This window comes from Paraprevotella xylaniphila YIT 11841 (assembly GCF_000205165.1).
GTDB lineage: Bacteria > Bacteroidota > Bacteroidia > Bacteroidales > Bacteroidaceae > Paraprevotella > Paraprevotella xylaniphila.
On record NZ_GL883887.1, the window covers coordinates 57,672 to 115,342 of the forward strand.

Annotated in this window: 50 protein-coding genes (1 of these 50 only partly in view); 15 read left to right on the top strand and 35 right to left on the bottom strand. The window is 45.3% G+C overall.

Features of this window, described 5'->3' with window-relative positions; genetic code table 11:
• Positions 1 to 18: 18 nt before the first annotated feature.
• The 6 genes from HMPREF9442_RS14450 (at position 19) to HMPREF9442_RS14475 (ending at position 4,136) form a co-directional block, all read left to right on the top strand.
• The gene (locus HMPREF9442_RS14450) at positions 19 to 258 is read left to right on the top strand and encodes a helix-turn-helix transcriptional regulator (protein WP_008630059.1); all 240 of its coding nucleotides are present in this window, start codon (positions 19 to 21) and stop codon (positions 256 to 258) included.
• Positions 259 to 261: 3 nt separating this feature from the next.
• The gene (locus HMPREF9442_RS16335; RefSeq protein ID WP_008630061.1) at positions 262 to 990 is read left to right on the top strand and encodes a hypothetical protein; all 729 of its coding nucleotides are present in this window, start codon (positions 262 to 264) and stop codon (positions 988 to 990) included.
• Positions 947 to 1,570: an ATP-binding protein gene (locus HMPREF9442_RS16055; protein ID WP_157183543.1), complete on the top strand. Its 624-nt coding sequence runs from the start codon at positions 947 to 949 to the stop codon at positions 1,568 to 1,570. Before HMPREF9442_RS16335 ends, HMPREF9442_RS16055 begins: the two co-directional genes overlap by 44 nt.
• A 287-nt stretch (positions 1,571 to 1,857) precedes the next feature.
• On the top strand, positions 1,858 to 2,307 hold the full coding sequence (locus tag HMPREF9442_RS14465) for a plasmid mobilization protein (RefSeq protein WP_008630064.1): 450 nt from the start codon (positions 1,858 to 1,860) through the stop codon (positions 2,305 to 2,307).
• Complete coding sequence (locus tag HMPREF9442_RS14470; protein WP_008630072.1) at positions 2,304 to 3,575, top strand: hypothetical protein; 1,272 nt, start codon at positions 2,304 to 2,306, stop codon at positions 3,573 to 3,575. The genes HMPREF9442_RS14465 and HMPREF9442_RS14470 overlap by 4 nt, the downstream gene beginning before the upstream one ends.
• A gap of 24 nt (positions 3,576 to 3,599) precedes the next feature.
• Positions 3,600 to 4,136 (top strand): hypothetical protein, encoded by a 537-nt coding sequence (locus tag HMPREF9442_RS14475; RefSeq protein WP_008630074.1) that lies wholly within the window; start codon positions 3,600 to 3,602, stop codon positions 4,134 to 4,136.
• 23 nt (positions 4,137 to 4,159) lie between these two features.
• On the opposite strand, the gene HMPREF9442_RS16840 is transcribed toward HMPREF9442_RS14475, so the two are convergent.
• The 23 genes from HMPREF9442_RS16840 to HMPREF9442_RS14580 form a co-directional block, all read right to left on the bottom strand.
• Entirely contained in the window at positions 4,160 to 5,053 is an 894-nt protein-coding gene (locus HMPREF9442_RS16840; protein ID WP_229086030.1) for a hypothetical protein, read from the bottom strand.
• Positions 5,054 to 5,698: 645 nt separating this feature from the next.
• Entirely contained in the window at positions 5,699 to 6,397 is a 699-nt protein-coding gene (locus HMPREF9442_RS14485; protein WP_008630077.1) for a glycosyltransferase family 2 protein, read from the bottom strand.
• An 80-nt stretch (positions 6,398 to 6,477) separates the two neighbouring features.
• Positions 6,478 to 6,726 carry a His-Xaa-Ser repeat protein HxsA2 gene (gene hxsA2, locus HMPREF9442_RS16560; RefSeq protein WP_007843129.1) on the bottom strand — a complete coding sequence of 83 codons (249 nt, stop codon included), beginning with the start codon at positions 6,724 to 6,726 and terminating at the stop codon, positions 6,478 to 6,480.
• 37 nt (positions 6,727 to 6,763) lie between these two features.
• Positions 6,764 to 7,903 carry a His-Xaa-Ser system radical SAM maturase HxsC gene (hxsC, locus tag HMPREF9442_RS14490; RefSeq protein ID WP_008630079.1) on the bottom strand — a complete coding sequence of 380 codons (1,140 nt, stop codon included), beginning with the start codon at positions 7,901 to 7,903 and terminating at the stop codon, positions 6,764 to 6,766.
• A gap of 6 nt (positions 7,904 to 7,909) precedes the next feature.
• A complete protein-coding gene (gene hxsB, locus HMPREF9442_RS14495) occupies positions 7,910 to 9,334 on the bottom strand; it encodes a His-Xaa-Ser system radical SAM maturase HxsB (RefSeq protein ID WP_008630080.1) in 1,425 nt (474 codons plus the stop codon).
• Between the two features lie 4 nt (positions 9,335 to 9,338).
• A complete protein-coding gene (gene hxsD / locus HMPREF9442_RS14500) occupies positions 9,339 to 9,671 on the bottom strand; it encodes a His-Xaa-Ser system protein HxsD (RefSeq protein ID WP_008630082.1) in 333 nt (110 codons plus the stop codon).
• A 1,463-nt stretch (positions 9,672 to 11,134) separates the two neighbouring features.
• A complete protein-coding gene (locus HMPREF9442_RS14505; protein ID WP_008630087.1) occupies positions 11,135 to 12,328 on the bottom strand; it encodes a DNA phosphorothioation-associated DGQHR protein 1 in 1,194 nt (397 codons plus the stop codon).
• A gap of 8 nt (positions 12,329 to 12,336) precedes the next feature.
• Positions 12,337 to 12,738: a hypothetical protein gene (locus tag HMPREF9442_RS14510; RefSeq protein WP_008630089.1), complete on the bottom strand. Its 402-nt coding sequence runs from the start codon at positions 12,736 to 12,738 to the stop codon at positions 12,337 to 12,339.
• A 29-nt stretch (positions 12,739 to 12,767) separates the two neighbouring features.
• The gene (locus tag HMPREF9442_RS14515; protein ID WP_008630091.1) at positions 12,768 to 13,193 is read right to left on the bottom strand and encodes a DNA phosphorothioation-associated 4-like protein; all 426 of its coding nucleotides are present in this window, start codon (positions 13,191 to 13,193) and stop codon (positions 12,768 to 12,770) included.
• A gap of 7 nt (positions 13,194 to 13,200) precedes the next feature.
• Complete coding sequence (locus HMPREF9442_RS14520) at positions 13,201 to 15,354, bottom strand: AAA family ATPase (RefSeq protein ID WP_008630093.1); 2,154 nt, start codon at positions 15,352 to 15,354, stop codon at positions 13,201 to 13,203.
• A 13-nt stretch (positions 15,355 to 15,367) separates the two neighbouring features.
• On the bottom strand, positions 15,368 to 15,571 hold the full coding sequence (locus HMPREF9442_RS14525; RefSeq protein WP_008630096.1) for a hypothetical protein: 204 nt from the start codon (positions 15,569 to 15,571) through the stop codon (positions 15,368 to 15,370).
• Positions 15,572 to 15,577: 6 nt separating this feature from the next.
• Entirely contained in the window at positions 15,578 to 17,776 is a 2,199-nt protein-coding gene (locus HMPREF9442_RS14530; RefSeq protein ID WP_008630098.1) for a DEAD/DEAH box helicase family protein, read from the bottom strand.
• Positions 17,770 to 18,168 carry a DndE family protein gene (locus tag HMPREF9442_RS14535; RefSeq protein WP_008630100.1) on the bottom strand — a complete coding sequence of 133 codons (399 nt, stop codon included), beginning with the start codon at positions 18,166 to 18,168 and terminating at the stop codon, positions 17,770 to 17,772. The genes HMPREF9442_RS14530 and HMPREF9442_RS14535 overlap by 7 nt, the downstream gene beginning before the upstream one ends.
• 2 nt (positions 18,169 to 18,170) lie before the next feature.
• Positions 18,171 to 20,312 carry an AAA family ATPase gene (locus HMPREF9442_RS14540; protein WP_008630103.1) on the bottom strand — a complete coding sequence of 714 codons (2,142 nt, stop codon included), beginning with the start codon at positions 20,310 to 20,312 and terminating at the stop codon, positions 18,171 to 18,173.
• Complete coding sequence (gene dndC / locus HMPREF9442_RS14545; RefSeq protein ID WP_008630105.1) at positions 20,312 to 21,646, bottom strand: DNA phosphorothioation system sulfurtransferase DndC; 1,335 nt, start codon at positions 21,644 to 21,646, stop codon at positions 20,312 to 20,314. Before dndC ends, HMPREF9442_RS14540 begins: the two co-directional genes overlap by 1 nt.
• Positions 21,647 to 21,652: 6 nt before the next feature.
• Complete coding sequence (locus HMPREF9442_RS16070; RefSeq protein ID WP_087944130.1) at positions 21,653 to 21,871, bottom strand: helix-turn-helix domain-containing protein; 219 nt, start codon at positions 21,869 to 21,871, stop codon at positions 21,653 to 21,655.
• 190 nt (positions 21,872 to 22,061) lie between these two features.
• Positions 22,062 to 22,676 carry a hypothetical protein gene (locus HMPREF9442_RS14550; RefSeq protein ID WP_008630107.1) on the bottom strand — a complete coding sequence of 205 codons (615 nt, stop codon included), beginning with the start codon at positions 22,674 to 22,676 and terminating at the stop codon, positions 22,062 to 22,064.
• Between the two features lie 23 nt (positions 22,677 to 22,699).
• Positions 22,700 to 23,527: a nucleotidyl transferase AbiEii/AbiGii toxin family protein gene (locus HMPREF9442_RS14555; RefSeq protein WP_008630109.1), complete on the bottom strand. Its 828-nt coding sequence runs from the start codon at positions 23,525 to 23,527 to the stop codon at positions 22,700 to 22,702.
• Entirely contained in the window at positions 23,524 to 24,150 is a 627-nt protein-coding gene (locus tag HMPREF9442_RS14560; protein ID WP_008630111.1) for a type IV toxin-antitoxin system AbiEi family antitoxin domain-containing protein, read from the bottom strand. The genes HMPREF9442_RS14555 and HMPREF9442_RS14560 overlap by 4 nt, the downstream gene beginning before the upstream one ends.
• A gap of 287 nt (positions 24,151 to 24,437) precedes the next feature.
• Positions 24,438 to 25,700 carry a type II toxin-antitoxin system HipA family toxin gene (locus tag HMPREF9442_RS14565; RefSeq protein WP_008630113.1) on the bottom strand — a complete coding sequence of 421 codons (1,263 nt, stop codon included), beginning with the start codon at positions 25,698 to 25,700 and terminating at the stop codon, positions 24,438 to 24,440.
• A gap of 3 nt (positions 25,701 to 25,703) precedes the next feature.
• Positions 25,704 to 26,024 (bottom strand): helix-turn-helix domain-containing protein, encoded by a 321-nt coding sequence (locus HMPREF9442_RS14570; RefSeq protein ID WP_008630115.1) that lies wholly within the window; start codon positions 26,022 to 26,024, stop codon positions 25,704 to 25,706.
• 570 nt (positions 26,025 to 26,594) lie between these two features.
• The gene (locus HMPREF9442_RS14575; protein ID WP_008630119.1) at positions 26,595 to 28,055 is read right to left on the bottom strand and encodes a sodium:solute symporter; all 1,461 of its coding nucleotides are present in this window, start codon (positions 28,053 to 28,055) and stop codon (positions 26,595 to 26,597) included.
• A gap of 54 nt (positions 28,056 to 28,109) precedes the next feature.
• Entirely contained in the window at positions 28,110 to 29,543 is a 1,434-nt protein-coding gene (locus HMPREF9442_RS14580) for an amidophosphoribosyltransferase (protein ID WP_040603242.1), read from the bottom strand.
• A 173-nt stretch (positions 29,544 to 29,716) separates the two neighbouring features.
• Between HMPREF9442_RS14580 and HMPREF9442_RS14585 the strand changes: the two genes are divergently transcribed.
• Positions 29,717 to 31,897 (top strand): DUF5686 family protein, encoded by a 2,181-nt coding sequence (locus HMPREF9442_RS14585; RefSeq protein WP_232038362.1) that lies wholly within the window; start codon positions 29,717 to 29,719, stop codon positions 31,895 to 31,897.
• Positions 31,898 to 31,916: 19 nt separating this feature from the next.
• Here the strand turns inward: HMPREF9442_RS14585 and HMPREF9442_RS14590 are convergent, their stop codons facing one another.
• The 3 genes from HMPREF9442_RS14590 to HMPREF9442_RS16845 are packed head-to-tail and all read right to left on the bottom strand — an operon-like array spanning position 31,917 to position 34,458.
• Entirely contained in the window at positions 31,917 to 33,530 is a 1,614-nt protein-coding gene (locus HMPREF9442_RS14590) for a hypothetical protein (protein ID WP_040603224.1), read from the bottom strand.
• Positions 33,531 to 33,537: 7 nt separating this feature from the next.
• Complete coding sequence (locus tag HMPREF9442_RS14595) at positions 33,538 to 34,308, bottom strand: DUF6359 domain-containing protein (RefSeq protein ID WP_008630131.1); 771 nt, start codon at positions 34,306 to 34,308, stop codon at positions 33,538 to 33,540.
• Between the two features lie 6 nt (positions 34,309 to 34,314).
• On the bottom strand, positions 34,315 to 34,458 hold the full coding sequence (locus tag HMPREF9442_RS16845) for a hypothetical protein (RefSeq protein WP_232038363.1): 144 nt from the start codon (positions 34,456 to 34,458) through the stop codon (positions 34,315 to 34,317).
• Between the two features lie 113 nt (positions 34,459 to 34,571).
• Here HMPREF9442_RS16845 and rfbC point away from each other — a divergent pair, with 113 nt between their 5' ends.
• Together rfbC and HMPREF9442_RS14610 are read left to right on the top strand one after the other, a co-directional pair.
• The gene (gene rfbC, locus HMPREF9442_RS14605; RefSeq protein ID WP_008630134.1) at positions 34,572 to 35,144 is read left to right on the top strand and encodes a dTDP-4-dehydrorhamnose 3,5-epimerase; all 573 of its coding nucleotides are present in this window, start codon (positions 34,572 to 34,574) and stop codon (positions 35,142 to 35,144) included.
• Between the two features lie 11 nt (positions 35,145 to 35,155).
• A complete protein-coding gene (locus tag HMPREF9442_RS14610) occupies positions 35,156 to 36,298 on the top strand; it encodes a dTDP-glucose 4,6-dehydratase (protein WP_008630136.1) in 1,143 nt (380 codons plus the stop codon).
• Positions 36,299 to 36,393: 95 nt separating this feature from the next.
• Here the strand turns inward: HMPREF9442_RS14610 and HMPREF9442_RS14615 are convergent, their stop codons facing one another.
• From HMPREF9442_RS14615 to HMPREF9442_RS14635, 5 genes are all read right to left on the bottom strand, one after another.
• Positions 36,394 to 39,237, bottom strand: coding sequence for a bifunctional fucokinase/fucose-1-phosphate guanylyltransferase (locus HMPREF9442_RS14615; RefSeq protein ID WP_008630138.1), 2,844 nt, complete (start codon positions 39,235 to 39,237; stop codon positions 36,394 to 36,396).
• 22 nt (positions 39,238 to 39,259) lie between these two features.
• Positions 39,260 to 40,384: a GDP-L-fucose synthase family protein gene (locus tag HMPREF9442_RS14620; protein ID WP_008630140.1), complete on the bottom strand. Its 1,125-nt coding sequence runs from the start codon at positions 40,382 to 40,384 to the stop codon at positions 39,260 to 39,262.
• A gap of 7 nt (positions 40,385 to 40,391) precedes the next feature.
• A complete protein-coding gene (gene gmd / locus HMPREF9442_RS14625; protein WP_008630142.1) occupies positions 40,392 to 41,477 on the bottom strand; it encodes a GDP-mannose 4,6-dehydratase in 1,086 nt (361 codons plus the stop codon).
• 269 nt (positions 41,478 to 41,746) lie between these two features.
• Positions 41,747 to 42,553, bottom strand: coding sequence for a polysaccharide biosynthesis/export family protein (locus HMPREF9442_RS14630; protein WP_008630144.1), 807 nt, complete (start codon positions 42,551 to 42,553; stop codon positions 41,747 to 41,749).
• Between the two features lie 22 nt (positions 42,554 to 42,575).
• Positions 42,576 to 43,544: a type I phosphomannose isomerase catalytic subunit gene (locus HMPREF9442_RS14635; RefSeq protein WP_008630146.1), complete on the bottom strand. Its 969-nt coding sequence runs from the start codon at positions 43,542 to 43,544 to the stop codon at positions 42,576 to 42,578.
• A gap of 183 nt (positions 43,545 to 43,727) precedes the next feature.
• Here HMPREF9442_RS14635 and HMPREF9442_RS14640 point away from each other — a divergent pair, with 183 nt between their 5' ends.
• From HMPREF9442_RS14640 to HMPREF9442_RS16340, 4 genes are all read left to right on the top strand, one after another.
• Positions 43,728 to 43,976 carry a DUF4248 domain-containing protein gene (locus HMPREF9442_RS14640; protein ID WP_040603243.1) on the top strand — a complete coding sequence of 83 codons (249 nt, stop codon included), beginning with the start codon at positions 43,728 to 43,730 and terminating at the stop codon, positions 43,974 to 43,976.
• 194 nt (positions 43,977 to 44,170) lie between these two features.
• A complete protein-coding gene (locus HMPREF9442_RS14645) occupies positions 44,171 to 44,602 on the top strand; it encodes an HU family DNA-binding protein (RefSeq protein ID WP_008630150.1) in 432 nt (143 codons plus the stop codon).
• A 12-nt stretch (positions 44,603 to 44,614) separates the two neighbouring features.
• A complete protein-coding gene (locus HMPREF9442_RS14650; RefSeq protein ID WP_008630152.1) occupies positions 44,615 to 45,040 on the top strand; it encodes a hypothetical protein in 426 nt (141 codons plus the stop codon).
• 34 nt (positions 45,041 to 45,074) lie between these two features.
• Complete coding sequence (locus tag HMPREF9442_RS16340) at positions 45,075 to 45,164, top strand: smalltalk protein (RefSeq protein ID WP_021980856.1); 90 nt, start codon at positions 45,075 to 45,077, stop codon at positions 45,162 to 45,164.
• Positions 45,165 to 45,264: 100 nt separating this feature from the next.
• Here the strand turns inward: HMPREF9442_RS16340 and HMPREF9442_RS14655 are convergent, their stop codons facing one another.
• From HMPREF9442_RS14655 to HMPREF9442_RS14665, 3 genes are all read right to left on the bottom strand, one after another.
• Positions 45,265 to 48,936, bottom strand: a complete 3,672-nt coding sequence (locus HMPREF9442_RS14655; protein WP_040603226.1) for a hypothetical protein — start codon at positions 48,934 to 48,936, stop codon at positions 45,265 to 45,267.
• A gap of 14 nt (positions 48,937 to 48,950) precedes the next feature.
• Complete coding sequence (locus HMPREF9442_RS16345) at positions 48,951 to 49,637, bottom strand: hypothetical protein (RefSeq protein WP_008630156.1); 687 nt, start codon at positions 49,635 to 49,637, stop codon at positions 48,951 to 48,953.
• Between the two features lie 260 nt (positions 49,638 to 49,897).
• Positions 49,898 to 53,551: a hypothetical protein gene (locus tag HMPREF9442_RS14665; RefSeq protein WP_008630158.1), complete on the bottom strand. Its 3,654-nt coding sequence runs from the start codon at positions 53,549 to 53,551 to the stop codon at positions 49,898 to 49,900.
• 197 nt (positions 53,552 to 53,748) lie between these two features.
• On the opposite strand from HMPREF9442_RS14665, the gene HMPREF9442_RS14670 reads away from it, so the two are divergent.
• Entirely contained in the window at positions 53,749 to 54,174 is a 426-nt protein-coding gene (locus tag HMPREF9442_RS14670) for a BT0820 family HAD-type phosphatase (protein WP_008630162.1), read from the top strand.
• Positions 54,175 to 54,216: 42 nt separating this feature from the next.
• Here the strand turns inward: HMPREF9442_RS14670 and HMPREF9442_RS14675 are convergent, their stop codons facing one another.
• Entirely contained in the window at positions 54,217 to 56,724 is a 2,508-nt protein-coding gene (locus tag HMPREF9442_RS14675) for a GumC family protein (RefSeq protein ID WP_008630164.1), read from the bottom strand.
• Between the two features lie 204 nt (positions 56,725 to 56,928).
• On the opposite strand from HMPREF9442_RS14675, the gene HMPREF9442_RS14680 reads away from it, so the two are divergent.
• On the top strand, positions 56,929 to 57,671 hold the 5' portion of the coding sequence (locus HMPREF9442_RS14680; protein ID WP_008630166.1) for an undecaprenyl-phosphate glucose phosphotransferase. 664 nt of this gene lie beyond the right edge of the window; only the first 743 of its 1,407 coding nucleotides appear in the window; it begins with the start codon at positions 56,929 to 56,931; its stop codon lies off the right edge, out of view.

A 57,671-nucleotide genomic window follows, 5' to 3' on the forward strand; every position in this document is an offset into this window, starting at 1 on the left:
ATCAAAAACGACAGAAATATGGAACAGACGAACCAACTGATCTCGACGGCCGAGGCCGCGAAATTTCTCGGAATCAAAGTGAGCTATCTTCACAAACTGATGATGCGACGCGTCATCCCTTACTACAAACCAAACGGCAAATTGTGCTTCTTTGACAAAGCCGAACTGGAGGCATGGATGAAGAATGTACGCGTGGCATCGCAGGCGGAACTCGACCAACAGGCACAGAAGTACATCATCAACCGTTCGAAGCGGTAAGTCATGGCGGGCATATACGACTACATTAACCGGTTTTGGGCAGAAGCGGAGCGCAGCCCTTTCAATCCTACGGAGGTAGCACTTTATCATTACCTCCTGTATGAGGCAAACCGCCTGCGCTGGAACATGCCGTTTGCCTGCCATACAGCCATCCTCTGCGTGCGGCTCTCGACCACCAAACAGAATATCAGCAAGGCACGGCAGCATCTCAAAGAGCGTGGGCTGATAGATTGTCAGGTTGGTACAGGAATCCACACCCCTGCGCTATATTCCTTGACCATACAGCCGTTCCGGCAGTTGCCGCATCAGGTTACCCGACAGTTGACCCATGAGTTGACCGTACAGTTGCCCCATTCTAATATAAAAGATAAAGACGAAGATATTATCAACTCCCAACATGCGCGGGAAGACGGACATAAACTGCTGGATGAGCTTGAGTCACTCCTGCTTGCCGATACGGCTTGGCAGGACAAGATTATCGAAGTGCTGGCGAAAAGAGAAAACTGGATTATTGACAGAGGCAGGCTACACGGGCATATCCGTGACTTCTTTGACGAGCAAAGAATCGGTGGAAACGCGCAGCGGGACGAGAGCGATTGCCGAAGCCATTTTTACCATTGGATTATCAAACATCTGAATACAACCCGATATGGAACAAAACGGAAATCCCCAACTTATAGAGACTCTGATGTCACGGCTGTGTCAGCCGAGGACTACGAAGGAGCGTTTTAGACTGCCTTTCGATGAAGATACGGCTGCGAAACTGCTTAAATGTGCCATCGCAGGCGAAGTGAGCCGTTTCGGAGGCACATTTCTTTATCCTGACGCAGTAGACTCACAAGTCAGGAGCCTTGCTGCGAGCCTTACCTCCGGCAGACGGTGCGGGGTGATGCTGTGCGGCTTGTGCGGCAACGGCAAAACCACCGTGATGAGGGCGTTCCAGAACCTGCTCAATGTGGTCAGGATACCGGACAGCTACCATAGGAATGTGTACGGTATGCCCATCGTCAATGCGGTTCATATTGCCCATTTATGTCGGAACAGCTATACCGAGTTCCTGCGGCTGTGTAATATGGAGATGCTCGGCATCGATGACATGGGCATAGAGCCTGTGGAGGTGCAGGAGTTCGGCAACATGCACAGGCCGCTGACCGACCTGCTTGCAAGAAGATACGAAAACCGTGGCTTCTCGTTCATAACCACCAACCTCGTACCACAACAGATACGCAAGTTATACGGCGACAGGATTGCTGACAGGCTGAACGAGATGGTGGACAAGATTGTATTCGACAACCCTTCATTCAGGAAATAGAGGGAAGAATAAGAACCGACAGAAACAGGACGCAAAAAAACATTTTCCGTTGTTCCATTATCCGACACTCCACTGGCACCAGTCTGTTTTGGATGTGGCAAACGGACGGATGGATTGACATGGAGCGGTAGCGTTCAGTTGCGAGGTATGCCGAGGTATTACCGCCTTCGGACAGTAACACCCCGACGCCCTCGCAACAGTCCGGCAGACTGTTGTCCGTGCCGCTCGCAGGCTCGCAGCTTCCCTCTTGTAGTAAACGTTTACGACCATTTTAAGACCTCTCGTTTATGATGCACGAAGAAGATAACTCCAATCAGGAATTAGGGCAAAAGAAGCCAATTATAAGGCGCGACAAGGTGGTTGTCACCAAGGTCACGGAACAGGAGCTTTCGCAAATCAAAAGCACCGCCGACCAGTGCGGCATGACACGCAGCGACTTCATCCGGGCAAGGGCACTCGGCTACAAGCCACGGCAAAGGCTTTCCGACAGGGAACTGGACGGTTTGCGTCAGCTTGCGGCCTGCCGCACGGACATGGTGAACTTCGCCAACGCCCTACACGGACTGAGCGACAACGAGAAGATACGCCTGTTCCGGCACGAAGAGACCATGCTCGAATGGTACGAGAAAGTGGCCCATGTCACGAATCGTGTCGCCGACTTCTTGCAGTCCGCGCAGACGGTGAACAGCTATCCGGCAGGGACAACGAATGAAGAAATAAAGGAGGACGGCGCATGATAGCCAATGCAAAAGCGGTAGCCCACGGCATAAGGGCGATGCTCTATGTGTCGGGCGAATCGAGGAACAAGAAACATCCCGAAAAGATAATGCGCATCTGCGACAACTTCATGCCGCAGGACATGGACGCTACGGGAATATGGACGGAAATGAAGTTCGCCTCCATGAACCACCCCAACATCAAGAACAATGTCATCCGCATGGAGATAAGCCCGGCGATGGAACATACCGAAGACTTCACCTTGGATGACTGGCGGCAACTGTGGTACGACTTCGCGGCGGCTTTCGACGAGCAGGAAATCCGGGACAAGGACGGCAATGTTGTTTCCCCACGCACCAACGTATCGGGCAGCAAGTCCTCCGTATGGTTGCACGAGGAATCCAAGAGCGGCATACCGCACCTCCATACCATCGTCTGCCGTGTGGACGAGGACGGGAACATCAACAACGACCACGCCATCCACCTCCGCGCACAACGTGCAGCTGAAAAGGTCGCAAAGCAAAGGGGCTGGACTACCGCCATGCACATACACGAAAACAACATCCCACAGGTCAGCGATGACTGCATGGAAGCCTTGCGGGAAATGGCCGAATGGTCATGGGGCGGTTACAGGGAACGGCTTGCCGCCAAAGGCTACGAACTGTATCTGCGCAAGGACAAGAAGGACGTGATACGCGGCTATGTGCTTATCAAGGGCAACACAAGGTTCAAGGCTTCGGAACTCGGAAAGGGACGTAACCTGACGGCATCACGCATCAGGCAGACATGGGAGAAACTGCATCCCGAACAGGACAAACAGAAAGTCAAACAAGCAGGCGCAACAGCTAAACCGACTACCACACCGACACCGAAGTCGTCTGTTCCTAATGAAGCCCGACAAAAGCCACAGCCATTTGTACAGCGGAGTAACTTGGTTTACGAGGAGTACACGGACTATAAGCCAAACTGCCAGCCCACGGAATTTGAGCATGACGGAATGACCTACAAACGCTATCTGCCCGACAAGGTGATTGACTTCTTCAATGATGAGTTCGACTACCAAGAACTTGCCAACTGGCAGGATTTGCAGAACTTGGCGATGGCCTATTTCACCCTTATAGCGTCACCCTACGAGGTGACATCAAGCGGCGGTGGAGGCGGTTCTCAGTCCGATCTCAAATGGGGACGCGACCCGGAGGAGGACGAGATAGAGTTTGCCCGCCGTTGTGCGCGTGAGGCTTCGCACAGGCTCGGCACACAGAAAAAATCAGGAATGAAACGCAAATAATAACGAATTAAAACAGCTACGATAATGAAACAACCCGATACAGCCGTCCTGCGTGAGCGGCTTGCCAATTACACGCCCGAAGAAGAGTTGAAACAGGATGTGCAGGAGCTTGACGGACTGTTGCAGGAAGTCAATTGCCAAATGGTTGGACTTCGCAATCTGCTGAATGAAATCCAAGCCCTGAAAGAAGAACTGCACGGCATACACGGCAGCCTGAAGCACACCGTCCAACGAGAACGGGCGGCTTTCAAGGCTCTGGAAGCGGCCAAGGAGAGTGCCGACAACATTGTGGACGGTATCAGCAACGCCATTGTCAAAGCGGAACGGAACACCGTCATCCGTGCTAAGGTTGATAACAGTGAACTTACTAAGGTGAACCAATGTTCTGCCAATCACATCAAGACAGAGAAGAAACTCTTGGAGGAACATAGTAAAAAGTTAGCCAAACACCTTCAGAATAACGAAGGCATTTGGCTTTCCAGTCGTTGGTTCATATTTATGATAGTCGTGTTCTTATTTTGCTATATAGTCGTATTCTTATGGGCATTCCTTAAGGACTAAAGGAGGTTTGTTATTCTCTTCTATCATTTGTACTTGTACAGATATCTACCATCTTCTAAATACATAACGGGAGAAACATCATGCAAATCAATATTTAGTGAATATCGCTCTTTTAAGTAGTTCAAATCCGACAACAATAGATAATAATCAGTTTGATTATTTTTATCCAACTTATCATAAAGGCGAATATCGCATACATTAAAGTTATCACCGCATATATTCTGGTATAAAAGAATATTCTCGCAGATAAGTACACTGTTAGAGGAATTTGCTTGTATATATGTACTAACTGTTTTGGCCACCTTAAAACGCTCTTGATATTCGGTTTCTGACATCTTAAATCTGAGCGAATACGTATTATATAATGAAAAAGCCAATGCTATACACACTATGAATTTAATAGGTTTAACGAGTTTACTTCTTAAAGGTAGGAACATAATCGGAAGTAAGTAAAAGAAGTTGTTGATGTATCTGTAAGTTTCAAATGAGGAAACATGTCCTTCTTTAATAAAGAAATAGCCCCTATAATGGGATGTATATAGCAGAAGATATGCAAAAAATAAGGTAAGAGGAAATACAATGTCTAATGACATTTTCTTATTATGGAAAAAGAAGTAAATAAGCCATGCAATAGTAGCTGTAAGCACTAAGGAAAATGCTTTAAAACTGAACATCGCTTTAATAAAAGCTGGGAATAGTATCGACAAATAGCGAATTGAGAAAGTTGAATTTTCTATATCTTGGGATTCTATTTTTTCTATGTCAAAAACATTTTGAACGGATAGAAAATAGATACAGACGATAAGTAAAAGGGATGTATATTTCAATATTTCTCCAGTGTATTTTTTTATCTCACATCTATATTTCCACAAAACCAAATAAATAATTTCAATTGTAGGTAAAGTAAGCAATGCCAAATTTTCTCTTTTACACATAATCGCCACAAGAAAAGAAATAAGACATAGGACATAGTTATATATACTCTTTCTTCTAAAATAAGTATATACGAATACCAAACAAATGAAACTTGAAAATATTTCTGATAAGAAACAGGTTGTAAACAAGTTTATTATAGGTGCACAACAATAGAGAACAGGAAGGATAAACCAATTCTCTTGATTCTTTGGAAGGATTGACAGTATGAGTAGAATAAAAAAAGCTATGCTTGTATTTGCTATGCTCAAAATGGTTGGAGACCATCCAAAAATGTTCGTAAAAAGAGACAGAAAGGTAGGATACATGATAAAATGCCCACCATAAGTAGAAGTAAGCATCGGTTCCGTAAGACTTCCAACAGAAACGGCATCAATTAAAAAAGAAGTTGGAAATATGTCATACAAGAATTGCCTAGCACAAAAACTAAAAACATAAGCATCCTCATACTCCAATCCATAAAAATGAGTACCATAATTGTATTTGAACAAAAGAGTTAGAACCAGACAAAGCAATATGCGCTTATATGGTCTTCGTATGGACTTATAATCATATATAAGTTCATGAATAAGCAGAATGAATAAAAATATGATTAGAACTACACACAGATAATATTGCCCCATTTTTCACTACCCTTTCAAAATTTGCTTTATTGTATAATATATTACTTGGCATCCATATTTCACTGAACGTAATAACCTTATAGATGATGAAAGATTGTCGTATCTCGCAGGGCAATATATTTCTTGTATTTCATACCCTTTTGAGAACGCTGCAATAATAATCTGATTGTCAAATATGAAATCATTTGAAAAATCATGATACATTATAGACTTAAGCACATCCTTTCTATAAGCCCTATACCCTGTATGATATTCTGATAAATGTTTCTTGAAGCAGAAATTTTGGAATTTTGTAAGTACCCTATTACATAAATACTTGTATAGCGGCATACCATTTTTTACCGCTTCTAATCCTTTCATCATACGTGAGGCAAGAACAATATCTGCCCCTTGGAGAATCTTTTCTATAATAGCCGTTATCAATTTAGGGTCATATTGGTAATCAGGATGAAGCATTACTATTATATCAGCGTCCAATATTAACGCTGTATCATAACATGTTTTTTGATTAGCACCATATCCAAGATTTCTATCGTGTTTAATAATATGCCTGATGCAACATTCTTTGGCAACTTCTATGGTATCATCAGAACTAAAATCATCTACCAGCACAATTTCATTGACAACATCTTGAGGTATTTCAGATATTGTCTTTTTTAGAGATTTCGCACAATTATAAGCAGGCAGAACTACAACAATTTTCATATTTCAATGCAGATGTCTTTAAGTTTAAAAAGTGCGCCCGATAAAATCAGGCGCACCGGAAAATCATTTAGCTCTACAACTCATCTGCTCGAATAATGAGAACTATGCGAACGATGCGAACTGTGAGAGCTATGTGAGCTATGGGAACTGTGGCTTGCGAGTAGATTGAACTCGGCAGAGGACTGTTCCAGCACCAACGTCTGTTCTTGCTGCTGTTCGATTTGAGTGTCGCTGTTTGTCACTTTAGCGACAATCTTCTCTCCAACAGAAGTACAGTAGCTCGCTCCTGCAAGAATTGCAGAGACCGCAAAGAACAAGAGTTTCTTCATTGATACCTCCTTCTTTTAATGTTAGACAATCAGTTAATTAACACGATATATCAGATGATATATGTTCCACTTTCTTTATATGAGAACTATGGGTGTTCCTATTGGATTCAAAGAATCCTGCACATTGACCTCTCAACACACATCCATCACATTCATGAATGTATATGTCTTTCCAATCTGAAATAGACTGTTGGGCATAACATCTTATGTCTTCAGGCAATATACATAACTGTGCATTGTAGATATAAGGTTTCATTCCTCTGTCCGCAAGCAATAAGACTGCCTCCCTTAATTCTGTGTTATAGTCATAGGGGTCTATCCAAAGTTGGTCTAAATTTTCTTTTGCTAATCCAGTCGTTTCCATTTGCATAAAAGCGACTTGTGCAACAAAAGGAAAATTGTGGTAAATATAATCTGCAAATTGTGGTAATCGCCTATAGGTTTGCTTATGGACTACAATTCTAATCCCTATCCGTTGATGGAACAATGCAAGATTGTATAAGCCTTGTACGGTCTTATAAAAAGTCTTTGCACCTACAATACGGTTGTGTTCTTTTGCAATGTCTGAAAAAAGCGGAATGTCTATCTGTAAATCATGATGCCTGCATCTTGCCAGTTTCATTGCATACTCCTTGTCTGCAAACTTTACTCCATTTGAAAGAATACTGATTGCGGTTTTAGGAAGCTCTTTCTTGATGTGATTTATCAAGACAAACAAATTATCCCCGATAAGTGTAGGTTCACCTCCGGTTATACCGATTTCTTGGGTGCTTTTGTCAAACAGAGAAATCAATTTCAAATTGAACGCAGTTTTATCTTTTTCTTGCAGAATCGGAGGTTGCGGGCACATAATGCAGCGATGGTTGCATCGTTCCGTTGCCATAATTGCATTATGATTAGATTTAATTTCGTACACAAAAATTATTTCTCCTTGCTTATTGATAACTACAACATCGCCTTCATGAAATTCATCCACATTGTCAACTACGCAATAAGGTTTCCCTCTATCTGTAATAGTGTCCTTTGTCGTAATTGTTGCAGCATATCCAAACGCAGGACTTGATGCGTCTTTATTTACCCATATTTCATTGGAACGGTGAAACATTTTCTTTCTAAAAGTTATCCGCCCAACGACATCTTCTTCTATATTGAATGACTTACCTTGAAGCTGTTTCATAATCGTTCAATTTAACCAAGACCAAAAAATTCTATTTATCTCAGGGTCATGCCTGTGCAATAACTCGAACAAGTAATGTATGATTGACTTTGTCTTTTTACACATTTCATTTGTCGGTCTGAAACCTATCATATCTCCTTGTTCGGACATATTGCGCACAGGGTCTGCACCGCAATAGGGCTGGAACACACATTCGGAACATACAGGCAGACACTCTGTACAAGCAGAGGAAATGATATGGTGTAGAAGTTCACCATTGAACATTTCCTGATAACTATTCTCATTCACATTGCCCAACCTGAAATAATAGTTCTTGAAGCGTGCCATCATTCGAGCTTCATCCGATACATATACGCTACCGTCATAATCATAGATAACTCCTGCAATGCCAACGCCTGCTGGAGATTGCAAATCAACAAAGCCCGTAGCAAACGGCGTAAGCATTCTTCTTAAAAGGAGCGCAGCAAATCCCTCTACAAAGAATGTCCCTTTCTTATTTAGTTCTATGATATAATCAAGTCCTTCTTTGTAATTCTCAATGAAATCTTCTATGGGATAAGCTATCTTTTCTTTGTACTGTTTTGCAAAACCGTATGGATTAAGAGACCGTAAAAATATGCTGTTGAATCCCAAGCGTATATATTCGTCGATTATATCTTTGAAGCGCCCCAAACTATATTTTGAGGTTGTCATAAGAGCGGACGCACAATCATTGTTTCCCCATATTTCCCGTATCATGGAGAGGTGCTTCTCAAAAATCGCATGATGGTCTAATTCCTTGTCTTGCAGCGGACGGTTTGTGTCGTGTAAATCTTTAGGACCGTCCAACGATGTAGAAATCATGCAGTTATGTTCCTTCAGGTATTTCACTATCTTTTCATTTAGCAAGGTCAGATTGGTACAAATAACGAAATCCAATTCTTTCTTCTTGAAAAGGTTTTGCCACTCTGCTTCCTCTATGATGTATTTCACCATCTCAAAATCAGTCGAGGGGTCGCCACCCTGAAATTCTATCTTGATGCACGGTGAAGGTGATTGGAAGATTGTTTTGACAATATTCTTAGCCGTCTGTTTTGTCATGTCGGCAGAGTGGTCATCCCGGTTTTTGCGTGCTACTTGACAATATATGCAACTGGAGTTACAACGCAAGGTCGGAACAACCATATGTAAAGAAGTGAAGTCACGAAGTATGCTTTTCTTTGTGCGGAATTTTGTTGCAAGCATTGAAACCACATCTTCGACCTTATCTGTCGTGGCAATTTGTTTTGATTCGATGTCATAAAACAAATCACTGTGTATATCCATTTCTCCATTTACAAAACGATGGAAGTCTTCGTTCTGCAAAAAGATATATTCCCCGACTTCGTTTGTGAGGAGATATTCTGTATCATTGAACCGTTCAAAACGGAATGGCAATAACTGATAATCCATATTCTTATTTTGAATTTACAGGTTTGAACGCTTCTTCAACTATCATATCACGAATGTGCCCAAATTGGGCATTAACGTCATGCCGCAGTTGTTGGTCTATCAATTCATTGCAAAATTGCTTGGGAATATCAACAGTAATGGCATTGTCATCTTTTGATTCAAAAATGACAAACACCAAATTAGGATTAGATTTATCCGTCTGTTGATGTATGTAAAACAAATGTGAGAACTTATAGATTGCCGCCGTTATTACATCTTTGGAATACAGAGCTAAATCTACAATTACTTGAAACTTGTTATTGTCAAGTTCTACGACTGGGAATTGAATCTTTGCCATACCATTTTCAACGTCCTCCAGCCCCTCGAAGACCTCTTGTTATTATGCGCAGAAGCGTGGAACTGCAATGCTACCACATTCTGATTTGGAGGTCGTAGGAAAAACCTTTAGCACGGATATGGTAATAGCAGCCCACGCTATAGCGTGAGAACCACTATGCCTTCCTTGTGCTAAATTTGAAAGTTTCCTACGTTTCCAAATCACAAGATAAGCAAACGCTTCTTCTTTTTCTCGTATGTCTTGGAAAGAGTTGCCTCAATCCAGTTACAAAAGTAGCTAAATTCTATGATAAACTCTTGCCTTTGAATGATTTTCTTTCCGATTAAACAAGAATTTATATAAATGCATAGCTAATATCTATGAATAAATACAACTCCATTGTCTTATATTGGTAAATTGAATAACTAAATTCATTCTTTTTAGTTCTAACAAATCACCATCATTAATAGATTAATATATATTTATCTTGAAGAGGAAAAGAAAAGGCAGGAAGCAGCCCACCGGCTGAATCCTTGCCTTTTCGTTTTCCCTTATCCTGTCTAATACCTATTGCGGAGTACCTTTTTAAGCTATCCGCTTCCACGCGCTAATTGGATAGTAAAATATTTAGTACTATTTTGTTACTTAACGCTTTGTAGAATACATTTATATTATTGATTATAAATGAAATACAATTAGTATTAGATATAAGAGCCTAATACCCCACTCGCCTTTCGGTGGCGGGATGAGTGCCACTTAAAACAGCAAGCTGGGCACGAGAAAACCGGTGCCGAAATTGAACAGAGTACGAAAGATTCTATCTCTCGTATTGCCAACTATGTTTCGGCTCTACGCACACAGTTCCCACAGAAAACCGGTTAGGACCAAGTTGTGGTTTTGAGAAACTGTTGCTTTAGGAGCAAAAGCGCATCAAAAATACGCCATCGCAACCTAAGTGGAAAATCATCACCAAAGCATATGGAACGATTCGGCAGAACATTGTACAGTTCAACTCCCTGACTGTTGGATATGATATTGATTTTGTCTCCCCTATTTTTAAATCTGGTTTGCCATGTCTATCGTCAAATTCTCTATCGGAATCAAGTTGTGAAAATCCAATGCGCATACCACATCCACTCCTACTAAGATTGGCTCATGTTATGGCAGACTTCTATCATTGAGTCTGGCAAATTAGATTTCGCAAACTAGATAATCTTGCAATAAATGCACTTTGAGAATCCGGCAAACACTAAGACGGCATCTGGCAGAATTGGTTGATGCATCTGCACAATATGTCCAAATTAACGATTCCAGAAACTTGTCCTAACAATCTGAATAAACTGGCAGCATATTAGGGGCAGATGAAAATATCAGATTAAATCTGGTAATTTCATTATCAAAAAAAGTGTGAACTAGCAACGACTCATAAGTTGGCCAACTTATAAGTCGTTACTTTAGTAGTTTGTACTCTCCAGCAAAATCTATTACTTAATAATGCCATTCAAAAAATCACGATCCTCTTTTGGTAAATCTGACTCCTTCATAAAGCCTAATTTATATTTTAGGATTCTCTTTAACTTCGTTTTACCGCCTCCTGACAAAGCAAAATAGCTACTGGAAAAATTAACATTACTAATTTTATTGATATAGGAATCATATGATTCTTGGACACCATCCTGTTCAAGAATATTTCTCAAGATGTCAAATAAAACGGATATTCCAATAGTCTTTAGGATTACGCTGTCTTTGGTTGCATTATTCCACAAGATTGTTTTGACTGAATAAAAATATTTTTCTAATATTGAATACAGTTCATCATCTTTTGATTCTATATATAAGTGTCGAAGTACCGGTTTCCCTTTATCGGTAAGCCCTTTACGTGTTTTATCACTCCATATGCTATTTTTCTTCATTGCTAGCATATCACGGTCTTTCTGCGGATTACTAGAGATTAAACACATAATACCTTCAACCATGGCAGCGGTAGAAAGCAACCATTGATTCTTATCTACTAAGTCTTCCAGCTCAGAATACAAGGGAGCCAATTTAATTTTCTGATATAATGGAGAGCTCTTGCTAAAATTAAACTTTCTCGTCAGGTATACGGCTAACTTCTCTGGAGACCACGTATCCTGAGGCTCATTCTCAACATCATATCCAAATAATTCCAATGCCAGACTCTTATCTACACGCTTTTGATTTCCGTTAATTGTTGCAAACAAATATGCTTGATAAGGGTTAGGAAGATCAATAAAAATGGAACAGACCAACTCTATTTCTTTGCAATCTGAATCCGCATAATTAAATGCGTTCAAACGATGTTGTCCGTCAATTATCAATGATGAAATATTGTCCGGCACAATCAAATCATAAACATCTGGCAGATTTGTTTTCTCAACATGCCATCGCTTTTCCTCATCTTCAATGATTACACCTTTATCGTTAATATTTGCAGCAACTAAGATTGAAGTCGGAAAACTCATCTCATCAGACATAATAAACTTGGCAATAGCTTTTAATCGCTTTGAATCTAATGGGCGTTGATTACCAGTTAGATTGCCGTTTTTGTCATATCTTGCCACGGATGAGGTTGATATTCTCAACAAATCACCTGCCTTAATTTTTGCTATATAGAATTCACCTAATGGCTGAACAACTTTTATTGCTTTTATTTCCATAACACTAATTAATCATTAAATTGCCCTAAACCGCCACCAAGAGCATTAGTACTCTCTTCTAAAACTTTATTATCACGATTCTGATACCACCATACAAACGGATAACATACATATGCAACACCTGAAATAATTAGTGCACATAATCTATTACCTGTATTAATTTGAGCGATAACAATGAAACAAAGCACACAAGAGACGGTTGGAATAACATAGTTAACGAACACCTCAAATTTCTTATTACTACCCATCAACGATAGTATCCTCTCTGCACATGTAGGTGCTAATGAAGATATAACAATCGTAATTAATCCCAACGACGTTGCTTTCCAATCTAGAATACCAAACATTGCAGATAGCCAGATTGAGGATGTGCCTAAAACAATAATTATTAGAAGTTGTAATAACTTCATTCTATTATGGTTAAAGAAATTTCGCATAATTATCTCATAAATATTTCTTGTTTAACCCACTCTAAATCATTCGTGATATTCTTATCCTCCATCATTCTCAGGATATAATAGAATCCACCATTTGCATATTCATTGATTAGATCAATAGCTTTCGATGGTTCCTTCATTATATCAAGAGAGCCAGCCTTTGCTATACACATACACAATAAGGCTTCTGCATCTTTCTCCCCACCACTATGATACATCGTATTCAAATTAAACGGACGATCTGCAATTGGTGATTGCAAAGGTCTCCGCTCATTATGTAAGAATCCGACTACAGCGGCCCATACGAAACACTGCCAATGATATGAGAAGACATTGTATGCTCCACCCTGTTTGTTTGAGAACTTAAGAATAACATTATCCTTAACATATTGCTCAAATGAAAACTTTATTTCGAATATATTATCCATATCAGCCTTATTTTAATATCGTTACTCTTGTCGATACTTCGTGCTGTCCTCGGTTTGCATCCCCACTGTATATTTCACTCTCCAGATTGAATATGCGAGAGACATTACTTTGGTTATAGAGGTCGGCATACTGCTCACTATTCAAGTCCACATCTTTTGTTAAGATAATAGACTGGGCGAAAATGTCCTTAATGCCGAGCAGGTATTTATGTGTCGTTTCAAGGTCAAAGCTCGATGTCGGAGCATCACTAATGAATGGATAATAAATACCCATGGCTTCCTGATTTAGAGACAACAAAGCGTTAATAATACTCATCTTCTTTCGGTCTTCATGGCTCGTATTGAGTCCTGCGTCAAATTCAATCGAGTAATCATCCCCAATTTTCACATCGCCCTTATATCCATTATCGTGCTCTGTAAATTTGGCATAGAAAATATTCGCACGCTCTTCAATCTTGCGAAGCAGCTCTTTTCTTGCAGACTCTTGAACTCTTTTACAAATATCCTCAAGGAATGTTGAGATATGTTTCCACTCCGTTTCCGGAACCTTGGCAATTGTGGTATCTTTTGCCCCCAATTTTTCAAGCTCCTTCTCCGTTGCTCGTAGTTCACTTTTATAATTGCCAAGCGTTTGCTTTGATATATCCAGATTACGTTGTAATCTTTCCAAATTACTTCGACTGGCTCGTATCTTAGAATCAATTACGCCGGCTGTCTCAGCTTGAGTTACAGGATTAACGCCATGCTTCTTCTTGATATCTTCAATCTGTTCATCAAGTTTTCGCTTTTCCTCTAACTTTTTACGCCGCAATGCCATATATTTTTCCAATTCATCTTCGCTATCTTTCCATTGTTTATCTATTCCGGATAGCGAAACAAGCAATGAATCAGGATAGTCTTGAATCTTACCTACGAACATATTAAACTGCTTCGAGAATTGCATGTTATTCGTAAACTCCTCCATCTCCTTTAGATACTCTTCTTGCAGTCTCAAGCGTTCAACAATATACTGATACTGAACATCCTCCTCCGAGAACTCAGTTCCACACACAAAACATTTTTTTTCTCGAAGGATCTCTTCCAACTTTGCACGGCTAGGATTATCCAGATACTTTCTTTCCGGAACTGTATACTCCTCGGCTTTATGTTTTTCGATGATTTCTTTGCACTGCTCAATCAGAGAGTCAATTCCACGTAATATCCATAATGAAGGAAGTTGAGTTCGTTGAAAATTATCTATGTTTGTTGTTTTATCCAACAGCCTTTCAATTTCAGCCTCACAGTCTTTGTATTTCTTGACAAGCGTAGTATAGCTTGCAAGACCGGTTATTTTAGTCTCGCTATCAGCAAGTGCAATCTTAACAGTCTCGATATCAGCCTCTAGCTTCTTCTTATTATCTTCCTCTTTGTTAATCTTATAATTTAAGGTATCAATAATCGAAATCAATCCCTTTACATTAGCATTATGCTTATTTACCTCTTTTAATTTACGACTCTCTATTCCGGTAATCTTTACTTTTGATTTGCTGATTATCTCTGAAAGTTTTTCATAATAAGGGAAATAGGAAATATGCTTTACGGCATCTTTTAATGTCTCTCTATCCCTAAAATTAATCAAGCTCTCCAACGACTCGCCTTGAAACCAGATATAGTTTCTGATACCATCAGGAAATAGCTCATTGATCTTGTCTTCAGCCATTATATCATTGAGGACACGGGTTCCTGTCGGAGAGTCAAAAGACACTTTTAAGATATTAGGACGAACTTGCCAAGCATCTTTGGAGTCCCACTCTTCTGAATCTAGCCTCAATGCACTGACAGAACGGTCAATAATATAATTTACGCCTTTATCATCTTCCAATTCAATCTGCACGGAAGATGTTACCTCGTCATTAACACTAGCATTGTACAACGCTCGCTTATTAATAAACTCATAGCGTTGCATCGAGAACTTTGCCGATTGTGGCAGGCTGTCTGTTGTGCACCACCCAACACCTGTGACATATATTCTCCCGAATAACACCCAATAAAAGGCGTTAAAGAGTTTTGACTTTCCCTTTCCACCATTGCCAATAATGAGATTCAATCCATCGGAGAACTCCAATGTCTGAATCTCATAGTAAGACTGGAAGTTTTCAATCTTTATTTTTCTTATTCTCATAGCCTTACCTTAATTAATCGTTACATATATTTTTAATGTTGGCAATATACTGATTGGTTAAAGAATCAGCATCTCCAGAATGGGTAGAGAGATCGGTAAGCATTTGCGCAACAGCTTTTGCTTTCTCCAGATTTACAGACACTTTTTCAGTCCCTGCCTCTAATGTTTGATCAATCTCTTTTTCTATTGCTTTGAACATTTCGTCTTGAATAGCCATAGTATCTTAATTATAATTATTATTTTCCATTTCAATCATTGCAAATACATCGATTCGTAAAGCCTCACAATAGGTTTGCAACTCTCCATATAGGATATCAATTTGATTATCTGCAAGAGCTGCAAAGTTCACTATTCGTCGAACCTCCCCAATAAACATATTTCGCTCAACTCCAGTAGATTCATCCATTATATTGGGAGGTGTAACTATCAAATCCCATATTGTTGCTTTTTCTTTCCCTCTGCTTTTTCGGAGAACACGACCTCTCCGTTGAATAAATTGACGAGGATTGCCTGTACTTGAACAGAATATTGCATGTTCTGCACGAGGGATATCAACACCTTCATCCAAGCATTTCATGGACAAGAGTATTTGTATATCCCCATCTGCAAAACTTTTCAATACACCAGCAGCATCGTCCAATCCGCTAATATACTTATGATAACGATACCCATGCTCCTTAAACATTTGGGCATACTCATCTATTATATGTATGTCTTCTTGTTCTATATCATAAGACTCATTAACGGAGTAGTCAGGCTCATATCCTTCTGGTACAAAAACAAAAGTATAGTCTAAGTTACGATTTTGTTTTAAATTCGCCAATAATTGGGCTATTGCAGCCTTTTTATTTTCTGCTTTATGGATAATTCTTTTGCGTTTGAGCAACAACTTCTCGGCATCAGGCTTATACTTACCAGTATCCGAGTCAATATATTTCCTTAGCTGGACCGAAATTCGTTCATATTCTACCATCTCTGTCTCCGTTAACTCTATAAAGATCGGATAATAATCATAGTGGCATAATATTCCTTCTTCAATAGCCTGCCTCATCGTGTATCGATATGTATACTCGGGTGGTCTTGAATTAAAAAAGTTATACAGCTGCTCTGATCCATGATCATCATAAATTCTTTCGGGAGTAGCAGATAGGCCTATACGCCAATGAATCATCTCCGGCAAATGCCTCAGAGAACTTGTTGAACCAATATTATGAGCTTCATCTGCGATATAAAGGAAAGTGTCAATGCCTTTTACCTTTTTAAGGAATGATTGAAACTCTTTTCTATTGAATGTTGCGTAGGTAGTAATAATTACAATATTCTTAGTTTGATCCAGCAGGCTTCTAGTTATATATCTATTTAATATTTCTTTCCAGTCTTTATCAGTATATGTAGAAACTATGTTATGAAAGCTGAAAGCCTCCACCTCTCGCCTCCATTGTATGGCTAACGCTTGCGTAGGAACAACAATGATCGCTTTATAAAACCCATTTTCTTTATATTGCTTGCGCAAACAGTTCAGTGCGGTTACTGTCTTACCGGAACCTGTGGCCATGGCAAAGATTCCCTTCTTGCCATTTTCAATCCAAGCATTATAAGCATCAATCTGAATCTTACGCTCTTCGGGGAATGGGAATCGAGGTTCCTGCTCTTTCAATTCCAATTTATCAAGGAGCCGTTGCGACAACGATGGAGGGTTCTCTCTTTCAGGATCAAAACTGTTTCTCAAACTTATGCTTGCATCAAGCAGTTCGGGTACAGTCATTTTAGGATATGCCTCACTTAAAAAGGTCTTCACCTCGTTTATAGGAATATGAATTAAATGAGGAGTATCATTTCGCCATGATTGGTCGAATAAATTCTGATACTCAGTGATTCTTTTGTCATCATCCGGTGAGGTGAATACTGTGATAGTCTCCCCATTAAGCTCTAAAGCCGATTGTGAGAAGTTGGCAGATCCAATAAAAGCAACCCTATTTCCATCTTCATCAGTAAATATACCGTATTTGTCATGCCCCAGTCCCCCTTTCGTCGAAATAGTTGCAACAAATTCGATCCGATTGATAGAGATTAAGTAGGATAGGCAATGAAAGAAATGTTCATCTTCCCTTGAAAGAGTATTTGTCAGAGTCTTAATATCTGACAATATCCGACACTCAAATTCTTTGACTAAATGTTTTTGTCCATTTTCGATAGCATCTTTATCCTCTTTGCTCAAAATATGGTTGATAACAACCCGCATTTTCCCTCCATTTGCAATAAACAGTGCGAATCCAAAAGCAAGACTTCTTATTCCACTTGAGGAAAAGAATCCAAGCCCTAAATCAAAAGTAGTACTTTCAATCAGAGCTTCTGTAAAAAACTCCTTTGGCTCATCTAAACCAGAAGAATAACTATGCTTGAACTGAACATCACTTAACATATTATATCCTCCAATCCATGCGTGATTTTATCAATCAGATAATCGTAACCATTCAGATTGGGATTGCTGCGCAACTCTTTGTTCATAAGTTGTAATCCATCATCAATATGCATCTTGACATATTTAGGGATATCCTTATCGGTTTTATAGATCCCATATTTTACACATATAAGACCTATATAGTAGGATGAATTGTTGCCAAACAAGACATTCTTACTATACTCCTTACCCTGAGAATCAGCAATATCAGTCAGCGACAACAGCCGATCTTGAGACAGTGAATATGCTAAAGCGATACGAGCTATGATATTTTCTGCACCCAAATTGAATTTACGGCTCAATTCGGTCACAACAATTTTATTCTCCTTCGATGTTTTTATACTATTGAACATATCTATGCAAGCGTTTTAAACAATTTATTGGGTATAACCTTTTTGAACGATGAACATCCATCTGCGTTCTCAATAACATATACTTTATTCACACTTGGAAGTAATGCGGAATACTCAGTCTCCGACAGCTCTTTTCCTAATAATGGGAAAATAACAACCTGTTTTGACACCGACGGGTAGAACTTAGTAATGATATTATGGGAATGTATGCTATCAAACTTTTGAAGTGGACTATCAATGAATACAGGAAAGTCTATCCCGGATTCTTCGACAAGAGCCTTAAGGATTGCCGTAGCATAAAGTTGCTGCTCCCCTTTTGACAACTTCTCCTTATTGATAATCTCGCCTGCTTTATCAAGCAATTCGATTTCAATAATATCATCTTGCAGATCAATCCGAACACTATGAATAAAGTCCGCCTTATGCATCAGCATATCAATGCTTGCAATAATCTTTTGTTCCAACGAGAATCGACGCTTCGTCTTTAATTCAAGTAAGAACGTGGTAAGCTCTGATATCAGACGCTCGGCGATAACATCCTTCTCTTTATCAGACTTATCAACTCGAATATATTTTGTAACCTCTGATAGCTGTTTCTTTAAAACTGCAAGGTCTTTATTGTGTGTACCTATCTGTTCCGACAGCTGACGCGACTTCGCTTCCAGCCTATTTAGCATATCATCAATCTCGGCCTTATGTGTTCTAATGGCCTTGATATCCGCATTTCCATCATCATACTCAGCAGCAGCAATCTTCTTTTGAGTTTTAGCCAAGAATATGGCATTATTCTTAATTTCTTTAACTAGCTGCTTAAAGATTGTGCTATACGAGTATCTGATGTTGTCATATAACGCCTGAAACTCATTCACCTCATTATCGGTATAATCTAACAATACTTTAAAGTTTACAGGCAAATCCCCTTGCGACTCAACAACATTGGATGCGAAAGCATCAGATATTACATGCTCTAGCATTTTACGTTGAGAATCTGACAAACAAAGATCACTGAAGCGCTGCTTTATCTGCATATGTACGGATGACAATGCCTCGTTAATAGCTGTACAATTGGCTTCTGTAACCCGAATATTCTTTTCGGCATCAACCTGATTCTTCAAGAGAGCAAACAGCCTACCTGAGATTGCAAATGGAGCAATATCAAGCATATCACGCAACTGACTCTTTAGCTTCGAGTCCTTGTCTTTCAATACAGCCAACAGTTCCTTCTGCTTGTTTAGCTCTTCAATGCTGATGGCATTACCCTCTCGAATCAATCGTTCCTGAAGCTGAGTGGATTCAACTCTGTATTGCTGAATCTGAGCATCTATCTGACTTCGTTCTTCTTCTGCATGCTTAATCTTCGATTCAATATCCGAAACGCTATTTGCCAACTTATCCAGCTTGGATTTGCTTACAGTGGACCCGGCATTCTTTCTGAATTTAAGTCGCAGATTCTCAAGATTCCTCTTGACATCCTCATACTTTTTAATGCCCAAAACCTCGCTGTACGCAGTGCTTAGCCTACGTTTCTCATCCATCGATTTCACTTCGGCTATATTGACAATCTTCTCTGCATCGAAAAAGAAGAACTTTGCAATGTCTTTGGATAAAATAAAATCATTGATGAATATATCATATCCAACCTCCTTCGCCAATTCATTGACTTGACCATCAATCAAGACATCAACCGATTCAACATCCAGAAAATAGTCATACGTTCTCCTAATCGTTATTATACTACAAGGTATGGAGGGTATAAATACATCGGAGAGTACTATTTCCACATAATATTGAGCATCTTCTTTGATATACTCATTTTCTACAGAATATCCATGCCTAGCAATCTGTTTACGCTCTTCTGGTGTAATTTCATATAAATCCACGGCATGGACTAATGTCTTATGCAGGCTTTGACGTGCATAATTCTTATAGCCTTGGGCATCATTAATATCTCGTCTAAATTTCTCATCAACATCAGCCATCAACTTGCCATAAAGACACCAAACAAGAGAGGTGAGAAAAGTCGTCTTGCCAAAACCGTTATTTCCAGCAATTAAAAAGATGTTTTTCGAGTCTGGCTGAAACGAGACTTTGTTATGACCCCTATAGGCTCTATAATTGTGTAATATGATAGATTTTATAAACATTACTGACGCGGGTTAAGATAGTTATCCAATCGCTTCTCAATATCGCCTTGCAGACCATTGTTATTCATCAAAATAGTCTTACTTCGCTGCAATGAAACCAAATCATTGATCAGCTGATAGTCTTCCGGATGTTCTGCACACACTCTCTCAAGAATTAAACGTTCTTGATATTGCATATTTTCTAAAGGCATATTCCGTTGATAGACCTCATTATAAATATCAGTAACTTTTGGAGAAAAGCAGCCGTCTCTATACCAATTTATTTGTATAGCAACTAGTTCCTGGTTGGATATCAGTTCCATATGCGGTTTTACCCGCTGCATGTTACGCTGTAATTCCAATAATTTACGCAACATTATACAGCGATACTCAAAAGTATAATTACCCAAATTATGACCATCTGCATCTACGGCTAATTGCCCATTTCTGCGCGTAGCATAGCGGTTCTCCGAGATATTGCGACCTTCAACCATTTCATCCCGAAATTTAAGTAAAGGACTCATCCACTCATTGCCGTTATTAATTAGAGCTTTCATGGATTTATCCTCCTTAACAACTGTACATACCCAACACCCGAAGCGACTTTGCCCACAAGAGGGTTGAGTTTTATCTGTTATTACAGTAGGGCATTCATAGTCGTCTGCATTAGCATTGACATAAATCTGTGTAATTTTTTGATTGTCGTATCCCCACGGAGAGGGAATCTCTCTTAAGATATACCACACTTCCTCCAGATACAAATCTTTAATCGGAGAGTAAGTGTATGTATTGGGATTCAATGGGTGCTTGGTTAGTCGCTTCCCCTTTATCTCGTGACGCCGAATGGATTTTGCTCGAGTTGCACTTTCCGTCAGGCGCGTACCAATAAGCACAATAGCCTCTCCCATTGTATCGACTTTATCCAAAATAAATTGGGTCGTAGGTTTAATCTTTAGACGATCAGTGCACCAGCGGAATGTATTGTTGGGAACAGGATACCCTTTGCCAAGAAAGCTGATCCAGAAACTATCCTCCAACTTAGGCACTGTAGTTTGTACCGTAATGGGAAGCTTCTGTTCAGAGGCGGCTGTACGAATACAATCTAGTACTTCCACAATATAATCTGTAATAATTGGATTTTCGACAAGCGTATCGTTATTAACCACATATATCTGTCTAGCCAGTGCTGCATCCCCAAACTCCTTTCGAATAGATAATAGGGCCTTCCAAACTAAAGTTAGGACAACAGTGCTATCCTTCCCTCCACTAAATCCGATAATCCAAGGTATATTATTATCATTTTCAAGATACTGTTCCTTGATATCATCTATTATATAATCAATACGTTTTAACATTACAAATTACTCTTTCTGTGATTTTAATAATACACGAACATCAACATCTAACAAGTTTGCAATCTCTTGTAATTGCACAATAGATGGTTGCGATTTATTTGAACACCATCTTGAAATTGTATTCTCAGATTTGCACATTTGCTCTGCCAACCACCTATTGGTTCTTCGCTTTTCCGCAAGTACCGCCTTTATTCTATTCACCACGATTTGTTGATTATTCGACATAGGCATTTAAACTATACTCATTAAATTGCAAACAAAAATACACCTAATTTCTAATATAGCCAAGTACACAAGCAACAAAACATCATTTATAAGGGAATTGCTACTATTGCACAAAACTATGTAAAAGCTATATTTTGCCTCAATATCAACTATATGTGACAAACATCATTCATGTTAATTTTTTAATTACTCATTCTGTCTCCTCAAATTCTTCCGAGGCATTTGCCACTAACGCCTTTCCTATTTCCAACTGCAAGAATTTAGGCAACTGAAGCAGCTTTGCCATAAGTTGGCTATAAGTAAACCCAACCTTGGTATCCAGTATTGGTTCCTCTTCAATGTCCGTGTCAATCCTTTCTACAGACTCTGAACCTTCAATGAAATCGGAATAGTCCGGATTCTCAGGCCAATTTTCTATCGTACCGTCACTATTGATCTTTAAACGGATATAGTCACCGCAGTCATCTGAATTCGGAATCAGACCGTTTGGCACATAACCGGCTATCTTGCATATCACTTTTTTATCTTTATCGAGCAGGAAATATGTTCCGCTGTCGCATATCTTGGCCTGCAGGTACAGATCCCCATATTCAGGCTTCCAATTCAGCAGTTTATGTGTTTTCAAATTGATTATTCCCGACCACATACCTTTAGAAACTAACGGATATTTGTTCTCGTATAGTTCTCCCATCCAAGCGTTCGTATAGCTGCACATTTCCTCGTTATATGGGAAATATATCATAAGATAGTGCGTAATCTCAGTTAATTCCTGCTCCTTAATGCCAATCAAAATCTGTTTCGCCATAATCAGTAAAAATTAATAGTAACTTATTCAAACTTCATCATATCCGCCAACTGGACAAAATAATCGTTTGACCAGATATCGAGTTCCTTGGGGTTCCTGACAAACGGAAGGACATCGTTCTTTACCTGGTTGATATTAGCCGAAGCTAATCTGTCTTTCAACTGAGCCATGAATGTCTCCTGCCCGATTTCTTCATTGTTAAACTGGCGGATACGCTCTGCGAGATGGGCAAAATCAAGAGGAACATTGTGCCGGACATACCATTCAAAATCATACCAGTCACGACCTTTCACCCTGTTTTTCCAACCCCTGTACACCAATGCGTGCATCTTCCCGGCAAACAAATCAGGCAAAGTGAAACAGCGTGTCATGAAGGAGTGAGGCTGTAGAAGCAGCTTTTGCTCAGTCCTGAAATTCAACGGTGGCTGGGTATCAACTTCAATTTTGATTTTTATGGATTTATCGGTCTGGAAAGACACATCATATACATCCGTATTGTCTTTCAGGAAAGCGGATTCCACCTTACCAAAACTCTTTTTGTCTTTCTTTTTAATCTCCACTTCACGACCGACAATGGCAAATTCATCTATTATCGGCTGGAAGTATTTCGTAAAATCGAACTTGTCATCGGGAACCAAGAGGGAAAAATCCATATCCTCGCTGAAGCGTTGAAGACCATGAAAAATTCTGAGGCAGGTACCGCCATAGAAAGCGGCCACATCGAAGAAACCGCCATTATAGAGCCCGGCAAGTATCACCTGCTGATTCACTTCAAATATGGCATTACGCCTTTCTTGTTCCGTTGTTGCACCATATGCAGAGAGCATATTGTCATAAATCTCATTCTTCATTTTTTCAGCAATTTAAGTAAAGTACGGATTGAATCTGCCTTTTTGCCAACCTTGATATATTCCTCAAACAACCGGGCATCCATCTGCATAAAATCCTCCCATTCCATCCGGATATCCTCTTCCAGATAAATTTCGGCATCTTTCAGATAACGCAAATTTACTTTTGAAGAATTGGCAATCAGATCACACAGAGCCTTTTCCGGCGTAGCCATCACAAACGCGTAGCCATCTTTCTTGATGCTTGTCAGCCCAACAGAGAATGCGGCCTTCGAGATATGCGTATATTCAAACCGTCCAAATGGCGTGTCAAAGTTCTTGGCATACTTCAAAGTCATGGACTGCTTGATGTAAACCTCTTCCGGTATCAGCCCATAATAGCGCAGAGCCGATGACATGGAAACATACGAAGGGGCATACAGATGATTGGCTATCAATTCTGTCGAAAGGGTTTTCCCCGTTATTTCCGGACTACACACATAAAGTCCCTTCTTGAGACGTATTATCTGTTTGTCACGCTCAAGCAACCTAAGCTTCTGGCTTCCACCCCTGATATGAGGAAACAGGGACTCCAATACGGAAGCTGTAACAGGGATATTTCCTAATTGTCGCAATGGATTGTTCATAGCACAAAGATAGCTATTATTTTAATATCAAAGTATATTCAATATATTTTTCTACTTAAAATATTACTATATTGCAACCATGATTTTTAGTGGCGCGAGATATGGGCAGAATCTTGCAGATATGGGTTCCGCATATACCTTCCTTGAAGTATAGATCCATCGCTTTCTCATGATAAAGCTCCCGTTTGAGTGAATGTTTGATTCGTATTTGTTTTTTGATTTTGCGAGTCAACTTTTTTCAGGGAATGACACATACTATTTTTGCAGTGCTTATATTTTCTTGTGATTTATATCGACAAGTTTTGCCTATTAAAGACAGAAGAAAAACGTTCCTGATCGCTTTTCGCAATTCCCAATTTTGTGGCTAATGCTCTCCATTCCTTGACGGCATTCAGTACTTCACCAATGATTTGCTGAGCAATATGCTTCTGTAGCATATATTCCTCACACGAATTTAACAATTCATTCAAATCAGATTTATTGGTATAGCTGTTGATTAACAGACTCTGATACTCATTCAGCGTTGGATTCATATCGTAAGCCGGAGCCAAAGTCCATCCCTGGGATGTCAGAAGGAAACCATGATTACGAAAATGGTCATCCGTATTACCAATGCAGATATTGAATGCAACTCTGCGATACAGTTCTTGCAGATTATCCTCCACGTTGGTACAGTTCTGAAGTATGAAATCGACAATATCCAGATAGCCATGGCCGGTATTGGCATTATCACCATCATTTAAGCCCAAAAGAGTCATGGCTGAAGCAAAGTGTATGCGTTTACCGTCTTCCTTTCTGTCAAATCGTCGGGAAAGCAATGTATGGTATTTGTCGTTTGTGAAGATTACTCTTGTCTCTGCTGCGTGTATGCCGGCCTTCTTTGCCAATAGGTGTGAGAAATGTTCCCAAAGCCCAGTATCATAATCATCTTTGCGTGACGGGAACTTTGCTATATGCAGGATTTTGTTCTCGTCAATTACGCTTGCCTTTGGACGCGCCCCGCCAAGGGATGAACCCGGTTGTACAAGCTGCTCGATCCAGCGTCTTTCAGGCAGTTGGTTCTCCTCTTCACTTTTTTCGATCTCAGAACTGGCAGCAATCAGTTCACGGATATCGGTTAGCGGTGGTATCCTTAGAACTTCACTTGCATTGATATATTCTCCGTCCAAGGAGTCCTTAAAACGGAGCCCACCCATGCGGGAGTAGTCTTCGATTCCGACAAGATAGTCAAAGGATGAAAGACGGCGAACAGGACGCTTCTCCTCTTTCGCCAGAATCTGTTCCCTGCGATTTATCAATGTGCGTCCCCATCTGTCTGGAAGGGCATCAGAAAAACATCCGAAAATATCCTTGCCAGGAGCTGTATATTGCTGCCCTGGATAGTTGTTCAAGTCATCACTAAGAAACAAGTTGCCATAGTCCCTTAGCCAGTCATCACTATAGCAAAATCCATAACTGTCTGAGCCACGAAGTGATTCATAGCTCAGTTCTCCGATCAGCCTTGGTTCTTTAAGCCAATCAAAGTCAGCAAACACATATAGTCGTTTCATAGCTTATTCTTTTTTGGATGCTCTCTCTCGCTTTTTCAAACTCAAATCCTGTAAAGCCTTTCCCATCGCGTCTTCTTTGGCAAGCAGAAGTATATCATCATCCAGTTGAAGCGCATAGAGAACTCTGAGATAAATACCGATAGCGACTGTCGGTACACCCTTTTCAATCCGGCCAACCGTAAGCGGTGAGCAGGTTGCGCGTTCGGCAACCTGGGCCATGCTGAGATTCCTGCGCAGTCTAGCCAGTTTGATCTGCTCACCCACTATCTGCATCTTCTGCTCCAGTTTTCTTGGCAACTTGGTGCCCATTGTATTCTTTGCCATATTCAATATATCATATAATATGCAAATATACTACTTTTTATCTATTTAATGATGTATTATAGGTGAAAAACCGCAAGAATAGAAGATATGGTATTTAAGCGGGTCTACACTTTTCCATCAAAATTGAGGCTTAAAATCTACACTTTTCCATGAAATCAGCACCTTTACTTTATCCCCGTATTCATATATACGCCAATTAAAGTAAAGTCAAAACAGAGGGAAGAAAAGAGATGGCTCCGCCAAACAGACCAGCCGATTTGCCGAAGTCTACCAATGATACAGCCTGTTTTTTCTTTTGGCTGCAAAATCTTCGTGACTGCATCTTGCTTTTAGTTGACATCAGTTGGTGAAAATCCCACTTATTTTCGTACCTTCGCAACGGATAGAAAACAGGTGGACTTCGGACGGGAAAAGGGAATTTTTCCGTTGGTTCTGATTCAAGTGAAAGGTGCGGCAAAACGGACGGTTTTTGGCCTGAAAAACAAGCGAGAAAAGGCTTTTCTACCGTTTAAAACGCAACTCTTTCACATTCAGGTTGTTCGGTATGCTGCATCGGAAAGGGGATTTTTACTACCGTTTATCCATATCCGGAGAATAAGCCTTGGAAAACGCATACAACCCCACGAACGTGAACAATCCGTTCAACATCAGCAATTCGTATCCGAAACGATAACCATAGGCCGAAACGGTCCAGGCGTCTAACAAGTAGCACCCCATGGGTGCCGCGACACAAATCCACGGGACAGCCGCAAGCCAGAGTTTGCGCCGGGTAAACATGCCGAAAGCAAACAAGCCCAACAACGGCCCGTAAGTGTAAGAAGCCACCACATAAATGGCATCGATGACACTGGAATCGTTTACGGCCTCAAAACACAAGATAAAACCGACAAAGAGCAAAGCTATTACTCCGTGTACCTTCTTTCTTACTGCTTCCGGACGGGTAAACCTCCGCTCCACGTCCAGAATGTCCACACAAAAACTGGTGGTCAAGGCCGTCAGTGCGGAATCCGCACTGCTGAACGCCGCAGCGATAATACCGATAGTAAACAGTACCAACACTCCATTCCCTAAATGGCCTTCCGCACAAAACAAGGGCAAAATGTCATCTCCCTTCACGGGCAAGTCTATACCCTCGCGCGATGCCAAAGCCAACAGCAGGACGCCCACTCCCAGAAACAGCATATTCAAGGGTATGAACGAAAAGCCGTACGAGCACATGTCTTTCTGCGCATCATGCAGGTTCTTGCACGTAAGATTCTTCTGCATCATATCCTGATCCAACCCCGTCATGACAATCACAATAAAAATGCCGCTCAGGAACTGCTTCACGAAATGTTGCCGTGAAGTCCAATCGTCCCATTCTATCCAACGACCGTAAGGACTTTCCACCACATGCCGCACTGCCTCAACCACCGTAAAATCGTTCAAACGGCACAGTTGGTACAAAATCAACACCAGTGCCGTTACCAGACATAAAGTTTGCAAAGCGTCGGTCCACACCAACGATTTTATGCCTCCCCTGAAGGTGTATAGCCAAATCAGGAAAACCGTTCCGGACGCCGTGACCTCGAACGGAACCCCCAAGCTTCCGAACACGTAATTCTGCAAAATCAGGCACACTAAATACAACCGCGCGGCTGCCCCCAACATTTTAGATAACAAGAAAAAAGAAGCTCCGGTCCGATAGGCCGCCTTGCCGAACCGGACATCCAAATAAGCATAAATGGAGGTCAGGTTCAGCTTATAATACAAAGGCAACAATACAAAAGCCACTACGAGATACCCAAAAAAGAAACCTACACACATCTGCATGTAGGTCATATCCGCGTCCCTTACCATCCCCGGCACCGACACGAAACTCACTCCAGACAAGGAAGCCCCTATCATGCCGAACGCCACCGCCCACCATGGCGACCGTCTGCCTCCCCGGAAAAACGTATCGTTGTCCCCCGTCCCACCGGCCTTACGGGAGACGGCAAACAGCAGAAGGAAATAAAGAACCGTTGTCAGTATGATATAAAATGCACTCATACGGCTCTTCTGCTTACGGTGCCAGGTTCATCCGTCGGTCCCGGAGGGCAAGTGCTATTCATCCGTATTATCCTCTTCCAAGGTAAAACGGCTGCTCCCGTCGAAACAATGCGTACATACCTGACATTTAGGCAAGCCTATGGCTTCTATAAGGTCTTCCAGCGTGTTGAACTTCAAGGAGGAGAGGTTCAGGCGTTCGGCTATCGTATCCACCATACGTTGGTATTCCGGCGACCCCGTCTGCGCGTATTTCTCCAAGTTCTTGTTCTCATCCCCCTCGAACTCCTTAATCAGCCGACGCGTAATCAACTCCATATCGCTTTTCGATGACGTGAAATTGATAAACGGGCAACCGTAAATCAACGGAGGGCAAGCAATACGCATGTGCACCTCTTTGGCCCCATAGTCGAATAAGATTTTCGTATTGTCGCGCAGTTGCGTTCCCCTCACGATGGAATCATCGCAGAAAAGTACACGCTTATCTTTCAGCATGTCGCGGTTGGCTATCAGCTTCATCTTGGCCACCAAGGAACGCATCTCCTGATTGCTCGGAGTGAAGCTCCGGGGCCATGTAGGAGTGTACTTGGAAATGGCACGTTGGTAGGGCACTCCCTTTCCTGCCGCATACCCCAAAGCCATGCCGATACCGGAATCCGGTATGCCACAGGCACAATCCACTTCGGCCTGGTCCCTCTCCCCCATCTTCTTGCCGCAAGCAAAGCGGAACTCTTCCACGTTCTTACCCTCATAGCAGGAAGTAGGGAAACCGTAATACACCCAAAGGAAGGAACAGACTTGCATGCGCTTATGCGGACGGCGCAAACACTCCATCCCCTCGGCCTGCAACCGGACAATCTCACCGGGACCGAGGTAATACACGGTCTCGTAATCCAGATTGGGAAATGCCGTAGACTCCCCGGTTACGGCATACGCTCCTTCTTTCTTACCTACTACGACTGGTGTACGTCCCCAACTGTCTCTTGCAGCTATAATGCCATCTTCCGTCAGCAACAACAAGGAACAAGACCCTTTGATTTCCTTATACATGTGTTCGATACCTTCCACAAAAGTCTGTCCTTGGTTAATAAGCAAAGCTATCAGTTCGGTAGGGTTTATCTTACCTGAGCTGAACTCTGAGAAATGCATGCCCTGCTCCAGAAGCTTTGCGGCCAAGTCTTCCGCATTATTGATTTTCGCTACCGTCACGATCGCAAAACGTCCCAAATGCGAATTCATCAACAAAGGCTGTGCATCCGTATCACTGATGATACCGACACCGGCATTCCCTTTAAACTGCCCCAACTCGTCCTCAAACTTCGTCCGGAAATAAGTACTCTCCAAATTATGTATCGAGCGGATAAAACCATGCTCTTTACTATAAGTGGCCAACCCGCCACGCCGTGTACCTAAATGAGAATTATAATCTGTGCCGTAAAACAAATCGGCCACGCACTGCGTCTTTGAGATGACGCCGAAAAAACCTCCCATAAATATCGTGTATGTGAATTTGGGCACAAAATTAAGAAAAAACAACGATACACTATATCCATTTTTATTATTATCTTTGCCTGCGTCACTCTGAAAATCGCGATTAAGCAAGAGCAGAGCCGAGCTTGCTCGGGCCATACCGAGCCGGGGCGATTCATTTAAAACCGATAAACGTGAGTTTCATACGATATATATTGTGGGGATGCATGTTGTCCTTTCCACTGGTGATGCAAGCGCGCTTGGAAGCCGCCGACTCTATCATCAGCCGGATGCACCATGCCGCTTCACAATATATGGACTTCATCCACGAATACCGCGCAGAGCTATACATCAAAGCCCAACTGGATATCATCAAGAAAAACCGGGGATTCCGTTTCATTCCGGGATTGTTCAGAACCCCAAAAGACGCCAACCGCTTTATCGTAGAGACATACAGCGACCTACACTACACCGCTCCCAACATATACGACCAGAAAATCAAGGCTTATACCGGAACGTTGGGCGAAGCCCGTGAAATACCGGGCATTACGGATTATTTCAATGTCAACATCTATGCCCCTTACCTGATGGGGCAACGCCTGCTCTCCCCTTTGGCTCCCAACAGCAACAAATACTACCGCTATACTATCGACTCCGTGTCGTGCGACCGGCAACAACGTATCGAATACCACATCCGATTTATCCCTCGCAACAAAAGCTTCCAGTTATTGGACGGAAAAATGACGATTACGGAAGGGGCATGGAGCGTGCGCGAGATTTCATTCAAAGGGCAAGCCGATTTGTTGCTTTTCGATTGCCGCATCATCATGGGAGACATCGGCACCGACACGGAATACCTGCCGGTGAAAAACGACATCAACGCATCGTTTGCCTTTGCTTTCAATATCATGGAAGGATATTACGAATCTAGCCTGACTTATAAGGAAATACATCACCGTCGTAATACACCGGAAGACAGCATTTCCAAACCGAACTACAACCTTACCGCATCTTTTTCCCTGCAATGCGACCGGCAGGCCTATACAAAGGACTTTGCCCGTTTCGACTCCCTGCGGCCTACTCCTTTGGACAACTCCGAACTGTATATATATAAAAGGTATAAGGCACGGACGGATTCCATGAATTATATACAAAAGGAAACGACCAAGCCTTTCAAGAAAAACATCTGGGGCTCGGTGGGCGACTTTTTTCTGACCGATAGCGACTGGAAACTAAGCAACAATGCCACGTTGCAAAACTCTCCCTTCATCAATCCGCTGATGTTCAGTTACAGCAAAACGACCGGTATCGCCTACCGGCAAGATTTGAATTTCAACACCACATTCCGAAACAGCCAGTCCCTTCACGTCGGGACACGCTTGGGATATAACTTCACCCATAACGAATTCTATTGGAATGCAGGGGCCGAATACCAATATTGGCCGGAACACATGGGAACGGTAAGAGTCAACGTCGGGAACGGCAACCGCATCGGGAACAGCCGCATTATTGATGAACTCAAAAAGATTCCATCAGACAGCATCATCGACTTCGACAAACTGAACCTGGACCTTTTCAAAGACTTGAATTTCGAAATCAGCAACCACCTCGAAATCACCAACGGCCTGTCCGTAGGACTGGGATTCATGTTCCACCGCCGTACACCGGCCGAACATCCTGAAGAAAGTTTCCGGCAAGTGGAACTTCCGGAAAACGTAACCGAAGGATTGAAGGCCAACATACGCCCGCAGTATAACAGTTTCGCTCCGCGCATCCGGGTAGAATGGACTCCCGGCCAATACTATTACATGAACGGCCGACAGAAAATCAACCTGAAGTCCCGTTTCCCGACTTTCATCGTGGACTACGAGCGCGGTCTCAGGAACATATTCAAAAGTACAGGCGTTTATGAACGTATTGAGTTCGACATGCAGCACCACATCCGTACGGGTCTACTCTCCGACCTGTATTACCGCATCGGAATGGGACTGTTCACCAATCAGGAAGAAACTTATTTCGTAGACTTCGTCAACTTCCGCAAAAGCAACCTCCCCGAAGGATGGAACGACGAAATCGGAGGAGTGTTTCAGGCTTTAAATGGCCGATGGTATAACGCATCTCCCTACTACGTCAGAGGACATATCTCTTACGAAGCCCCGTTTCTTGTGCTACGCCACCTTATCAAATACACCAACCATATACAGAACGAACGCCTATACCTCAATATGCTCACCATGGACCATTTAGGACCTTATTTCGAATTGGGTTACGGCATAGGGACCTTCGTGTTCGACATGGGACTGTTCCTTTCTTTGGAAAACTTCAAGCAAATCGGCTTTGGGTATAAGTTCACCTTTGAGTTGTTCAGCAAATAATAAGTGGATTTTCCTTTTTCTACTTTTTCATCATCTTTCCGTATGGAATGATATACAACCCTTTAGGCCATTCTTCCGGAATACCTTCACCGGGCAATATTTCTCCTCTCTTTACACCGTCCGGCCCATAAACAGGCAAAGGATGCCCGTCCGTCCTAAACTTTATCCAGTCCACCTCGTCCGGTGAGTCTTTTTCAATCAAACGCAAGGTATGAGAACCGGTTCCAGTGTACACCAAATACCCCCTACCGGGTGCCATCCAACTTCCCGCCGCAGCACGCACAAACCGTGTGCCGCTATCATCCAGAAGAAAAACATTTTCCTTCTCATTTTCAATATCATACCGGCTGAATATTGTATAAAATCCATCTGTTTCCTTTAAGCTATTTTCCTGGGCCTGCACGACCGTCCCGTCTCCATAAAAGCAGACTACGGATTCACGGGATTCTGTCGCTTTCCACAAATAGGGAACACAGGCTTTCCAAGCCTCATCGGTTTCCATTCGGTGGAATACCACACCCTCGCCGGTTATTTTTTCAAAACAAAGACGTTCCGATGCTACGGTTTCTCCATCTGGACTTTCCCAAGTAACTTTCTCCACGGCATACGGCAAACCTACAGTCAACCATCCTTCGTCATCCTCAGTTTTCCGGTACCACACAATTCCAGTTCCCGACGGTACCGTAAACGAGTACTTAGGCCCTAAAGTACAGCTGTCACAACCCACCATCCGAGTCACGGCCCTTCCTTGTACATCCTCATCCTTCCGGTCTATTTCAACCACATTGGGCCATCCTTCCGGCAAACGCCCGGACTCTCCCTTACGCACGTATGTCCAGACATATCCTTTGGGCATCTTCCCGCCACCCGCCATACCTTTTCCTTGTGGCAGGGATATTTCGGTAAAATCAATCCGCCGGGCTTGAGCATAATCCAGTGCAAACAAAGAGTCTGCCAACCAGTCCCCTTTGAAGATCCAGTCGCCGTCTTCTCTTCCTGCCAATACAGGCGGTTGCACTTCCTTATATATAAATAAGGAATCGCCTACATCCTGTTCGCATAACTTAAAAGAAATACCCCCGACCGGCATCAGACCAAATTGTTTTTTAGAAGAAACAGACGTAAAAACATCCTCTTTCGTATACAAAGATGTCTTTGACAAGCGAGCTGAGGCTAACGATATGATTTCAAACTTATTACTATACTTGTTTTTAGGATTTACAGAACTGGCCAATTCCTCGTCTGTCAAAGTCAATAAAGAAGTATACTCTTGTACACGCCCGTTAGAATACGCCAACCACGCATCCAAAGCCATGTCACGAAACGCATAAGCCTTCCCTTCCACCTGCAATTCAAAAATAGCCGTTCCGCCGTCATGTATATGTATTCTCCCGTTTTTATCCAAGGGAAGCTTGCGGGCAGCACGGTTTTTCTTCCCCGTACCGGTTTTATCCTGCGATGCCATCACGTACAACGAGTCTGGATGTGCCGCACAATACCCGGCCAATACACAATGCATACCGTCCTCCAGTTCACGGACATTCCTTACACGCCTGAAAGTTTGTGCTGAAACTACTTCTCCCCATAAACCCAACAGGAGAATACAACTATATAAAAAACATCTGGCATCCATGGTATTTTCATTTAGTTCTAATCGACCGGCCACCTTCAATATGTCCCGGCTTCAAGTCTATTATTATCGTATCTTTTTGAACCGGTCCCGGTTCAGGATCTTCCGGTTCCTCCGGCTTCCCTGGATTTTCCGGCTCTTCGGGTTCTTCGGGCTCTTCAGGTTCTTCCGGCTCCGGCTCTTCCACATCCCCGCCATTCGTCAGCCACTCATGATACGCCACGTTTTTCAATCCGACCACGTTAAAATAAGTCTTCACCAATCCCAACAAGCCAATCCGGCATCCCAGTACCTCCGGATGATCCACAAGATTGGCTTCATCCCTCACATCCGTACCCTTTTTAAGCTCTACTGGCATGCAACGCGAAGCATCCCTTTCATCTTTTGAATCCGCTATCAGAAGGTTCGTGCTTACGCCAGCAGCCCGTATCTCATCAGCCGTGAACAGGGCATTTTTCATCGTCCTGTCACACGCCCCCACTATATACCCCACGACCATTTCCTCATAATCCTCATCCAAGTCTACCCCTTCATACTCCGACAATATCCCGGTTACAGTCCAAGCACCCTCATATTCAGGCGGCAAAGGCACCTCTTCTTCCGTTCCGCCAGTCCCTCCCGCCCCATGGCCTCCGCCTTCCGGCTTATCGCCCGTTTGCCCGGGCTGTTCCGTGTCTTCCCCTTCTTCCGAAGGTAAATCCACTTTTTGGCAGGTTGCAAATCCTCCGACCAGATACAACCCGAACAGCATCTTCACGAGAAATTTATATCCAGACCGCATATCATTCTATTCTTCTGTCAACGTCTCTTTCAGACGTTTGAACTTATTTTTCATATCATGGGAATAATATAAATCATCCCACCACGCCCATACAAACACCAGCAAGTCAAAAACCAACCAACCGGCCAAAATCCAATGACAAGTCTCCATGATGCAATCATTTAAATATTTTTCATCCTTGCAAATATACGATTTTATCCTAAAGCCCGCTACCTTTCGATAAAAAAAACTATCTTTGCACATAATAAAGTTTACTATTTATTATGGAAGTCATTCAAACCGCCATCGAAGGCGTAGTGATTATCGAACCTCGGTTGTTCAACGATGCAAGAGGCTATTTTTTCGAATCTTTCTCACAACGGGATTTCGACCGGTTGGTCCGCACCGTACATTTCGTGCAAGACAATGAAAGCAAGAGCAGTTACGGCGTACTGCGCGGTCTTCATTTTCAAAAACCGCCATACGCACAAAGCAAGTTAGTACGCGTCATCAAAGGCGCCGTATTAGACGTGGCCGTGGATATCCGGAAAGGGTCGCCTACTTTCGGTCAACATGTAGCTGTAGAGCTGACAGAAGAAAACCATCGTCAATTCTTCATCCCCCGCGGTTTTGCCCACGGCTTCAGCGTGCTCACGCCGGAAGTTATATTCCAGTATAAATGCGACAACTTTTATGCACCGCAAAGCGAGGGGGCATTGGCATGGGACGACCCGGACCTCGGCATCAACTGGCACATTCCTTCTGACAAAATCCTCCTATCGGAAAAGGACAAGCGTCATCCTCGCCTGAAAGATGCCGAATGGTTGTTTGATTACTCAGAAGATTTATACCAATAATACAGCACATCATGGATTTTAAAAGAAATATCATCATTACCGGAGGAGCCGGTTTCATCGGCAGCCACGTCGTACGCCTCTTCGTCAACCAATATCCGGACTACCACATTATCAATCTGGACAAGCTGACCTACGCCGGAAACTTGGCCAACCTGAAAGACATCGAAAACCAACCGAATTACACTTTCGTCAAAGCGGACATTTGCGATTTCGACAAGATGAGCGAACTCTTCCGGCAATACCATGTGGACGGCATTATCCATCTGGCTGCCGAAAGCCACGTGGACCGCAGTATCAAAGACCCGTTCACTTTCGCACGCACCAATGTCATGGGAACGCTCAGCCTGCTCCAAGCAGCCAAAGAGTATTGGGAATCCCTGCCGGAAGGCTACGAGGGCAAACGTTTCTACCATATTTCGACCGACGAAGTGTACGGGGCATTGGAGCTGACTCACCCCGAAGGCATCGAACCTCCTTTCACCACCACGGCCTCATCTTCGGAACATCACCTGGCATACGGTGAGGCTTTCTTCCTGGAAACCACGAAATACAATCCGCACAGCCCCTACTCCGCTTCCAAAGCCAGTAGCGACCACTTCGTCCGTGCTTTCCACGACACCTACGGCATGCCGACCATCGTAACCAACTGTTCCAACAACTACGGGCCTTACCAGTTCCCGGAAAAGTTGATTCCGCTGTTCATCAACAATATCCGCCACCGCAAGCCCCTCCCGGTCTACGGCAAAGGGGAAAACGTGCGCGACTGGCTTTACGTCATCGACCACGCCCGTGCCATCGACGTAATATTCCACAAGGGAAAGGCGGCAGAGACGTACAACATCGGCGGCTTCAACGAATGGAAGAACATTGACATCATCAAAGTCGTCATCCGTACGGTAGACCGGTTGCTCGGCAACCCGGAAGGCTATTCGCTCGACCTGATTACTTACGTGACCGACCGCAAGGGACATGACTTGCGTTATGCCATCGACTCTACCAAATTGAAAAACGAATTGGGATGGGAACCTAGCCTGCAATTTGAAGAAGGCATCGAGAAAACCGTCCGTTGGTATCTCGACAACCAGGAATGGATGGACAACGTGACAAGCGGAGACTACCAGAAATATTACGAAAACATGTACAAGGACCGGTAATCCGCCATCCTGTCCACGAAGACACACGCCCCCGGAAACCTTTGTTGTTTCCGGGGGCGCACGTTTTTCTATCGGCAAGAAAGAAAGGATAAAGCTTAGCTGCGGCTCACTTCCAACCCCTTTTCCGACAAACTCATCTCTACAAAACGGGCACGGTCGTTCACAGCCTCCTGTACCAAGATTTTCCGGATACGGGCTGCCGCCTCTTCGTCCTTGGCCATCATGTAAAGGAAGCCACCGCCACCCGCACCGGGCAACTTATACCCTAAACACAAGTCATCTATTTTCCCGATAATCACACGGACAGCCGTCGGATTCGTCCCCTCGTCCAAACGGCAATTCTGCATCCATGACCTCCTGACCAAACGGCCGGTCTCCTCAAAACTGTTCCGCTGTATGGCATCGTACATGTCCAAGGCATGTGCCTTCATCCGCCCCAATAACTCCAAACGGCCGGTCTCGTTCAGGAACATCCCTTTCACGATTTCCGCCAAGATGCTCTTGGCCGTACGCGTAATGCCGGTATAATACAACAAATGGCATTCCCGGTACTCAGGTGCGGTAAACACGTGGTCGGGCAGCCAACGTACCAAAGGCTGTTGACAAGCCCCCGGTTGGGTCTGGAGCAATTTCACGCCTTGCAGGATGCCGCCGTATTGGTCTTGCCATCCTCCGCCCGTGGTCAGCAACTGCTCCAACACGAGCGTACGGTTGCCCACCTCATAACGGTCCCATCCCAACCCGCAGAAGTCATTGACGGCTCCCAACACGGTAGAAGCCAGAATAGAACTTGTCCCGAGTCCGGAACCGGCCGGAATGGCAGACAGCAATGTGATTTCGATACCCGCACCGAAAGCCTCCAACTGCGCCTCTAACGACGCATGGGCTTCCGCACTGAAGTCAGGGTGGAAACCGGCCAGTACCAACGCCGCCTTCGGAATGGAAAAAGGAGAGCCGACCTTATTGAAGGCCGCAAGTTCGTCGTATGTCCGCACCACCTCCATCGCGCCCAAGTCAATGGAACGCATCACGATATGACGTTCCCGGCAAGGCTTCACGTACACCTGCAACGGGGGCTGCCCGTTCAGTTCGATGGAGAGGTTCACCACATTCCCTCCCTCCATCAGGCTGTAGGGCGGCGTGTCCGTCCATCCTCCGGCCAAGTCGATACGCACCGGACTGCGCCCCCACACGATCTGGTCTGCATAAACCGACAAGCGAGGCGACTTCCGGACCGCACAGGCCGTGCCGGTCAGCATCTTACGCATCAGTCCGAAAGCCTGTTCTTCATATTTCCGTCCGTCTTCACCTTTCAGGCCGGCCACACGGGCACGGAACATCGCATCGCTGATACGTGTCAACCCATCCGCCATCTCCGGCAATGCGTCCGGTAAAGGCAAATCCTCCTCCGCATATTCATGGGCCACGTCATCCAAGTTCAACTGGTAGAACACGCTACGTTCGTAATGGGCTGCCAATAAAGGCAGGTTCTTCGTCCGGAACGCCTCACGTTGGCACGTCAGGCGGTGCAGGTTGGCGTATGCCGACAATTCATCGGCCGACATTTTGCGGGCCGAGAACCATACCTTACGTCCATCCTCCAATTCAGGCTCGGTCGTCATCCAACGCATAGCCAATCCCAAGTCCTCCACATTGCCGCACAAAGGAAACAAACGGGCCGCCTGCAAATCATGGTTCTCCTCTATGTCTTCCGGTTTCAGGCCGCGCTCGGCCAACCACTCCGTCACAGGCATGCCCTGATACAGGACCGCCCTGTCCGACAGGCAGCCCTTGAAGGCATCGTTGAAACCGTAAGGACGGGCGGCAAAAGCCTCCTCGCCCACCGGCACCACGTCGATGCACAAACCGGCGGCCAACTTCAGCGGCCAACGGTTTTCAGGCACCCCTGTAATGATGTTGCGGCACGCCAATGTCCAGTCGCGCCCCACGAAGCTGTTCTCTATCCAAAGTTCAGAGTTCGCGGCCTCCAACGCCACTTCCACTTCGGCATTCTGCACGAACATGGCCGGATGGGGCTTAGCCTTGCGGTGCATGATTTCCCGTTGGTCCGTCACGATGTTCTGCACGGCCAACGTGGAAGAAATCATCTCGCGGCTCGTCCCGTAATGGTAGAAGTTCCCCCCTTCCAAAGGCAAGATGGCCACCGTCAGGCTGTTCAACTCCGGGTCGTCCAACGTAGGACGGTCTCCCAGTGCCAGACCGAACTCGGAGTACATGTCGTAAAACGACAACTGCCCGTCACGGTAAGAACGCTTCACCATCAGTTCCACCGCCCGGTCGCTCAGCAACCAAATCCCGATGTCCATCAGGAATAAATGCTTGCTCATCAGTGCGCCCAACTCGGCCACACTGGGTTTCTGCAACATGAAAGCCAACCTCTCCGGCGACCGGCGGTCCGATACGAACACCCCATGGTTTTGAGCCAGGCTCGGGTCTACCCACAGCCCGTAGCACACCACGTCGGCCTCGGGGATGTCCTGCAAAGGCCGGTCGGTACGGATATACACGTCGCCACTGGCCACCAACGTGTGCAACGACTGCGGCGCACGCTCCATAACCTGCTCGTAAAGGGGCAACTGAAGCGACAAAAGGTTTTGATCCAGACACTGTCCCCGCTTCCACCGGAACACCGGTACCGGAGTCAGTATTTTCCCCGAAGGCGCGTAAGCCGGCAAACGCCGGCTCTGCCCTCCGGCATGCAGCAGGATGCGTTTCTCACGCGACAGCCATGCAGCAAATGTTTCTCCTTCATCCGTCTCGGACGCCTTGCAGGCCTGCAACAGCCACGCCGTTCCTCCCCCCGAACCTAACTTATGCCCGATGGGGTCGGACGTACAAAACCACTCTTTCCGGTCGGCTCGCTCTACCTCGTGGAAACACTCCACCAGATTCGGCGGAAGCGACAACAACTTTTTCATATCCTATACCTTATTATATATATTAGTGTCCCTGATGATTGATACAGATTCCTTTCAGGTACCATTCATACAAACGGTGCACCCCTTCGTCTATCTCCACCGTGTGGTGCCAACCGAGGCGGTGGAGCTTCGTCACGTCCGTCAGCTTGCGCATCGTGCCGTCCGGCTTGGAGGCATCCCAACGCAACTCACCCTTGAAACCGATTTCGGCCATAATCTTCTCTGCCACTTCGCGGATGGTCAGTTCCTTGCCCGTCCCCACGTTGATGTGGCAGTTGCGGATGTCCCGTTCGCCCGGCGCATACGTGTCCTTGAAATCCACATTCAACAGCACGTGCACGCTAGCATCCGCCATCTCTTCGCTCCAAAGGAATTCGCGCAACGGTTTGCCGGTGCCCCACAACGTCACGGCCTCCGGCGTGATGCCATAATGCGCCAACACGTCGAGGATATCCGCTTCTGTGGAAGCGGCATCCACCACTCGCTTCACACCGTCGCGCACCACGCTCACGGGACGCAGGCCGATGTCCTTGCGCACAGCCTCCCAGTCCCCTTCGTTCAGGCACTTGGCCAAATGGACCTTACGGATCATGGCCGGCAACACATGGCTGTTCTCCAAATGGAAATTGTCGTTCGGCCCGTAAAGGTTTGTCGGCATCACGGCGATGTAGTTCGTCCCGTATTGCAGGTTGAAACTCTCACACATCTTCAGCCCCGCTATCTTGGCGATGGCATACGGCTCATTGGTATATTCCAACGGCGACGTGAGCAACACCTCTTCTTTCATCGGCTGCGGAGCCTCACGCGGATAAATGCACGTGCTGCCCAAAAAGAGCAACTTCTTCACCCCGTGGCGGAAACTCTCGCCGATGACGTTCTGCTGTATCTGCAAGTTCTGGTAGATGAAATCCGCACGATATTGCAAATTGGCCATGATGCCTCCCACGTGGGCGGCTGCCAACACCACGGCGTCCGGCTGTTCTTCGTCGAAAAAAGCCTTCACAGCCGCTCCGTCCAACAAATCCAATTCCCGGTGCGAACGGCCCACCAGATTGGTGTAGCCTCTCTGCTTCAGGTTATTCCAAATGGCGGAACCCACCAATCCGTGATGTCCCGCCACATATATCTTAGCATTCTTGTCCAACATAGCCGTCTTATTCTTTATCCAACTGAGCTTTCAAGTGCAGTTTCTTCACGAACTTCATGTCGTGCTCCACCATGATGCGTACCAGTTCGGGGAATGTCGTCTTCGTGGGATTCCAACCCAAAAGGGTCTTGGCCTTCGTCGGGTCGCCGAGGAGCTGTTCCACCTCGCACGGACGGAAATATTTCGGGTCGACTTCCACGAGCACCTTGCCCGTAGCTGCATCGATACCTTTTTCGTCCACGCCGCTGCCTTCCCATTTCAGTTCCACACCCAAGTTCTGGAACGCCAACGTACAGAACTCGCGCACGGTGTGCATCTCGCCTGTGGCGATGACGAAATCTTCCGGTGTCTCATGTTGCAGAATCAGCCACATGCACTCCACATAATCTTTGGCATATCCCCAGTCGCGGCGCGCATCCAGATTACCCAAATACAGTTTGTCCTGGAAACCCTGTACGATACGGGCAGCAGCCAACGTAATCTTGCGCGTTACGAAAGTCTCGCCCCGACGTTCGCTCTCATGGTTGAACAAGATACCGTTCACGGCAAACATGCCGTAGCTCTCGCGGTAGTTTTTCGTAATCCAGAAACCGTATTGCTTGGCCACGCCATAGGGAGAACGCGGATAGAAAGGCGTGGTTTCCCGTTGCGGCACTTCCTGCACCTTACCGAAGAGTTCCGAAGTAGAAGCCTGATAGATACGGCAAGTCTTCTCTAACCCGCAGATGCGCACGGCCTCCAAGAGGCGGAGCGTGCCCACGGCATCAGCCTCGGCCGTGTATTCCGGCACGTCGAACGACACCTTCACGTGGCTCTGCGCGGCCAGGTTGTAAATCTCCGTCGGATGGATGTCGCTGATAATCCGAATCAGCGAACTGCTGTCCGTCATGTCGCCCCAATGCAGGTTCACCAGACGGCTCTTCTTCATGTCGCGCACCCATTCGTCCAGATACAGATGTTCGATACGTGCGGTGTTAAAGGAAGAAGAACGGCGCATGATGCCATGCACTTCATATCCCTTTTCAATCAGAAACTCGGCCAAATAGGAGCCGTCCTGCCCCGTGATACCGGTAATCAATGCTACTTTTCTCATGATAATTCAAATAATGTTATAGTGTTTAGTGTGAATGTTGCAAAGTTATAAAAAAATCAAGTACCAACATACGAAAAATCAAAAAAAACAAGAATGGAAATGCCTGATAACAAACAGTTAAACAATCCCCTCAAAATGAAAAATCAATCTGCGCCAAACGAAAAATCGTTCGCCTGAGATTGATTTTTCGTTTGGCGCAGATTGATTCACAGTTCTGCACAGATTAAAAAACGGACTTTAGAGTGTCCGAATTTTATCCTAACATAAGGCTATCGCAAAATATTGGTCACCAACGAGGCGATAGACACCAAGATACTGATGGAGCTTACCCAATAGCTCGTGCTCGAACCAATATCGGAGTTCTTGGCTTTCGTCTTATTGGGCGTCACATACAAAACGTCGTTCTGCTGCAAATAGAAGTACGGTGACTTGATGATATTGGCATCGTTCAAATCCAACTCATGGATGGTCTTCTTGCCCGTGGCATCCTCGCGGATGAGTTTCACATTGTCGCGGCGTCCGTAAACGGTCATGTCCTTGGCCAAGGCCAAAGCTCCGTAAATCGAAACCTTCTCGGAAGGCACGGTGTAAGTACCCGGACTGGTCACTTCACCCAATACCGAAATCTTGTAATTGCTCAACCGCACCGTCACCACCGGCCGGGTCTTCAGATAAGTACCCTCGATTTTGGAAGCAATCAGGTCTTCCACCTGGTTCACCGTCATACCCCCAACTTTCAGGGTACCGAGGATAGGATAGTTGATAGTACCGTCATTAGTCACCAAGAAAGTCTGCAAAGTCGGTTGGGAAGTCAACGTCCCGCGTCCCTGTCCCACAGCCGGCGTAGCCGTCAGGTTAAAAGGAATGACCGCTTCAGCGTCTTCCGGACAATTCACCGTGATAGTCAGTTCGTCCTTAGGCATGACACGCGCCTCATAAAGCACGGCACTCGAATCGAGGTCGGCCTCCGCACTGTTGATCATGTAAGGCACGGTCTTATAAGAAGTACAAGATGTGGCAAGCCATACCACCGCCACGGCCCACACCGTGAAAATTTTCATGCTGATTTTATTCATATAAGATAGAAATGGTTTTGAATTACACGTATGATTCCAATATCGTAGCCTCGCCTTCAGGCTCAAGCGTCACACTCTCCGCTTCGGCCGACACCAAAAGCGTATGCCCGGCCGCGAGTTTCACTTCTTCTTCACCGCAGGCCACACGGCAGGCTCCCTCCGTACAAATCAAGATGACAAAACTGTCCAAGTCGGCGTAATCGCACGTCATCGGTTCGGTCAACCGGTAAGCACCGGTCGTGAAAAACGGGCTTCTTACCAGTTCGGCCGGCACATTGGCTTCTATTTCGCGGCGCGCCTCAGGCTCCGTCACGACATAGTCTATCGCTTCTTTGGCTTCTTCCACATGAAGTTGGCGCGGCCGTCCTTCGCTGTCCACACGTCCGAAATCATAAATCCGGTAAGTCACGTCGCTGCTTTGCTGTATCTCGCAGATAAAACAGCCCGTACCGATACTGTGTACCCGCCCGGCCGGCAGATAATACACGTCTCCCGGACGCACGTCATAGCGCCGGAGCACTTCGGGCAAGGTCTGGTCGGCCACCCTCGCGGCGTATTCGTCTGCTGTCACCTGCCGGCTGAACCCATCCAACAGGTAAGCTCCCGGTGCCCCGTCCACCACATACCACATCTCCGTCTTACCCGGACAGCCGTGGCGACGCTGCGCCAACTCGTCATCCGGATGCACCTGCACGGAAAGGGGTTGGGCCGCATCTATAAATTTGACGAGCAAGGGAAAACGTGTGCCGAAACGCTTGAAGTTCTCCTCGCCCAACAAAGCGCTCCCGCCTCTTTCGGCCAACTGCGTAAGGGTCAACCCGCCGTACGCACCTCCTGCCACCACCGACTCGTTCCCCGGAATGCCGGACAGTTCCCAACTCTCTCCTATCAGCCGTCCATCGGCCTCCAAGCCCTTGAACGGGAGTATGCGATGCCCTCCCCACAAGGTTTCCTTGAATATATCCGTAAAACGGAACAATTTATTTTCCATGCCTTAACTGTAAAAAATCGTCCAAAATTACGAAATTCACACAACACGAGCAAATAAAAAGGAATATTTAAAATTCAGCCTTGCGTACTGGCAAGTGACACATTAACCGGAAACATGAAATACATCCGGCCTCCCAAGCCGGATTTTACAACCATTTTATTAACTAACAAATACAAATGTATCATGAAAAAGAATTTGTACGACGTGACGAGACTGGCAACTTTGTATTTTCCCGACTCCACCGAACGGAACGCGAGACGGAGGTTGTTCAAAGTATTACGGGCCGAACGCGACCTGTGGGCACGCCTCACGGCACTGCACTTCGGTGTCTGGCAACGGAGCTTTACACCCCGCCAATACGAAATGGTCATCGACATCCTCGGCAAACCGGAGGAGACGGACGACGACTTCCGCGAGTGGCCGCACGAATAGGCCGGCCATCCATAGGCAGGAAGCACCTTGGAAAACAGGAGAAAATGCACATTTTCAAGCGGAAACCGACGGAAACGTGCACGAACGTGCAATAATGCACACCCCTGTTTTCGGAGATACCTACCTTTGCATTGTCATCCGGATGACAAGAGAGTTACAAAATCAAAAAACAAACTTTTAAAAACAAAAACATTATGAATTACAAGGTCATCGAACGCAAAGACCCGCGCAACCCGGAAGCACCGGGCAAGTATTACGGTTTCATCGTCAACCTCTCCAAAATCGGAATCGAGGAGATTGCCACACGCATCAGCAGCTCCTGTACCGTCACGCGGCACGATTGCCTGGCCGTACTGTCGGCCTTGCAGGAACAAATCATCTATGCCTTGCAAGAAGGCAAGCGTGTCCATTTGGGCGACATCGGCAGCTTCCGTACCGTGGCCAACGGTTTGGGTAGCGACACAGCTGAAAAGTACGACTCGGCCTATATTACCAAGCTCCGCGTCTGCTTCACGCCTAACGCCAAGCTCAAAAAAGCCATGTCGCTCGACAACAAGGCTTTCACGCTCGAACGGGTGGACTTCGCGACCGAAGAGGACAGCGACGAGGAAGAAGGCGGAATCTAAATCCGTAAAGGAATGGAAAAGCTGAACAAGCAAAGAGGGTTGCGCAACTGCAACCCTCTCAATATCCGACGCACGGCAGACCTGTGGCAAGGCCTGGCCGAACGGCAACCCGACCCGGAGTTCTTCACGTTCAGGAGCATGCCGTGGGGATACCGCGCGGCCTTCATCGTGCTGCGCACCTATTGCCACAAATACGGCCTGCGCACGGTACGCGACATCATTGCCCGATGGGCACCGCCCGAAGACGGTAACGACACAGAAAACTACGCCCGTAAGGTATGTGCGCTGACCGGCTTCCCTCCGGACAAATGCCTCAATCCGTACGACCCTTCGCACATGGCACCGTTGGTGGCGGCCATGAGCCGGGTGGAATGCGGGGTGAAGCCCTCCATGAGCCAGATAAAAGAAGGTTGGTCGCTCTATATGGGCACGGACTGACCGCAATAGTTTAACTTCTAAAACATCAATGCCTATGAACAAAACAGTTTGGAACACCTTGCTTAATGTAATCATTGCCGTGGCCAGTGCCATCCTTGGCGCCATCGGCGGGTCGGCGATGTAACGTACAGCCTGAATGACCAAAAAGGGAAGACGAAATCACTTCGTCCTCCCTTCCAATCTAATCTATGAACCTATTTTTATTGATATATCATAACGGTGGTTTAACGCACCATTACTTTCAAGGACCTAGTCGTGCCGTCGCTCATCTTGTCCTGACGGATGTAGATGCCGCGCTGCTTCGGCTCAGCCACACGCACACCGTTGATGGTGTACCATGCGGAACTTACCACGGTTGCCTTGCCGTCGGCCACGGTCTCTTCTACAGAAGATACGAAATCGTCCGGCTTGTTGGCGTCGCCATCACCATAGTACAACAACTTGAAATTGTCGAAAATCATCCAGTCCGCCGGAATCATTTTCTCCTTATGTGCACCCAACACGACAGGCTGCCCGGATTCGGACACATAGAACGAAAAATCGCTTTCGTACTTACCGTCTTCAAAAGCAAGCTTCGTACCCGCCACATTATTCACAATGATATTGTACAAGGCATTGCTGCCGGGGAAAAGGCTGTCTGCCAGCACCACGTCTTTCGCGTCATACTTGAACTCGGCCATGTCGTCGAAAATGGAATGCAACGTCTCCTCCCACTGTCCTTCACCTGCTTTCACGTAAACGGAACCATTGATTTCCTCCGTACCGTCGCGATGCGCAAGGGCAGCCGTCAGACTATTCCCGGCACGGTAGAAGCCATTGAAGGACAAGCGGTAATATCCTTTCGGCAATCCATAAATCGTTTGGTGTATGTCAGCATTTTCCTTTTCGTAAAACTCATAATTCAACCCACTTGTGGCATTGGAAATGCCATTGGTCACCACCCAACCTTGAATGGAAGCCACATCTTTCGCGCCTTCTGCATCCCATTCCGAGAAGTTCGGGGTCTGGATCATGGATGTCACATCTGCCGGAGTTTGCAGTGAAGCCTTGGACACATCCAAGACAGCAGCCACCATCTTGGAATACGCCTCAGTGATTTGTGCCGTATATTGCTCTATTTGAGCCATGCTTTCAAGCACTTCCACCTTGTCCAACATCTCGACAATCACTCCTTCGAAGGCATCGAACTCCTCAGTATCACCATATAGTTCCGTATAGCTGTTCTCGTCCGTAGCCCTGAACTTGTTATCGTGGTAAACCACCAAAGCCTCAAATTTAGAGGCAGCCTCCTCTGCCTTTCCGGCAGCCGTTATTGCCTCATTCAACACTTCAACCTGAGCGACGTATTCTTCCAACGTCAAGCCATCGGAAACGGCTTCATTGGCACCCGTTATCGCCTTGTTCAAAGTCTCCTTGGACTCGGCCGTAGTCAGTGCTTCACGGTCGCGCATGCCGACAGCCTCCGCAATCAATGCGTTCAATGCCGATTCGGCACCGCTCATGTCATCCGCACCCAAGTAAGTCACCTGGAAATTATCCATGACCACCCAAGAAGCATCCCAATCAATATTCTTGCCATCCAACTTGATTCCTATGCGGAGTTTACCGTCTTCGCCCACATAGCAGGTGGTTTCGTTCAATTGGAAAGTCGGATCGGCACTCATCATGCTGCTTGCCGCCTCCAGGCTGCGGGTCCAATACATACCGGCCATGCTATCGTCCCAAGTGATGGCCTCGAAGTTACCGGCAAGCCCCTCTTTCTCTGCTTCCGAAATAGGCCTGTCCATCGGATGGTGAAGCTTCACTGTGGCATCGTTGGCCACGAGGTAACCATGGATGTTGTTGGAAGTGTCGCCATCCTGCCCCCAATTCTCTTTCCAACTGTTCTTGTTCTGCGAACTCGGGCAATAATATCCTTGCATGGTAACCTTGTAGGAGCCTTTGGGCAGCCCTTCCAAATCCTGGTAAATCACGACTTCTCCACCTTTGGCATTCCACAATTCAGCGGACGCATGGGCATGCTTGAAGTCACCGGTATCGGCTCCGCCTTTCGTCCAGCCCGTCAAGACATTGTCGAAGTTCGGGTTTACAAACAACCCTGTCACCTCACGCGTGCCACCTTCCTCGCTCAAAGACTTGACCACAGCCGCACGGAGCGCACGTTCAGAATAAACGTCGATGCTGTCGATTTCGGACGGATCGAATGTCTTGCCTTGCTTAGCTGCGTCGAGGTCGTCCAAGAATTTTTCATAATCAATCAAACCTACCTCCTCATAAGACTCCGCATATGCATTGTTCAACTCTTCGATTTTAACCCCCAGTTTCTTATATGCAGCGATATCCATGGCCAAGGAATCCATACGGAGCTGCACGGTCGTAATAAGCCCCTTCAACTCTTCATCACCCACGCTTTCGTTAGCCGCAGCTTCTTTGGCCACCCGGATGGTCTCTTCGTACTTCTGTTGGCCCATATTGCTGAAGGTTTCATTGGCATCTACATATTCTTTATATTTTTCTTCGGCAGACTTGATGTTGTTTTCCAACAAGGTACGATAAGTCACCGCACCGGACTTGCCCAAATAGTTCAATGTGAAGTTGTCCACCGCAGTCCAATTGGAATTTGCATTCTCCACCACCATACCGATTGTGGCTGTACCGCCTATCACGGAAAACTCTACCGTATAAGGAGCAAAATACCCATTGGCCTTGTCCGGATTTTCCACCGCTTGCACATTGGCTTCTGTACGTGCTTCGCCCACCAAAGTCTTGGCATAAAGGAAACGACCTTTCGGAGCTTCGTTCACATTATTCGTCATGATATACGCGCCCAACCGATACTTGCCGTCCGGCAAATCCTTCAAATCCTGAAGGATGGACCAATTGGGTTGGTTTCCGGAACTTGAAGGAATCCAATATTCAAAGAAGGCCTCGCATTCCGTTCCGTCACTGGCCACCATCTTGTCGCCTGTTTTACGGACAAAATTCCCGGTAGTCCCCTCGCGCTTGGTCACCCAACCGTCCGTACTTTCCTTAAATGAGGGTTGTGAAATCAAATCCGTCACGTCCATCGGCTGTAACTCAGTGGCCGAATTGTACTTGAAATCCAATATTTCCGATTTCAAGTTGACGGTCGCCTCTTCCAAAGCTTCCACCTTGGCATTAGCATCGTTATACAAATCCGCATACGCGGCGTAATCCTTATAACCGGCAGCATCCGCCGCTTCCAACTGCACCTTCAGCTTCTTTTTAGCTTGATACACGTCGTAAACGTCCGGTGCCACAAATTTCCAGTCATACCCGGGATTATCAACGCCTGCCGCACCGTCACGAATCAAAGGCGTCACGCCAGACTCGCCTTCAATCACCCCAATGTAATCGTTGGCATACTCTGATGTTGCACCATATATCGGATCCGAATCGGAAATCTTAATCCGATAAGTTTTGTCGGATTGTTTCACGATTTTCCACAACATATGCCCCTGCTTGTCGTGGTCCACACACAATTGAAGCCCTGCCGGTATGTATATTTCATGCAAACCACTATTCGTTTTGCCTTCTTTCATGGACAAACGCCACCCGAAAGCCGCATTATATTCTGCATCAGTTTGAGGCCGACGGCTAAGCTCATAATCTTGCCCCCAACTCAAAGTGATTTTCTTCCCTTGGTCTGCCACAATTAATTCTGTGCCTCCCCAATCAGTATGATGGAAAACACCATTGTTCATAAATTTCTGCGTAGCCACATGGTACACATAATACACTCCACCACCTTCGACATTTTCGGTCAAATTGGGGTTCACAAAATCCAATTCAGGATCATCCCATGCAGCCCACAAGGGCATGGTAGACGACGTAGCACTGCAAAGTGCCATCAAAGCAAGTAATCTTGTCTTCATTTTTACAATTCAAATTAATATATTGTACAAGGATGTAAATCTAAACTTTTATATTGACTGTGAAGTATTATTCCCCAGTCCAAATTCATCAAATCGACTCGACGAGGGTAAAACCTTTTATAATAGCCATAACCGGCAGGTATATAATTCGACGCAATCTCTACATATAAACAATTTTTCTTGTCCGAAAAATAAGGTGGAATACTTCGTATTGAATATTTTCCAGCATCTCTATCAAAATACAAAGAGCCATAAGTTAAACCAGAACCAATACCAAATAAAATACTCAAATCAAAGTAACACGACAAATAACTCTCACAAGCACGAGAAACCAAACAAACACGATCTTCACTTGAACCTGTTATATATAAATTAAACCCACAAGTAAGACCATCGTCACCTATTACCAACCCCATTTGGCCATCACTAACACGACGGTTCATATCTACTTCCTCACCATAAACTGTTAGAGCAACAATCTGTTTTTTAGCCATCAAATTCATGATAGAGACTAAAGATGTGTCAAGTGCCTCCGTTATATCTATCTTTATATGCCAATCATTATCATTTGGCTCAACGTTTTTTGTACAAATTGTACTCGGAGTGACAAATTCATCCATTTCTACATCTTCATTTTGATTACAAGAAATGAAGAGGCACAAAAAACCACATAAAATAAAATAAGACTTAAGAGTATTCATAATACTAATTTTTAAAAGGGGTAAAAGCACAAATAATATCACGCATCAAAGCAAGTAATTTGTTTTTCATGCTTCTCGAAAATTAAGTTAATTATAATGTTTTGCTATACTTATTACGACAGCAAAATTACAAGAAGTATTTAATTAAAAAAATAATTCAGGAAGAAAAAAGCAGAAAAGCTCCATTTTTTAACAGTTTTGTGTCCCCACACAGCCCAAAAATGTGCGGGGACACAAATAAAGCATCCTATTGATTCAAATCACTTCATCATGACCTTCACGGCCTTTACTGTTCCGTCGCTCATCTTGTCCCGACGGATATAAATGCCGCGCTGCTTCGGTTCGGCTACACGCACCCCGTTGACGGTGTACCATGCGGAAGCAACCACCGTAGCCGTTCCACCAACAAGTACCTCACCAATATTATCCACGAAATCGTCCGGTCTATTGCCATCACCGTCACCCAGATATTCAAGGGAAAAGTCGTCGATGCAAACCCAGTCTGCCGCTACCCCTTCATCCTTGCGCACACCGATGTTCACTGATTCTCCCTCTTTCACATAGAAAGGCTTATCCGCATCGTAATATCCCCATGTCATGGCAGCACGCATACCCAATCGGTCATTGGCCACACAATGGTATGTACGTTCGGAACCGGGGAACAAAGAATCAGGCAGCACTGCATCATTGGGAGAAAGCAAACCGTCATGCACGCACTCCATGAAACTTGGAAGAACGCCTTTAAAATCCGCACTTTCCGTTTGGACATAAACATAAGCCAGTAAATTCTCCGTTCCGTCCCTATGAGCCGTCGCGGCCTGAATATTATCCCCGTAACGATAACACCCTTTGAGACGAATGCGGTAATAGCCCTGCTTCATATTATACAAGCCCTGATGGATATCGGCTTTCGTGGAATTGAAGAATTCAAAGACCGAGTCGGCAGCTGTAGTAACCTCTGCATCCGACTCCACGTCCCAACCGTCGTAATTGAACACCACGTTCCCTTCTTCATCTTCCTGTTGGAAAGATGGGTTCTCCAACAGTACGGTGACATCCAACGGTTCGTCCTTGGAAGCGGCAGAAAAGTCGATGGCACTCTGTTTCATCTTGCCGTAAGCATTGTTCATATCTGCAATGTATTGCTCAACCACCCCCACGCTCTCGAATGAACCGCCGTCGATGACGTCCATGACTTCATAAACAACATTCAAAAGCGCGTCTACATCATCCTGGCCATACGAATCATAAGAACCTTCATTATATGCCTGATCATGCCGGACCACTTGATGGTCTATTTCCTTCAGCAATTCAATGGATGTGCGGCCTTGTTCTATGGCGGCTGACAACGCAGCCATGGTTTCCTTGAACAACCGGGCTGAAACTTCACCCTTAACCACTTCTTCCGCTTCCAAAACAGTAACCTGCAGAAGTTCCCGAACATCCAACGGTATCAGGCTCCCGTCAGCCCCCACCTGCTTGGCTTCATTGATTTTCGCCTGCAAGGCTGCCACTGCGCCTTCCTGATTGTCCAACCCCTGATAAATGACCTGGAAGTTATCGAAAGCCACCCACGACTCATTGCGTGTCACTCCGGCAAGCTTCATGCCGACACGGAGCTTTCCGTCCTCGCCCACGTAACAAGTCACGGTGTTGAGATAATTCCCCGGATCGGATTTAAACACTTCCTGCGATGACGCCTTGTCTGTGGGAAGCCATTTCCCGTTCAGGTTTTCGTCCGCCGTACCGGAAACCTGCTCCCAACCTCCTTCTGTCATTTTGTCGTTACGCGGGAAGTCGGCGATATGATGGACCGGGGCAGAGGCTTCGTTTCCAAACACGGAGGCCATCACCTTGTTCACTTCGTCTCCTTCAAGTCCCCAGGTCTCATGCCATACGGACGTGGTCGGAGAACTCGGGCTATAGAATCCTTGCACGGTGATTTTATAGAAACCTTCGGGCAAACCGGCCACGTCCTGATAAACTTCCCAATCCCGGCCATTCCAAACTTCGGTAATTTCCGTACCTTCGTTCTTAAAGTCGCCGTTCCCGGTCTTAATCCATCCGTCATTGCTCTTTGCAAAGCTCGGGTTGACCAACAGACCTGTCACATTGTCAGTAGCCCCGCTCTCCATCATGTCGGCCACGTCCTGCCTAAACAGTTCTTCGGCGTATGCCTCTGCCCCGTTTATCTCTGCCGGTGTCATCGAACCGTCATCATAAGCCCGATAGAGTTTGTCCAAGTAACCCTCATAAGAAGGCAAGCCGACCTCACTGTAAGGACTGTCGACAAGTTTGTTTTCCAACGCCGGAATCACCACGTCGTTCAATTTCTTATAAGTGGCAATATCTGCAGCCAACGAATCCTTCCGGGCATTCACCATCCGGATTGCGGCAGCCCAATCGTCATCCGTCAGTCCTGCATTGCCTGCAGCTTCCTTGGCGCAGGCCAAGACTTCTTCATACTTCGCCTTGCCCGATGCCGAGAAGTGCGCATTTGCTTCTATCTGCCCTTGCAAATAAGTTTCGGCATTTTTTACCGTACGGTTCAATTCGGCCGCCAAACCGCCTTCGTTACCCATATATTCGAGCTTCACATTGTCTATACCAAACCAGTTACAATTAGTGTTTTCGGTCATAAAGCCAAGCGTCAAATCGCCGCCCCGGGAATAAAACTCCAATACGACCTTACGCGGTGCAGGCACGTCGGCACCGCCCGGCGTACCATTCTTTATACCATAAAATTTCACCGTATGCGCCTCGGCCCTGAACTTCTCGTCATATTTCGACGCATCAGCAAAGAGATACAGCCCCCGGGGGATATCGTTCAAATTACTTTGATTGTAACCCAAAGTCACGGCCGACAAACGGTAACGGCCGGAAGGCATGTTCCCAAACTTCTGATAAAGATGTATGGCACTGGTTCCTCCCGGTTTGGTCCACTTCTCGCAGAACTGATCCATTACCACAGATTCATCATCCGGGTCCTGGTATTTGTCATTCTTCTGATGCCCTAATGCCGGAGAACCACCATCCTCAATCCAACCTCCATTGCCCGCATCAAACGAAGGATTGGCCAGCAAATCCGTAAACTTGGGATTCTCTTCGGAAGCCCCGGCCCCCAACCGGTCGGTCACGGCCTGTTGCAGTTCATCCGCCGCACTTTCCAACTCTTCAGCCGTGGCATCTGTCTTTTCGTAAAGCGCCACATATCCTGCCACATCCGTATAACCGTTCTCGCCGGCAAACTCCAATTGGGCCTGCAAAGCCTTTTTAGCCTGATAAACAAAATAAGCTTCGGGCGTAACAAACGCCCAATCGGTCTCTACCTTATCAAAACCGCCCTGTTCCTTATCGGCAAAAGGATACACCACCGTGCTGCCGGAATTCACGCCCCACACGCCGTTCATCGTCACCGCATTGCCGGAAACCGTCCCGAAATCGGGATCCTGGTCCACAATCTTTATCGCATAATAACCATTTTCCTGCTTTCGGATTTGCCACAAGGTATGGCCGTCCGACCCGCAATCCACGTATGCACTTGCAGTACCGGTCACATAAATCTCATGAAAACGGTTGCCATTGGACGGCCCGTCCAGCATGTTAAAAATCCAACCTTTGCCCGGCACCTTCGGTTCCTGTACCAATAACGGAGGACGTTCTTCCCCGTAAGCCATGGTTATTTCCTGCCCGATGGAATCCACGCTCAGCTGCGTACCGGAAGCATTACCGGCTGCAATAAACTTCCGGGTAGCCACATGATAGATGTAATACTTTCCCCCTCCCGTCCCGTCGGTTGCAAGATTGGGTTCCACTGTCACAATCGTGGGGTCGCCATACTCGGCGGCCCACAGAGGCATCGTTGAAGAAGTAGCGCAGCACAATGCCATGGCTGCAAGGATTCTGTTCTTCATTTCTCTACGTTTTTAAAGATTAATGTATAGTCTTCCTTTGACTCTTTACACGGTTTACGAACAAAGGCGCGAAAAAGCACAAAGGGAAGAAACTTTTTTTCGTTTTAACTCAAAAAAAAATGTTTTTCCCCAAAAAAGGAATAAAAGAAAGGTGATTTTGTATCTTTGTATGATAAACAAAAACTAATTTGACGAATATGATCATAGCCGTAGACTTCGACGGAACCATCGTAGAACACCGTTACCCTGAAATCGGACGTGAGATTCCCTTTGCAGTAGAAACATTGAAAAAGCTCATCGAAGACCGCCACCAACTCATCTTATGGAGCGTACGGGAAGGGCGTTTGTTGGACGAGGCCGTAGAATGGTGCCGCCAAAGAGGAGTAGAGTTTTATGCCGTAAACAAGGACTTTCCGGAAGAGGACACCGACAAAAACCGACATTACAGCCGCAAGCTGAAAGCAGACTTGTTCATCGACGACCGCAACTTGGGCGGACTTCCGGACTGGGGTACCATCTACCGGATGATTAAAGAAAAGAAAAGCATGGCACAACTGTTACAGGAAGAATGGGAAGAAGACCAACCCGTGGCACAAAAGAAAAAAAAGAGATGGTGGTTTTAACCCCCCATCCCTTTTCCTTTCCGTATCCTATATATAAAGGTATCAATCCTTATCTTCAAAATCTTCCTCATGGAGATAACTACCGCCTTCGCGCGGAGATTTTGATTTACCGGAGCGCGCCTCTTTACCATAGCCCCCATAATTACCATAACCGCCATAGCTGCCATAAGAACCGTAACGGCCGTAACGGCCATAATTACCGTAACCGTAGTAATAACCATACTTGCGCTGTTGCAAGTCTACCCCGTTAAGCACCAAGTTCATCTTCGGCAATTTTCCTTCCTGATGAATCGTATTCACGATATTGAAATTACGTTTGAGAGAATAATCACACCGGCACACAATAAGAGTTGCATCAGCCAAACGCCCTAACAATAAGGTATCGCTCACCAGACCGACAGGCGGAGTATCGACAATCACCATGTCATACCATTCGCGGAAACGTGCAAAAGCACCATCCAAACGTTCCGAAGTAATCAGTTCACCGGGATTAGGCGGAATCAAACCCGCAGGCAATACGTCCAGATTGGCATGCATGCCGGAATTGAATATCTGCTCACGCAAAAATCCGTCCGAACTGTCTTCCCCGGCCAAATAAGTCGTCAGCCCATGATGCCCCGTGACCAGACCGAACAACTTGGCCAATCGCGGCTTACGGACATCTAATCCGACCACCAAGACTTTGCGCCCCATCAAAGCCATACTCATGGCCAGATTGGTTGACACGAAAGTCTTTCCTTCACTGGGTATCACCGACGTGCACAAGAGCACCTTTTCGCTCTTCTTCATGACAAAGCCTAAATTGGTACGCAGGCTACGGAACGTTTCCTCCATTATATCATTAGAATTCTCCCGGACGACAATCGCCCTTTTGCCGTCCTTCAAATCCCCGGCCACGAAAATATCGCTCAAGACGGCCAAATCGGTCAATTTTTCAATATCATTACGTCCTTCGATGCGATAACGCAACAAGTTCAGCAAGTATATCAGTCCGGCCGGAATGGCTACTCCCAAGACCAAAGCGATAAGCGCCACCATTTTTTTCTTCGGTGAAATGGGACGGATTGTGCTTTCGGGAGCATCGATGACCTGAGCCTTGTCTACTGTAGAAGCCAAAGAAATGGCATTTTCCTCGCGCTTCTGCAACAAAATTTGATATAGTGCCGCCTTTACAGACTGCTGACGTCCTATGTCGGTGAGGACACGTTCCTGCGTTGGTGCATCGGAAAGACGTCCGATGAAGAGGTCGTATTGCTCGTCCACATGCCGCTTCTGCACGCGCATATTATCATATACCGTAGAAAGCGAATGACGGATGCCCGGATAAAGGGAAGAAATGGCATTGGTAATCGACACCACCACGGGGGAAGACTCGGGAGCCGTCTTCAACAAGCGTTTACGCTCCACCACTTTTGCATTGTAACCTGCAATCATGGAATTCAAACTTTCGTCCGTCAACCCGAGATTGGCAGGAATGATTTCCATGTAGTTGGCCGGATTGTCCACATATTCCTTCAAGGATTTCACCAAAAGCATCTGGGTCTGCAACTCTATCTGTTGCGTCTGGTAATTCTCCAAACCCTTATATGCCGCTTCTGCGTCTGACATCAAGTCCACCAACTGATTTCTTTTCTTATATAACTCCAAGTCCGACTCTGTCGTGCCTAATTCCGCGTCAATGATTTTGATACGTTTGTTGACAAAGGCTTCCGTCTTGAGAGCCACCTCGTTTTTCACCTCGTTGGCATCCTCATTATACACGCGAATCAACTCGTTCATATAATCTTCCGCACGTTGGCGCTGCGTATCACTCATGGTAATACGGGCTATCGTTGTCATCTTGCTAATAGGCTCAATGGAAGTGGCACCCAAAAAAGCTTCGGCCATGATTGCAGGACGGAAAATGCCTATCCTCAAAGTCCGTCCATCGGATGCACCGGCAAAATTGGGATTCGGGCGCAATGTCACCCAACCGGACAAGGTCTTTACCCTTACCGGGAAACCCTTGACATTGGACTCGAAACGTTCCCGCAACGCCTCCCCCTCTATATGATAGCCTCCTTCTTGCAAAGGCGTGATTACCAAAGACACCGGCATGGACAAAGTATCCAAGTCCACAGGTGACATGTCGGCTACAATCGGCGACGTACGGTAGAGTTCCTCATCACGCAACATTCCGTCGAATGAATAACGGACATACAACTTAAGATTGGTCACGGCACGCCGCGCCAAAGTCTTGCTGCCCAAGATTTCCACCTCATTGTCAAAACCGTTGCTGTTCGTCAAAACGCCCAATTGCGTAAAGTCGGCCAATCCCCCCCCCGACATTCTTCTTTTATAGGGGTCATCCTCCTTTATCAGGACTTCGGCCCACGTGGAATAAACCGGAGATTTACACCTAAGATATAAAAAGGCAACGAAAAGGCAACCGATAATGGATATGGCAAACCAATGCCAATGCAAGATGACCGCATCCAATATTTCACGATAGTTAAAACCGGAATCCTGTTCCTCAACAACGTCGTTGGTTTGAAAAGTTTTTTGGGGCATATTATTCTTAATTATTCTCTGATTATTTCCATTCAAGCCACAAAATTAGAAATCTTTGACATACATTCCAAATAAATAGACGAAATAGTTCTTTATTTCGAGCTTTTTTAATTTTCAATCAATTTAAAACAATATATTATTGTAGGATTCCATAAAAATATATACATTCGCAGTCACGTAACCAACCTTTCGAAAAGATAAAATATGAAAATTAAGAATCTGGAAGAATCCGGCATTGTTAAATCCGCCATCATCTGCAACGATATCATATTGCTGATGGCCAGTTATTGGTTAGCCTTTGCGCTGACCCACAGCTTCGCACTGGCTTTCAGCTTTCCATACGCCCTGAAAACGGAACTGCTCATCGGCGCACTGACCATTTTCCCTACTTTTTACATAGCCCCACCCGTATTCCTGAAACACATGGTGTACGGCAATGACATCTTGGGACGTTCAGTTTACACCGTATGCCTGCAAACGCTGTTCATGATAGCGGCTATCAGTCTGATACGGCGGATGAACGTGGCCGGCGAAGAACTCCTCATAGGGGCTTCTTTTTTCTTCTGCCTGCTGTATGCAGAGCGGACTATCGTGCACAATATCCTGAAACACAGCCGTTCGAAAGGGCATAACTTACGCTACGTCGTATTGGTGGGACATCCGTGGAACTTAGAGGACATTTACCATACACTGAACGACCATAGTCTTGGATTCAAGATTTTAGGTATCTTCACCCGTAAAGAACTTCCGGAAGACATGCACCTGAAAAATTTGGGAGACCGGCGGATGGTAATGAGTTACTTGCGCCAACACCAAGAAGTGACAGACTTATACATGGTGCCCGACACCGACTATACGGCAGAAACGGACGAGATATTCCGTTACTGCGAAGACCACATGATTCGTTTCTACGCCCTGCCCGTATTCATGGAGTTCCTGACCAAACG

Bases quoted from the DNA above. Each gene is read 5' to 3' on its own strand.
- HMPREF9442_RS14450 (WP_008630059.1), top strand. From the start codon at position 19: ATGGAACAGACGAACCAACTGATCTCGACGGCCGAGGCCGCGAAATTT.
- HMPREF9442_RS16335 (WP_008630061.1), top strand. From the start codon at position 262: ATGGCGGGCATATACGACTACATTAACCGGTTTTGGGCAGAAGCGGAG.
- HMPREF9442_RS16055 (WP_157183543.1), top strand. From the start codon at position 947: ATGTCACGGCTGTGTCAGCCGAGGACTACGAAGGAGCGTTTTAGACTG.
- HMPREF9442_RS14465 (WP_008630064.1), top strand. From the start codon at position 1,858: ATGATGCACGAAGAAGATAACTCCAATCAGGAATTAGGGCAAAAGAAG.
- HMPREF9442_RS14470 (WP_008630072.1), top strand. From the start codon at position 2,304: ATGATAGCCAATGCAAAAGCGGTAGCCCACGGCATAAGGGCGATGCTC.
- HMPREF9442_RS14475 (WP_008630074.1), top strand. From the start codon at position 3,600: ATGAAACAACCCGATACAGCCGTCCTGCGTGAGCGGCTTGCCAATTAC.
- HMPREF9442_RS14485 (WP_008630077.1), bottom strand. From the start codon at position 6,397: ATGAAAATTGTTGTAGTTCTGCCTGCTTATAATTGTGCGAAATCTCTA.
- hxsA2 (WP_007843129.1), bottom strand. From the start codon at position 6,726: ATGAAGAAACTCTTGTTCTTTGCGGTCTCTGCAATTCTTGCAGGAGCG.
- hxsC (WP_008630079.1), bottom strand. From the start codon at position 7,903: ATGAAACAGCTTCAAGGTAAGTCATTCAATATAGAAGAAGATGTCGTT.
- hxsB (WP_008630080.1), bottom strand. From the start codon at position 9,334: ATGGATTATCAGTTATTGCCATTCCGTTTTGAACGGTTCAATGATACA.
- hxsD (WP_008630082.1), bottom strand. From the start codon at position 9,671: ATGGCAAAGATTCAATTCCCAGTCGTAGAACTTGACAATAACAAGTTT.
- HMPREF9442_RS14505 (WP_008630087.1), bottom strand. From the start codon at position 12,328: ATGGAAATAAAAGCAATAAAAGTTGTTCAGCCATTAGGTGAATTCTAT.
- HMPREF9442_RS14510 (WP_008630089.1), bottom strand. From the start codon at position 12,738: ATGAAGTTATTACAACTTCTAATAATTATTGTTTTAGGCACATCCTCA.
- HMPREF9442_RS14515 (WP_008630091.1), bottom strand. From the start codon at position 13,193: ATGGATAATATATTCGAAATAAAGTTTTCATTTGAGCAATATGTTAAG.
- HMPREF9442_RS14520 (WP_008630093.1), bottom strand. From the start codon at position 15,354: ATGAGAATAAGAAAAATAAAGATTGAAAACTTCCAGTCTTACTATGAG.
- HMPREF9442_RS14525 (WP_008630096.1), bottom strand. From the start codon at position 15,571: ATGGCTATTCAAGACGAAATGTTCAAAGCAATAGAAAAAGAGATTGAT.
- HMPREF9442_RS14530 (WP_008630098.1), bottom strand. From the start codon at position 17,776: ATGTTAAGTGATGTTCAGTTCAAGCATAGTTATTCTTCTGGTTTAGAT.
- HMPREF9442_RS14535 (WP_008630100.1), bottom strand. From the start codon at position 18,168: ATGTTCAATAGTATAAAAACATCGAAGGAGAATAAAATTGTTGTGACC.
- HMPREF9442_RS14540 (WP_008630103.1), bottom strand. From the start codon at position 20,312: ATGTTTATAAAATCTATCATATTACACAATTATAGAGCCTATAGGGGT.
- dndC (WP_008630105.1), bottom strand. From the start codon at position 21,646: ATGTTAAAACGTATTGATTATATAATAGATGATATCAAGGAACAGTAT.
- HMPREF9442_RS16070 (WP_087944130.1), bottom strand. From the start codon at position 21,871: ATGTCGAATAATCAACAAATCGTGGTGAATAGAATAAAGGCGGTACTT.
- HMPREF9442_RS14550 (WP_008630107.1), bottom strand. From the start codon at position 22,676: ATGGCGAAACAGATTTTGATTGGCATTAAGGAGCAGGAATTAACTGAG.
- HMPREF9442_RS14555 (WP_008630109.1), bottom strand. From the start codon at position 23,527: ATGAAGAATGAGATTTATGACAATATGCTCTCTGCATATGGTGCAACA.
- HMPREF9442_RS14560 (WP_008630111.1), bottom strand. From the start codon at position 24,150: ATGAACAATCCATTGCGACAATTAGGAAATATCCCTGTTACAGCTTCC.
- HMPREF9442_RS14565 (WP_008630113.1), bottom strand. From the start codon at position 25,700: ATGAAACGACTATATGTGTTTGCTGACTTTGATTGGCTTAAAGAACCA.
- HMPREF9442_RS14570 (WP_008630115.1), bottom strand. From the start codon at position 26,024: ATGGCAAAGAATACAATGGGCACCAAGTTGCCAAGAAAACTGGAGCAG.
- HMPREF9442_RS14575 (WP_008630119.1), bottom strand. From the start codon at position 28,055: ATGAGTGCATTTTATATCATACTGACAACGGTTCTTTATTTCCTTCTG.
- HMPREF9442_RS14580 (WP_040603242.1), bottom strand. From the start codon at position 29,543: ATGGGAGGTTTTTTCGGCGTCATCTCAAAGACGCAGTGCGTGGCCGAT.
- HMPREF9442_RS14590 (WP_040603224.1), bottom strand. From the start codon at position 33,530: ATGGATGCCAGATGTTTTTTATATAGTTGTATTCTCCTGTTGGGTTTA.
- HMPREF9442_RS14595 (WP_008630131.1), bottom strand. From the start codon at position 34,308: ATGCGGTCTGGATATAAATTTCTCGTGAAGATGCTGTTCGGGTTGTAT.
- HMPREF9442_RS16845 (WP_232038363.1), bottom strand. From the start codon at position 34,458: ATGGAGACTTGTCATTGGATTTTGGCCGGTTGGTTGGTTTTTGACTTG.
- rfbC (WP_008630134.1), top strand. From the start codon at position 34,572: ATGGAAGTCATTCAAACCGCCATCGAAGGCGTAGTGATTATCGAACCT.
- HMPREF9442_RS14610 (WP_008630136.1), top strand. From the start codon at position 35,156: ATGGATTTTAAAAGAAATATCATCATTACCGGAGGAGCCGGTTTCATC.
- HMPREF9442_RS14615 (WP_008630138.1), bottom strand. From the start codon at position 39,237: ATGAAAAAGTTGTTGTCGCTTCCGCCGAATCTGGTGGAGTGTTTCCAC.
- HMPREF9442_RS14620 (WP_008630140.1), bottom strand. From the start codon at position 40,384: ATGTTGGACAAGAATGCTAAGATATATGTGGCGGGACATCACGGATTG.
- gmd (WP_008630142.1), bottom strand. From the start codon at position 41,477: ATGAGAAAAGTAGCATTGATTACCGGTATCACGGGGCAGGACGGCTCC.
- HMPREF9442_RS14630 (WP_008630144.1), bottom strand. From the start codon at position 42,553: ATGAATAAAATCAGCATGAAAATTTTCACGGTGTGGGCCGTGGCGGTG.
- HMPREF9442_RS14635 (WP_008630146.1), bottom strand. From the start codon at position 43,544: ATGGAAAATAAATTGTTCCGTTTTACGGATATATTCAAGGAAACCTTG.
- HMPREF9442_RS14640 (WP_040603243.1), top strand. From the start codon at position 43,728: ATGAAAAAGAATTTGTACGACGTGACGAGACTGGCAACTTTGTATTTT.
- HMPREF9442_RS14645 (WP_008630150.1), top strand. From the start codon at position 44,171: ATGAATTACAAGGTCATCGAACGCAAAGACCCGCGCAACCCGGAAGCA.
- HMPREF9442_RS14650 (WP_008630152.1), top strand. From the start codon at position 44,615: ATGGAAAAGCTGAACAAGCAAAGAGGGTTGCGCAACTGCAACCCTCTC.
- HMPREF9442_RS16340 (WP_021980856.1), top strand. From the start codon at position 45,075: ATGAACAAAACAGTTTGGAACACCTTGCTTAATGTAATCATTGCCGTG.
- HMPREF9442_RS14655 (WP_040603226.1), bottom strand. From the start codon at position 48,936: ATGAAGACAAGATTACTTGCTTTGATGGCACTTTGCAGTGCTACGTCG.
- HMPREF9442_RS16345 (WP_008630156.1), bottom strand. From the start codon at position 49,637: ATGAATACTCTTAAGTCTTATTTTATTTTATGTGGTTTTTTGTGCCTC.
- HMPREF9442_RS14665 (WP_008630158.1), bottom strand. From the start codon at position 53,551: ATGAAGAACAGAATCCTTGCAGCCATGGCATTGTGCTGCGCTACTTCT.
- HMPREF9442_RS14670 (WP_008630162.1), top strand. From the start codon at position 53,749: ATGATCATAGCCGTAGACTTCGACGGAACCATCGTAGAACACCGTTAC.
- HMPREF9442_RS14675 (WP_008630164.1), bottom strand. From the start codon at position 56,724: ATGCCCCAAAAAACTTTTCAAACCAACGACGTTGTTGAGGAACAGGAT.